This is a genomic window from Albidovulum denitrificans (genome assembly GCF_002973535.1).
Lineage (GTDB): Bacteria > Pseudomonadota > Alphaproteobacteria > Rhodobacterales > Rhodobacteraceae > Albidovulum > Albidovulum denitrificans.
Genome location: NZ_PVEP01000004.1, coordinates 230,288 through 286,863 on the forward strand (window position 1 = coordinate 230,288; position 56,576 = coordinate 286,863).

A 56,576-nucleotide genomic window follows, 5' to 3' on the forward strand; every position below is an offset into this window, starting at 1 on the left:
AGGGCGACGAGGTCCGCGTCAACCCGGTGGAGCGTGACCTGATCGGCTTCTACGCTGCCCCGGTCCGGCAGCATCTTGCTGCGGATGCGGCATCAGATCGGGCGGAAATGCCCGGATACATGGCAGATTGACGTCGGGTGAGACATAAAATTACAAAATCATACCGTCAGGATATTGCAATATTGCTTTGCCGATCATATTCCATGCCTTGAGGCCGCGTTGATTCTGCGATGCGGCGAGCGACTTCAGGAGACGCCAGATGGCCTTGGATGTGAAGACCGAGATCGCGCCCTATGACGCGCCGGAAAAGGACCTTTACGAGATCGGTGAAATGCCGCCTCTCGGTTATGTTCCGAAGACCATGTACGCCTGGGCCATCCGCAAGGAGCGTCATGGCGAGCCCGACAGCGCGATGCAGGTCGAGGTCGTGGAAACGCCCGAGATCGACAGCCATGAGGTGCTGGTTCTCGTCATGGCCGCGGGCGTCAACTATAACGGCGTCTGGGCCGCGCTTGGCATTCCGATCAGCCCGTTCGACGGCCACAAGGCGCCCTATCATATCGCCGGTTCCGATGCCTCTGGGATCGTCTGGAAGGTCGGCGACAAGGTGAAGCGCTGGAAGGTGGGCGATGAGGTCGTCATCCACTGCAACCAGGACGACGGCGACGACGAGGAATGCAACGGCGGCGATCCGATGTTTTCCCCCAGCCAGCGGATCTGGGGCTATGAGACGCCGGACGGCTCTTTCGCGCAGTTCACCCGCGTGCAGGCACAGCAGCTCATGCACCGGCCAAAGCACCTGACCTGGGAGGAAAGCGCCTGCTACACGCTGACGCTGGCCACCGCGTATCGGATGCTTTTCGGTCACCGGCCGCATATCCTCAAGCCCGGCGACAACGTGCTGGTCTGGGGGGCGTCGGGCGGTCTGGGGTCCTATGCGATCCAGCTTATCAACGCGGCCGGGGCCAACGCGATTGGCGTGATCTCGGAAGAGGACAAGCGCCAGTTTGTCATGGATCTGGGCGCGAAGGGCGTCATCAACCGCAAGGAGTTCAATTGCTGGGGCCAGATGCCGACGGTCAACACGCCGGAATATGCCGCCTGGTTCAAGGAGGCGCGCAAGTTCGGCGCCGCGATCTGGGAGATCACCGGCAAGGGCAACAACGTCGACATGGTGTTCGAACATCCGGGCGAGGCGACCTTTCCGGTGTCGGTCTTCGTGGTGAAGCGCGGCGGCATGGTGGTGATCTGTGCGGGCACCACGGGCTATAACCTGACCTTCGACGTGCGCTACCTCTGGATGCACCAGAAGCGCGTGCAGGGCAGCCACTTCGCCAACCTGAAACAGGCGGCGGCGGCCAACAAGCTGATGCTTGAACGCAGGCTTGACCCCTGCATGTCCGAGGTCTTTCCCTGGGCCGAAATCCCGGCCGCGCATATGAAGATGCGCCGGAATGAGCATAAGCCGGGCAACATGGCGGTGCTGGTGCAGGCCCCGCGCACGGGCCTGCGCACCTTCGAGGACGCGCTTGAGGGTTGAAAGCCCGGTTGACCTAAGGTCAGATTTTGCGAAAACCCCGCCCGGCGAAGGCCGCGGCGGGGTTTTGTACTTCTTGTCTTTCAAGTAAAATCAATAGGTTGCAACATGACGTTCCCGTCATTTTCGGTGGGTTGCTTTATTGTTCTCCTGCGCAGAGCATTTACAGGCTGGGGTTGAAAGGGCGTGCCACATACCGCTTTGAGAGCGAGCGAAAATGCAATATACTTGGATACTGGATGTGCTGACGGACCTGCGGACCTTTGCGATGGCCAACGGGTTGCCCGCACTGGCCGAGCAGCTGGACGACACATCGCTTGTTGCCGCGACGGAAATAGCGCAGACCATCGCCGAAGCACCGGGAGGGGCGGGGCTTAATGCAAACGAAGCTGCCTGGCTTCATTTCGGAGCTACAGCAGGCGACAACGCTTGAGTCTTTGCAACCCGTTATCGTCGGGTTGCGCAATCTGCTTGATATCGAGCATGTGGTTTACCATTCGGTCAACTCGACCGGGCAGCAATATGCCGTCCTGACCTATTCCTCCGACTGGGTGAACCGCTATCTGACCGAGGATTACGCCCGGATCGACCCCGTGGTTCAGGGCTGCTTTCGCCGCTTTCACCCGGTCAACTGGAAGACGCTCGACTGGTCGGGGCGTTCCACCCGCAATTTCTTTGGCGAGGCGATCGACGCGGGCGTCGGCAACCAGGGCTATTCGGTGCCGATCCGGGGGCCGAACGGGCAATTCGCGCTGTTCACCGTGTCGCACCGTGCCGGTGACGATACATGGGCGCGTTTCACCGCCGAGCGGATGGCGGACCTGATCCTGATCGCGCATTTCATCAACCAGAAGGCGCTTGAGATCGAGGGCGGGCGCGACATCAACGCGATGAAATCGCTCAGCCCGCGTGAGGTCGATGTGCTGACCATGCTGGCGATGGGGCTGAACCGGGCGCAGGCGGCCGACAGCCTTGCCATCTCTGAACATACATTCCGCACCTATGTGGAAAGCGCCCGTTTCAAGCTGGGCGCCAATAACACGACGCAGGCCGTCGCGCGCGCCGTGTCCGAGGGCCTTGTGCTGATCTGAGGCCCGGAAGGAACTGATTAACCAAGCTTCGCTATGCCCGATCCATCATCGATGGAGGGCAGAATGCTTCTATTTCTCAAAGCCGATCAGCTTCGCGACATGCCGAGGCTGTGCGAAAGCATGTATTCCGACCGCGCGCGGCAGTTCCGCGACCGGCTTGGCTGGACGGTGGATGTGGACGGACAGGGCTGGGAGAGGGACGAATATGACGATCTCAACCCCGTCTATGTGATCTGGCAGAAGCCGGACGGATTGCATGGCGGCTCCATGCGGTTTCTGCCGACGATGGGGAGGACGATGGTCAACGAACATTTCTCCGCCCTCAGCGGCGGGCGGCTTTACCACCATCAGAAGCTTTGGGAATGCACGCGCTTTTGCCTTAGCGACGGGGCGGCGCCCAATGTCTCCGCCGCGCTGATGCTGGGGGGCGCGCAGCTTGGTGTCGGGCTGGACCTGGCCCGCGCCGTGGGGGTCTTTGACGCGCGGATGGTGCGCATCTACCGGCTTCTGGGCTGGCAGCCGGTGGTGCTGGGTACGACCGGCGACGGGGCCGAGGCGATCAGCGTCGGGATGTGGGAGTTTTCCGAGGAAATCCGGCAGCGCATGGCGAAGAAGGCAGGCATCGCGCCAGAGATGGCGCAGCACTGGTTCGACGTCGCACGGGACGGGCTGCGGGTGCTGCCGGTCGCGGGGTAATCGCGCTGGCATCTTGCCGGGGGCGCGGATACGGTCGCGCGCATGACCGCAACCTTGCGCTTTTCCGACGATCAGGCCGTCGCCTGGGATCGCATCGCCGAGATTCTCGGCGGTGCGGGGGTCGATCTGTTGAATGCGGAACTGCGCCCCGACGCGCCGGGCGGGCCAAGCGTTCTGGCGGTCGTGGGCAAGGCCGGTTCGGGCAAGACGATGCTGCTGGCGCAGCTGACCAAGGCCCTGGATGAGGCCGGGGTAGAGACGGTTTCGGGCGATTACGAGGGCAAGAAACGCAAGGACCGGCGGACGCTGGCCATTCTTGCGCCAACCAACAAGGCGGCGAGCGTGTTGCGCGGGCGCGGGGTGCCTGCGACGACGATCCACCGCATCCTTTACACGCCGGTCTATGACCCGGAATACGAAAAGATCGCCGAATGGCTGGCCGGCAGCGGCGAGAGGCCGAAGATCGAGGGGCTGACGGACCTTGCGCTGGACCGGGCCAAGGCGTTCTACGATCAGGTCAAATCCATCCCCGGCGCGCTGGCCGCTGCGGGGTTGCGGGGGTCGGATTTCATCCGCGGCTGGAAGCGGCGGGAAGATCCGCTGGATATCGGTTTTGTCGATGAGGCGTCGATGCTGGACGAACGCCAGATGGACGACCTGAAAGAGATCTTTCCGACGCTGATCCTGTTCGGCGATCCGGCGCAGCTGGCGCCTGTGGGGCAGTCGGGGGAGATGGTGTTCGACCGGATGCCCGACAGCCGCAAGGTGGTGCTGCACCGCATTCACCGGCAGGCGGAGGATAACCCGATCCTTGACCTCGCCCATGCGCTGGGCGACCCCGACATCCGCTTCGAGGATTTCGAGAAGCTGGTGGGGGAGGCCGCGCGGCGTGACGACCGCGTCATCTGGGCGGAGCGGGTGGATTCCGACATGATGGCGCGATCCCCGGTGTTGGTCTGGCGCAACCAGACCCGTATCCGCCTGATCCATGCCTTCCGTGCCGCGCACGGGGCGCCCGCGGACAACCTGCTGCCGGGGGAGCCGCTGCTTTGCGACGGGATCGAACTGCCGCTGAAGCACCGCAAGCGGCGGATCGACCTTGAGGCCAAGGGCCTGATCAAGGGGGCGCAGGTCATCTATCTGGGGCCGGGGTCGAAGACCGGCTTTTCGCGCGTCCATATCGTCGGCGCGGAGGAACCGCAGGTGGGCGTCGCCTCGATCATCAAGATCGAGATGCCGGATGAAGAGGAACCCTTTATCCCCTTCGCCGCCCATATGGGGGCCGCGTTCCTGCATGGCGCGGCGGTGACGATCCACAAGGCGCAAGGTTCGCAATGGGAAGACGTGCAGGTCTTCGCGCCCGATCTTTTCGTCGCGGCGCGGACCGGGCGGACCGAGGCCGGAACCCAGCTTTGGAAGCGGCTTGCCTATGTCGCGATCACGCGGGCGCAGAGCCGGTTGCACTGGATCGTGCGCAACCGTCTGGCCCGTCCGCAGGGGCCGCTGACCACCGCCGACCTGCCGGGCGGTCCGGCGCCGCTGGCCTTGCAGGCCGAGGGCGAGGGGTGACATGTTTCGCCTTGGCGGCGGGGGGCGAATGCCGATAGGTTGGGCCGAAACCGCCGGAGAACCCCCATGCGCTGCGTCTTTGTCCAGTTCCGTTGCCACCCCGGCCAGACCTACGGGGTCGCCGATGCGATCTATGACCGCGAGGTCGTGTCAGAGCTTTATTCGACCTCGGGCGAATATGACCTGATGGCCAAGGTCTATGTCCCCGAGGATGCCGATGTCGGCCATTGGCTGAACGAAAAACTCTTCGACATTCCAGGCATCAGCCGGACCCTGACGACGATGACCTTCCGGGCGTTTTAAGCGTTATAGCATTTCGGGTTTACACTGAATCAGAATTCGAACGTATTTCGTTCGAATTCTGATACTTACTTTCTCAACGGAAACCCGAAACGCTTTAGCTGCGGATCAGCCGGAAGACGGCCGAGGCGGCCCAGCCCGCGAAGGAGGCCAGCACCAGCGCCAGGATCGCGTAGATCGTCGCCTGTTCCCGCGCCAGGTCGTAAAGCCAGCGTTCCAGCCCGACCTTGCGCACGTCGATGACCGTTTCGTCGCTGGCGATCACGGACCTGTCCCGCATCAGGAAGATGCGGGTGCGGTAGGCGCCCTCGATCAGGTTCGCGGGCAGGTCGATCTGGGTACTGAAGAGCGTTTCGGCCTTTAGCGTGACCGCGCCTTCATGGATGGCGTAAAGCCCGTCCTTCTCGCGCAGGCGGATCAGGGCGTCGGTGAAGGCGGCGGAATCCGAGATATAGTTTGGCGCGCCGACAGAGCGGATCATCTGCCGGGGGGAGATGCTGTGGCGCAGATCCTCGGTCTGGTAGAGGATCTTGTCGAGCGGGCCGGTCGTCTCGACGGCGTAGAAGCTGGGCGCGCGGTCGATTTCCACGCTGGCGGTGTTGACCCAGATCCCGGCCTCACGCGACTTGCGGCGGACGGTCACGGGTTCGGACGGGCCTTCGACGGTGATGATAACGTCAAGCCCCGTCGCCGGGATCGGCTGTTCCCGTTTCACCGCGCCGTAGATCAGGATGTCGGACCCGTCGAAATTCGCGGTGATCGAGACGCTGTCATTGCTGAGGCCTGACACGACCTCTTCCTGCGCGGTGGCGGGCGGGGCGAGGAGAAGGGCGGCAAGAAGGGCGAGGCGGCGCATCAGAACCTCCCCACCGGGCTGAGGGAGTAAAGCTCCGCCGGTTGGAGGAGGAGGTCGAGCGCGAGTTTGCCGCAGACGATCAGCACCATCAGCGCCAGCAGGATACGCATCTGTTCGGCCTTGAGCCGTGTGCCAAGCCGGGCGCCGATCTGCGCGCCAAGCACACCGCCGACGATCAAGAGAAGCGCCAGCATCAGGTCGACAGACTTGTTCGTCACCGCATGCATGTAGGTGGTGAAGCCGCTGACGAAGATGATCTGAAACAGCGATGTCCCGATCACCACCTTGGTCGGCATCCCCAGCAGATAGATCATCACCGGGATCATGATAAAGCCGCCGCCGACGCCGGTGATGGCGGCGAGAACGCCGACGAACATGCCCGAGACAAGCGGCGGGATGACGCTGATGTAAAGGCCCGAGGTGCGGAACTTCATCTTGAAGGGCAGCTTGTGGATCCAGTTGTGCTGGTGGCGCTTGATATGGGCGACCGGCCCCTTCTTGCGCGCCCTGTTCACGGCGCGGATGCCTTCCTGAAGCATCAGAAGGCCGATGAAGCCCAAGAGAACGACATAGGTCAGCTGCACGATCAGGTCGATCTGGCCAAGGCGGGAGAGAAGGTTGAAGACCCAGATCCCGAGGGCGGATCCGATCAGACCACCACCCAGCAGCACGGTCCCCATGCGCAGATCGACCGTCTTGCGTTTGAGATGCGTCAGAACGCCCGAGATGGAAGAGGCGACGACCTGGTTCGCGCCGGTCGCGACGGCGACGCTGGGCGGGATGCCGATGAAGAAGAGAAGCGGGGTGATGAGGAAACCGCCGCCGACGCCAAAGAGGCCGGACAACACGCCAACGATCCCGCCGATCCCGAAAAGAAGGTAGGCATTGACCGATACTTCGGCGATGGGCAGGTAGATCTGCATCGGGTAGGCGCAATCCGCAGAAGATACTGCTGGTGCATACCACTCATGCACCGCCGGAAACGTCAAGTCAAACGGGCTTGTGTCGCGTTCTTAGGCCAGATTGTGTGGCTGTATAGGTCCAGACGGTGCGGGTGCAGCATCGGCGGGCGGCTTCCTGCGTCAGCGTTCCTTCACATAAGGCTCGCCCCCGGCGCGCGGCGGGATGGCGCGGCCGACGAACCCGGCAAGGACGACCACGGTCAGGATATAGGGCATCGCGTCCAGCGCCGGGACCGGGATCGAGAAGTGGAAGAGGCGCGTGATGACGTCGGGGCGCAGTGCGAGGGCCTGGAAAAAGCCGAAGAGCAGCGTCGCCATCAGCGCGTACCACGGCCGCCATTTCGCGAAGATCAGCGCGGCCAGCGCGATATAGCCGCGCCCCGCCGTCATTTCCTTGCCAAAGCCCGCCTGAAGACCGGCGGCCATATAGGCGCCCGCAAGGCCGCAGAGGATGCCGGTGATGGCGACGGCGGCAAAGCGCAGGCGGATGACCGAAACGCCCGCGGTATCGACCGAGGCCGGGTTTTCCCCCACCGCGCGCAGCCTGAGGCCAAAGCGGGTGCGGAAAAGCGCCCACCATGTCAGCGGTACGCAGAGCAGGCCGATATAGACAAGGATCGTGTGGCCCGACAGGACCTCGGCATAGAAGGGGCCGATGATCGGGATCGCATGGGCGCTTTCGGCGAAGGGCAGCTCGATCGGGTTGAAGCGGGCATCGCCGCTAAGGGGCGGGGTGCGGCCACCCTGACGGAACAGGGATTGCGCGGCCAGAACCGTGATGCCCGAGGCGATGAAGTTCAGCGCGACGCCGGAGATGAGCTGGTTGCCCCGGAAGGTGATCGAGGCAAGCCCGTGGATCGCGGCCAGCACCATCGACCCGGCGATCCCCGCCAGAACGCCAACCCAAACCGAGCCGGAGAGATAGGCCGCCGCGCCGGTACACATCGCGGCCATCAGCATCTTGCCTTCCAGCCCGATGTCGAAAATGCCGGAGCGTTCGGAGAACAGCCCGGCAAGGCAGGCCAGCAGCAGGGGCGTTGCCAGCCGCAGGGTGGAATCGAGGATCTGGAGAAGCGTCGCGTAATCCATCACGCCACCCCCAGCGGACGCGGCCGGAAGAACTGGCCGAGGAACATGCGCACCATGTGATCGAGCGCGCCGGTGAAAAGGATCACAAGGCCCTGAACAACCGTCCGAAGCTCGATCGGGATCGAGGTCCAGAGGCCAAGCTCGGCCCCGCCCTGATAGAGAAAGCCGAAAAGGATCGCGGCGAGGAAGACGCCGATGGGGTGGTTCCGGCCCATCAGCGCGACGGCGATACCGATGAAACCCGCCCCTTCGGCGGAGTTCTGCACCAGACGCCCGCTTTCGCCCATGACGTTGTTGATCGACATCAGCCCGGCCAGCGCGCCGGAGATCAGCATCGCGTACATCGTGACCCGGAAGGGTGAGATCCCGGCATATTTCGCCGCAGGCTCCGACCGGCCGAAGGCGCGGATTTCGTAGCCTAGCCGGGTGCGCCAGAGCAGGATCCAGATCAGCCAGCAGGCGAAGAGCGCGACGAACAGGCTCACATTCGCGGGAACCTGCTTGGTGAAGATCAGGTTGAAGCCGGGGATTTCGTGCAGCGTCGGCAGATGGGTACCTGCGGGGAAGCGGGCGGTGGCCGGGTCCATCTGGCCCACGGGCTTCAGCACGCTGACCAGCATGTAGATGATAAGGGCGGCGGCGATGTAGTTGAACATGATCGTCGTGATGACGATATGGCTGCCGCGCCGGGCCTGAAGATAGGCGGGGATCGCCGCCCAGGCCGCGCCGAAGAGCGCCCCGCCGATCATCGCGGCAGGCAGCGCCAGCGTCCAGTGCGGCCAGGGCAGGGCAAGGCAGACCAGCGCCACGCCCAGCCCGCCAAGCTGCGCCTGCCCCTCGCCGCCGATGTTGAAAAGGCTCGCATGGAAGGCCACCGTGACGGCAAGCCCGGTGAAGATGAAGCTGGTTGCGTAATAAAGCGTATAGCCCCAGCCATAGGCCGACCCGACCGCGCCATCGACCATGGTCTTCAGCGCCTGCCACGGGCTTTCGCCGATGGCCCAGATGACGATGGCGGAAATCGCACCCGCCAGCAGAAGGCTGATCAGCGGAACGAGAACGACATCGGCCCAGCGTGGCAGTTGGGTCATGCAGTGCCTCCACCCTTCATCAAAAGCGACCGAATCTCTTTTGTCCGTCGCTCAGCCACCGCCGCCAACAAATCCGTAAGTTCTTTGATGCTTAGCTCAAGTGTTCCTTCGTAGTTACCCAAACCGTTGTCGTTTCTTACATTCTTCACTGAGATAGTGATCGTTGATAATTCAGTCTGAATACTGACTGTATCTAGTGGCTCATCCCAGAGTTCAAATTCTGCGGTGTTCTTTGCATTTCTGATTTTGGCATAGCGGGTAAACTTCATCACGCGCCCTCCCCGCCGACGCCTGCCATCAGAAGGCCTAGCGCGCGTTCGTCTGTGTCCTCGGGCATGCGTTCGCCCATGATGCGGCCGTCGAACATGACCGCGATACGGTCCGACAGGCTCATGATCTCGGCCAGTTCGACGCTGACCAGAAGCACGGCCTTGCCCGCGTCGCGCAGTTCCACGATCCGCTTGTGAATGAACTCGATCGCGCCGATATCCACGCCCCGCGTCGGCTGGCCGACAAGGAGAAGGTCGGGATTGCGCTCGATTTCCCGCGCGAGGATGATCTTTTGCTGGTTGCCGCCAGAGAAGTTCTTGGCCGCCAGCGTCGGGATCGGGGGGCGGACGTCGAAACGTTCCATCTTGCCCTGGCTGTCTTCAAGGATCGCGGCGTTGTTCATCAGAAGGGCGTTCTTCTGATAGGCCGGGTCGTTGTGATAGCCGAAGGCCATGTTCTCCCACGCGGTGAAGTCCATGATCATGCCAAGGTGCTGGCGATCCTCCGGCACATGGGCGATGCCTCTGGCGCGGCGCGATTGCCCGTCGGAATGGCGGCCGGTGAGGTCAAGGTCCTTGCCGTTCAGCCGGATCGACCCGGTCGCGGGCATGATGCCGCCAAGGACGGCGAGAAGCTCGGACTGACCGTTCCCGGCGACACCGGCGATGCCGAAGATCTCCCCCTCGCGGATGGTGAAGGAGATGCCCTTGACCCGCTCCACCTTGTCCTCGTCCACGACGCGGAGGTTTTCGACCTCAAGGATGACGCGGCCGGGATTGGCGGGGCCTTTGGGGACGTTCAGCAGGACCTTGCGCCCGACCATCAGTTCGGCCAGCTGCTCCGGGTCGGTTTCGGCGGTTTTGACGGTTGCCGTCATCTCGCCGCGCCGCATGACAGAGACCGTATCGGTGATCTCCATGATCTCGCGCAGCTTGTGGGTGATGAGGATGATGGTTTTGCCCTGCTCCTTCAGCCCGCGCAGGATGCGGAAGAGGTGATCGGCCTCATCCGGCGTCAGGACGCCCGTGGGTTCGTCGAGGATCAGGATATCGGCGTGGCGGTATAGCGCCTTGAGGATTTCGACCCGCTGCTGGTGGCCGACGCTGAGTTCCTCGATCACCTCGTCGGGGTCGACGTCAAGGCCGTATTCCTTTGCCAGTTCCTTCAGGACCCGCCGCGCCTTGGCAAGCGAGGGGCGCAGAAGCGCGCCATCCTCGGCGCCGAGGATCACGTTTTCGAGGACGGTGAAATTCTGCACCAGCTTGAAATGCTGGAAGACCATGCCGATCCCGGCGCGGATTGCCGCCTGGCTGTCGGGGATATCGGTCTTTTGTCCGTTGATGAAGATCTCACCCGCATCGGCCTTGTAGAAGCCGTAAAGGATCGACATCAGCGTGGATTTGCCCGCGCCGTTTTCGCCGATGATGCCGTGGATCGTGCCGGGCATGACCCGGATGGAAATGTCCTTGTTGGCCTGAACCGGCCCGAACGCCTTGGAGACCCCCCGCAGTTCGATGGCGGGGGCCTTGCCCTCAGGGGCGGCAGTGTCCTGCCGCCCCGAAGTCGTTCCCGTCGCCGCCATTTAGAAGGTCAGGGCGGGGCAGGTTTCGTCGGACATGTAGTCGTGGACGGTGATCTCACCCGCCTCGATCTTGGCTTTCGCCTCATCGACGGCGGCCTGCATCTCGGGCGTCACGAGGGCCTTGTTGTTGTCGTCAAGCGCGTAGTCCACACCGCCGGCCTTGAGGTCCATGACATTGATGCCGGTGGTCATGTCGGGACCTTCCGAGAATGCCTCATAGACGGAGTTGTCGACGCGTTTGACCATCGAGGTCAGGACCTGACCGGGATGCAGGTAGTTCTGGTTGCTGTCGACGCCGATCGACAGGATGCCTTCGTCGGCGGCGGCCTGAAGCACGCCGATGCCGGTCCCCCCGGCGGCGGCATAGATCACGTCGGCGCCCTGCGATTTCTGCGCCTTGGCCAGTTCCGCGCCCTTGACCGGGTCGTTCCAGGCGGCGGGCGTGGTGCCGGTCATGTTGGCGACAATGGTCGCATCGGGATTGGCGGCCTTCACACCCTCGGCATAGCCGCAGGCGAATTTGCGGATCAGCGGAATGTCCATGCCGCCGATGAAGCCGACGGTGCCGGTTTTCGAGGCCATCGCGGCCATCATGCCGACGAGGTAGGACCCCTGCTCTTCGGTGAAGACCACCGATTTCACGTTCGGCTGATCGACGACCATGTCGATGATCGCGAATTTCGTGTCGGGGAAGTCGGGCGCGACCTTGTTCAGGACGTCACCGAAGGCAAAGCCGGTCATCACGACCGGGTTCGCGCCGGTTTCGGCCAGCCGCCGCAGCGCCTGTTCGCGCTGGGCCTCGGACTGCATCTCAAGCTCCTTGTAGGAGCCGCCGGTCTCGGCCTTCCACTTTTCGGCGCCGTTGAAGGCGGCTTCGTTGAAGGATTTGTCGAACTTGCCGCCGAGGTCGTAGATGATCGCCGGATCGGCAAGCGCCGCGCCGGAGGTAAGCGCCAGCGTCGCGGCCGCGCCGAGGAATGTGTGCATCAGTGTCATGGATCGCTCCCAGTTGTCGTCCGTGGACATCCGCATTCCCGAGTCTCCCGAAGGGGGACTGTCCTGCGCGGATCGTCACAGATTAGGGCCAATGCGCGCTGGCCGGTCAATAGCAATCTGGCTTGACGCAGGGTGTTTCTTGACTGGGTGGTCAGGTTTTTGGCGAATTGGCGGGCAGTGCGCGGCACAGGACCAGTGCATCGACCGGCGCGCCCGGTCCGTCGGTGTAGTAGCGCGGCCTGCGGCCGGTCTCGGCGAAGCCATGGCGGCGGTAAAGCGCCAGCGCGGCGGTGTTGTCTGCGGCGACTTCAAGAAACGCCGTTACGGCGCCCCTCGCCCGCGCTTCGGCCGTGAAGGCGGCGACGAGGCGGGCGCCGATGCCGCCCCGGCGCCGGTCGGGGGCGACGGCGAGGGTCAGCAACTCTGCCTCATCCGCGACGGTGCGGCCGATGAGGAACCCGCCCGGCTCGGTCAGAAGGAAGGCGCCGAGACCGTCGAGAAGGGCGCGCAGTTCCGGGGCGCTCCACGGGCGGGGGTTCATGAAGCTTGCCGCATGGATCGCGGCAAGCGTGGGCAGGTCCGGCGCGCCGGTCACGGCAGGATTGCCGGGGCTGCGTCGCGCATCGGCGCGGCGTCTGCCGGGCGGACGTAAAGCGGCGCGGGCCGGGGGCAGGGCTGCGCCCGCCGGTCAACGGCGATTTCCGCGATGAGAAGGCCGAGGGTGTCGGGCGTCACGGCGCGCTCCAACGCGGGCAGCGCCGATCCCGTCAGGGTGGCGAGGCGGGCCGTGTCATGGCCGATGATCCGGTGGCCCGTGAGGTCGCCAAGTTCCGGGGGCAGCATCCCCCCCATCACCTCGGGCGCGCCTGCTGCCGCGCCCTTTTCATGGCGTTGCAGGTAAAGCTGGTCGCGTGGCGCAGGCAGTGACAGAAGAAGCGGGCCGTCCCCTTGCCCCCGCGCGAGGACGTCAAAGGATGATACTCCGATGGCCGGTACGCCAAGCGACAGGGCCAGCCCCCGCGCGGCGCTGACCGCGATGCGGATGCCGGTGAAGTTGCCCGGCCCGATGCCGACGCCGATGGCGGCAAGATCGCGCCAGCTCAGCCCCTGATCGGCCAGCAATTCCTCAAGCATCGGGAACAGGTGTTCGGCCTGCCCCTTCTGCATCGGTGCCGCCCGTTTCGCGGCGATGCGCCCGGCCAGAAACAGACCGGCCGCGCAATGCGCGGCCGATGTGTCGAAGCCAAGGACCGGCGCGTCAGGCGGCAACGGGGCGCACCTCGGTCACTTCGGGGATGTAGTGCCGCAGCAGGTTTTCGATCCCCATCTTCAGCGTCAGGGTCGAGGACGGGCAGCCCGCGCAGGCGCCCTGCATATGCAGGTAGACGACGCCACGGTCGAAGCCGTGGAAGGTGATGTCGCCGCCGTCCTGCGCCACGGCGGGGCGCACGCGGGTGTCGAGCAGTTCCTTGATCTGGCGGACGATATCCTCATCCGGGCCGTCATGGGCGGCATGGCCCGAGGGCGCCTGTTCGCCTTCGATCACCGGGGCGCCCGACTGGAAATGTTCCATGATCGCGCCGAGAAGGGCGGGCTTGATATGTTCCCACAGTACCGCGTCGGCCTTGGTCACGGTCACGAAATCGGTGCCGAGGAAGACGCCGGTCACGCCGTCCACGCCGAAGATGCGCGTGGCGAGCGGCGATTTGGCGGCCGTTTCCGCCGAGGTGAAGTCCGCCGTTCCGGCGTCCAGCACGGTCTGGCCGGGCAGGAATTTCAGCGTGGCGGGGTTGGGCGTCGATTCGGTCTGGATGAACATCTGAAGTCTCCGACTATTCAGGTCGGATATGCGCCCGGACCCCCCGGAAGTCAAGTTTGGAACGGTTCTAAATCGTCTCTTCCGCCGCCAGTTGCCGCGCCAGCCGCCGGTTCATCAGGGTGACGATCACCCGATGCGCGGGCGCGACGGGGATCATGTAGAGACGGCCAAGCCAGTTGTGGTTGTGGACCGAGGCGGTAATGGTCAGCCGCCGGTTCGCCGTCAGCACCGAGATCAGGACATCGAGGTGGCGATCCCGCACGATCAGGACCATCTCTTCATCGTCGATCCGTTCTATGGTGAAGAAGTCCAGCATGTCGCCGGGTTTCGGCGTCGCGGTCCGCTTTGTCGTCAGACCGCCGATCGGACGAATGCCCGCAAGACCCGCCAGCCGGTCGCGCAGCCGGAAGGCGAGTTTCAGGCCGGGCAGGCCGGTGGCCATCATCCGGTCCCAGATATCCAGCGGCGTGAAGGCGCGCGGCAGGTCCAGCGAGCGCACGTCAAGGTAGTGGACGTCCGACAATGGCCCGATCAGGGTCGCGCCGTCGCGGAGGGGTTCGCTTTTGCAGGACATGGCGTGGTCTCAGGTGATGGCCTCAAGCCGTTCCTTCGACATCTCGCCCGGAACGATGGTGATCGGGATCGGCAGGGTGCCGGAATTGCGGGTCATCTGCGTCACCAGCGGCCCTGGCCCCGACTTGTCGGTCCCGGCGCCAAGGACAAGCACCCCGATCTGCGCATCCTCGCGGATCTGGTCGAGGATCTCGTTCACCGGCTCGCCCTCGCGGATGACGAGTTCGGGTTCGATCCCCTGCCGGTCGCGCATCCATTTGGCGAAAACCTCGAAATGGGCCACGATCCGCTCGCGCGCCTCCTGCCGCATGATGTCGGCGACGCCGATCCAGTGCTGGAACTCCTCCGGCGGGATGACGGAAAGGATCTGGACCCCCGCGCCGGTATGCGCGGCCCTGAGCGCGGCAAAGCGCATCGCGTTCAGGCATTCGCGGCTGTCATCGAGGACGACGAGAAACTTGCGCATCGGGGGCTCCATTATCGCGGCGGCGCGATCATGGCCGCTTGCACCGGATTAGGCAACGGTGCCGCGTGGTCTGCGACGCCGGGGTTCGCGCGCTAGGCGGCGCAGCGTCATGCGCAAAAATCCGGCCAGCATTCCGACAGTCTGGGCAAGGACCAAGGCCACAAGACCGATCGCCGCCGCCGCCAGATCTGATACGCGCAGCAAAAGCCGAAACGCATCCCGGCCAAGGACCTTCATCACCTTCCGAGTATCCTTACCGGCCACGTCCGAAACCCGTGCGATCCTGCCAAGGTCTTCGACCGTGTCCGCATGTTGCATGAGATCCAGCGTCTCACCGACCGAGGTGTTGTCGGCGATACGCCCGACATCCTTTGCGGCGGCCGTCAGGCGCGCCATCCTCACGCCGTCCACGGCGGACTCGAGCGGCGCTTTCCGGCTCAGAACGGCCGGAATACGGTTCCACTGGATCAGCTCGCGTACCATATCCCATAGAGCGTCCACCATTCGCGCGGAAAGGGCGCGCGTCTTGCGTCCGACGCGCAGGAAGGTCGCCCCCGCCTTGGCAACGGCGCTTTCCCCGCCGGTCACGATCACCAGCCCCGACGCGGCGAGGCCGACCAAGGCGAGGCCTGCGTCGAGCGTGTCCACTTCATCGCCGTTCACCGCCGCCACTGCCGCGCGTCCCAGCGCCGTCACGTCTCCGACGGGCGACATCTCAACAGGGATGGCGCAGGCCCCGATCAGCGTCAGACTGCTACATTGCGTGATGTCAAAGGCGCAGATGGCGCAGTCTTTCGCGGTTGCAAGCTTGCCTTCGTGGGCCGCGACGACGTCTTCTGCTTCTGCGATCAGGGCGCCGGGAAGTAAGACGTGATGTTCTTTCGCGAGGTCGAGATAAAGGGTGATGTCGTCCGGCCGATCATTCCGGGTGGCATCTGCCAGGCGGGGTATCAGCCAGTCCGCCGTGACTGTCCGGGTCATTGCCACCTGGAACGCCACGCGCGCCTCCGCGGCGCTGCGTTCGACAAGCGGTTGTGCGAACGGGTGCCGCGCAAGGATATAGCCGGTCAGGGCCCAGCTTCCGAGCATCCAAAGGAGCAAGGTGAACCGTGCGATGCGGCGCAGCGTCATTGCCCCGAATGCGCCCAGTCCATGTAAAGCGACCGGATGCGTCTTGTCACCGGGCCATGGGCATATTTCGTGTCGTCGAAGGCGGTGACGGGGGTCACCTTCGACATGTTGCCGGACAGGAAGACCTCATCCGCGGCGCGGAAATCGTCGAAGGTCAGCACGGTTTCGTGGACCGGAACGCCCTCGGCCCGCAGGTTGGCGATGTGGCGGGCGCGGGTGATGCCGGACAGGAAGGTGCCGTTGGCGATGGGGGTAAAGACCTCTGCGTCGCGGACCATGAAGACGTTGGCGGTGGCCGATTCGGCCACGTTGCCCATGGCATCGGCGACAAGGGCATTGCCAAAGCCCTTGCTGCGCGCCTCGGCCAGCATCCGGGCGTTGTTGGGGTAAAGGCAACCGGCCTTGGCATTGGTGACCGCGCAGTCAAGGACCGGGCGGCGGAAGCGCGTGGTGGTCAGCGTCGTGGTGGCGGTTTCGTCCGCCATCGGGATCTCCTCAAGGCAGAGCGCAAAGCCGGTGGCGCCGGGGCGCGGGACGATGCCGGATATGTCGCCATCCAGCGCCCAGAACATCGGCCGGATATAGACGGCGGCCCCGGCGTTGTAGCGCCGCAGCCCGTCGCGGGCGATGGCGGCGATTTCCTCCCCCGTCAGGGTCGGGTCGATCATCAGCGCCCGCGCCGACCGCACGACGCGCGCGCAATGCGCGTCGAGATCGGGGGTGACGCCGTCGAACTGCCGGGCGCCGTCGAAGACCGTGGTGCCAAGCCAGCTGCCATGATCGGCGGCGCGCATGATCGGCACGTCGCCGTCATGCCAGGTGCCGTCGAAATAGGTGCGAATGTTCTGCCCCGTCGCCATCTGCGATCCTCCCTGCCTGCGCGGCATTAAAGTCCCCGTGGCCGGGAGAGGCAAGGCGGGTGCGGCAATCTATCTGGCCCGGACCGGGGCGGGGTGGTAGGTCAGCGTCATGGGACCAGGGCAACACGATCACATTCCGGGGAAGGCGACGGCAGGCCGCCATCGTCACGGCCCCGGTGCCGCAAAGACGGTCGGGTTCCCGTGACGCCGGGCAAGCGCCTTTTCGATATCGTGCTGGCCCTTCTGGTTCTGCCTGCGGTCGCCCTTGCCATGGTCGTGATCGGCGCGCTGATCCTGATCCTGGACGGCCGCCCGGTCTTCTACGTCTCCGAGCGGATGCGTGACCCGGTGACGCCCTTCCGGTTGTGGAAGTTCCGCACCATGCGGGCCGATCCGGCCGACCATGGCGCCACCGGCGGCCACAAGGCCGACAGGCTGACCCGCTGCGCCCCCTTCCTGCGCAGCACCCACCTGGATGAGCTGCCGCAGCTTTTCAACATCCTGCGCGGCGACATGAGCTTTGTTGGTCCCCGCGCGCCGCTTCGGGTCTATGTTGAGGCCGCGCCGGACCTTTACGCCCGTGTCCTGAAGTCGCGCCCCGGCCTTACCGGGCTTGCCACGCTGGTCTACCGGCATGAGGAGGCGCGGCTTCTGGCCGACAGCCGCACCGCCGAGGAGACCGAGGCGATCTATCGCCGCCGCTGCGTGCCGCGCAAGGCGCGACTCGACCTGATCTATCAGCGCAACAGGTCGATCTGCCTCGATCTCTGGATAATCCTGCGCACCGTCCTTCATCGTTGATTAACCATGAGCGCCCACTGTGCGCAGAAAGCCGCGCGTCCGGGAAAACTTGGGCGGTGCCGCTTGAACAGCGGAATTCGAACGCGCTAAACCCGGACGTGTGACGAGTTCTGTTGTGTGTTGCCTGAGGACGAATGTGCGGAAAGACAAGAGAACGTCGGCTGTCGCTGATCCCGAAAACCGGAGTTGCAGGATGGTCAAGCTTCTACTCGCGCTGACGCCCCCGCAAAAACGCGTCATCTTTCTTCTGACGGACCTGCTGCTGGCGCCCCTGGCGTTCTTTGCCGCATTGGTGGTGCAGCACAACACGCTGCTGCCGCTGGCCGAGATGCGCGCCAGCCTCAACCTGCTGCCCGTCCTTCTGGCGCTGACGCTCGCGCTGGGGCTGGCGCTGTCCATTCCTGACATCCGGCCGAAGGATTTCGACGGCGGCGCGGCGCTGAAGGTCGCCATGTTCGCGGCCCTTCTGGCGGGCGGGACGGGTATCGCCGCCTGGGCGCAGGATGAGGCGCTGGGCGCCGGGTTCTTCGTCATCTTCGCGATGCTTTTCTTCGGGGTCTGCGCGGCGACGCGGATCGCGATCTGTCATGTGCTGATCTGGATCTATGGCCGCAGCCGGGCGATCACGAATGTCCTGATCTACGGTGCCGGGCGGACGGGCATGATGGTTGCGACGGCGCTGCGCAACCGCTCCGATATCGTCGCCGTGGCCTTCGCCGACGATAACCCCGCGCTGGCCGGGATTTCCGTCGCCGGGCTGCCGGTCTATCCGGTGCGCGATCTGCCGACGCTGTTTTCCATGGCGCGGATCGACCGCGTCATCATCGCGATTCCCAGTCTGTCGCTGCACCGCCGCACCCTGATCGCCCAGCGGTTCGAGGAGCGCGGCGCCGATGTCTGGACGCTGCCCGCCTTTTCCGACCTGATGGGCTCTACCGGGCTGCTGGACAAGCTGTCGCCCGCCGCGCCGCGGGTCATGCTGCAACGCGAAGAGGCGTTGAGCGGCGGCACCCATGCCTATGACAGCTATGCCGGTGCCTCGGTCCTGGTCTCGGGCGCGGGCGGCACCATCGGGCAGGAGCTTTGCCGGCAGGTCCTGACCGTCTCCCCCCGGCGGCTGGTGTTGTTCGAACTGAACGAATTCGCGCTTTTCCAGGTGGAGAATGAGCTTTCGGTCCTGGCGGCGGATCGCGGGGTGGAGCTTGTCTCCGTCCTCGGCTCGGTCGCCGATGCGGCGCTTGTCGACCGGGTCCTGCGCGAGAATGAGGTCGACGTGATCCTGCACGCGGCTGCCTACAAGCATGTGCCTTTGGTGCAGAAGAACGCCATTCAGGGCCTCACCAACAATGTGCTGGGGACCGAGACGCTGGCGCAGAAGGCGCGTGAGGTCGGCGTGCCGCGCTTCGTGCTGGTCTCCACCGACAAGGCGGTACGGCCGAAGAACGTCATGGGGGCGTCGAAGCGGCTGGCGGAGATGGTCGTGCAGGATCTTGCCTCGCGCAGCACGAAGACGGTGTTTTCCGCCGTCCGGTTCGGCAATGTGCTTGGCTCCTCCGGCTCTGTCCTGCCGGTCTTTCAGGAACAGATCCTGCGCGGCGGGCCGGTTACGGTGACCGATCCGGCGGCGACGCGGTTCTTCATGACGGTAGAGGAGGCCTCGGCGCTGGTCCTTCTGGCGGGCGCCTTCGCGCAGGGCGGGGAGATCTTCGCGCTCGACATGGGCGACCCGATCGCCATCGGGACACTGGCGCGCCGCATGGTCGAGCTTTCCGGCTTTACCGTCCGCGACGGGGCGCGGCCGGACGGGGATATCGACATCATCGCCACCGGCCTGCGGCCGGGTGAAAAGCAGCATGAGGAATGCATGGTTCTTCAGGGTGCGGTGACGACGGACCACCCGAAGATCGCCCGAATCAGCGACACCGGCCTGTCCGAGATCGAGATGGCGAGCCTTCTGCGCGACCTGCGCGAGGCGGTCGGCCGCGCCGACGACCGGGCGGCGGTCGCGCTTCTGATGCGCTGGCTGCCCGCCTTCGCGGCCCAGAACGGACCCGATGCCGATCAGGACGAGGGGCTGCGGGTCGTTCGAACATGAACGAAATGCCCTGGCCCGCTGTTGCATCGCGGCGCAAGGCCGCCGTCAAAGCCGGTTGAAGAGCGCCGCCGCGTAAAGCGCGGCCGTGCTGGCGCGTGTCTGGCGATAGAGGCGAAGCTTGCGCAGGGCGGTCATGCATCGCAGCCCGCGTGTCCCCGAACGGATCGCGGTGAAGCGTTCGACAAGATCGCGGTTCTCGGCCGTCAGCAGGTCGCTGGCCGAGGTCAGCGCGGCAAGGTTGACGTCGTTCCAGCGGCGATAGACCCCGCTCAGGATCATGCCGATGCGCCGCATCCTTGCGCGGGCGCTGTCATTCGCGCCGAGCTGGTTGGCCGTGTGCTGGCGGTAAAGAAGCGTCGGCGCGTCGTCATGCAGGATCGTGCCGCCTGCGCCGGTCACGATCTGATAGGCCCACCAGTCATGCGAGACGATCTTTGGCCTTCGGCTGGCCGCCTGATGCAGCAGCCGGGCTGCGGCGGGGTTGGCGAGGATGGTGTTCCCGGCGGCGATGTTCTGTGCCAGCGCATTGCGGAAGGAAGGCGCGCGGGGCCGCGGCGGGGACAGGCGCAGGGGGCGCAGGGCCGCGTCGGTGATGATGGTGCGGCTGCAATACAGCGCGGGCGTGTCGGCACCGACCCCGGCAAGCGCGCGCAGCCCGCGTGACAGGCGGTCGGGAAACCAGACGTCGTCGTGGTCGCTGAAGGCGAGGGAAAGCCCCGGTTCCCAGCCATCCCGCACGATCGACAGGAAATTCTCGGCAAACCCCTCCTGCGGTCCCTGACGGACGATCACGCGCCGCGCGCCCGCCTTCTGCGCGAAACGCTGGGCGATCTCGGCGCTGCCGTCCTGCGATCCGTCATCGCTGACGATCAGGGTCCAGTCCCGATGGTCCTGCGCCGCGATGCTGCGAAGCTGCGCATCAAGGTTGGCGGCGGCGTTGTAGACCGTCATCGCGATCAGGACGGGTTGTTCGTTGGCCCCGCTCACGCCCGGCGCCGTTTCGCCTCGATCACCTCCCAGAGCCTGGCGGCGGTGTTGGTGCCGTCGAAACGCTCAAGCTCCTGAATGCCGGTGGGGGAGGTCACGTTGATCTCGGTCAGCCAGGTGCCGATGACGTCGATCCCGACGAAGATCTGCCCCTTCTCGCGCAGCGTGGGGCCGATCTTGGCACAGATTTCAAGGTCGCGGTCGGTCAGGCCGATCTTTTCGGGCCGCCCGCCGACATGCATGTTCGACCGCGTTTCCCCCGCCGCCGGGACGCGGTTGATGGCGCCGACCGGCTCTCCATCCACCAGAATGATGCGCTTGTCGCCTTTCGAGACGTCGGGGACGAATTTCTGCGCGATCAGCGGCTCACGGTTGATGCCCGCGAAAAGCTCATGAAGCGAGGAGAGGTTGCGGTCATTCTGGTCGAGGCGAAAGACACCGGCGCCGCCATTGCCGTAGAGCGGTTTCAGGATGATGTCGCCGTGGCGGTGCTTGAACTCGCGGATGGTCGCCAGATCGCGGGCGATCAGGGTCGGCGGCGTCAGGTCGGGGAAGGCGAGGACCAAGAGTTTCTCGGGGTAGTTCCGCACCCAGAACGGATCGTTCACCACCAGCGTCTTGGGGTGGATCATGTCCAGAAGATGGGTCGTGGTGATATAGCCCATGTCGAAGGGCGGGTCCTGGCGCAGCCAGACCACGTCCCAGTCGGCCAGGTCGACCTCTTCCTCTGCCCCCAGCGTGAAGTGGTTACCCTTCTCGCGACGGACCTCAAGCGGCCAGCCGCGCGCCATCACGCGCCCTTCGCGGTAAAAAAGCCGGTCCGGCGTGTAGTAGAAGAGCGTATGGCCGCGTTCCTGCGCCTCAAGCGCGATGCGGAAGGTGGAATCGGCGTCGATGTTGATCGGCCCGATCGGGTCCATCTGGATCGCTACCTTGAGTGTCATGCCGCCCGCCTTTGCCTTGTCCGTCCGACCCGATAGATGACCGAGGCCCGCGCCGGATGCAATCGCAGATCGGGGGCGCAGACCGGGGGCGCCGATCAGGGGCCAAGCGCGTTGACGATGATCTCGATCCGCCCGATGCCGTCGACAAGGGCGACGTCAAAGCGCATGTCGCTGTCCTGCCCGGCGGGAAGGGTGGCGGCGAATTCCGACGCGGCGGCGCGGATGCGGGCCATTTGCCGGGGGCCGAGACTTTCGGCGGCGCGGGCGAAATCGGGGGCCGATTTCACCTCGACAAAGACCGTCACCGGGCCGTCGGCGCAGATCAGGTCGATCTCACCACCCTTGCCGCGCCAGCGGCGGGCGAGGATGCTGAGGCCCCGGCCCTCAAGGCAGTCCGCGACACGGTCTTCGGCCGCCAGGCCGCCAAGCTGGGCAAGGCGCCCGGTCAGTCTTTTGCGGCGAGTTTCAGGGCCATCTGGTAGACCTCGCGCCGCGGCGCGCCGGTTGCCGCCGCCACTGTCGCCGCTGCGTCCTTGACCGACTGGCATGTCAGCGCCTCCCTTAACGCGGCCTCGATATCGGCGGGCGTGACCACCGTTGCCCCCGGACGGTCGATCAGGACCACGATCTCGCCGCGCGCCTCGCGGTCGGCGAAGGCGGCCGCCAGATCCGCGACCGTGCCGCGCAGCACCTCTTCGAACTTCTTCGTCAGTTCCCGGCAGACAACGGCCCGCCGGCCCCCCCCCATTACCTCCGCCATGTCGGTTAACAGCGCCTTAAGACGCTTGGGCGATTCGTAGAGGATGAGGGTCGCGGGCGTGGCTTTCAGGTCTGCAAGCCAGCGCCGTCGCGGCCCTGAGCCGTTTGGCGCGAAGCCCGCGAAGAGGAACCGGTCCGACGGCAGCCCCGAAACGGTCAGCGCCGCCAGCGCCGCCGATGGCCCCGGTGCCGCCGTCACCGGATGGCCCGCCGCGATCGCCGCCGCGCCCAACTGATAGCCGGGATCGGCGACAAGGGGGGTGCCGGCCTCCGACGCATAGACGACGGATTTCCCGTCCTTCAGCGCATCCAGCAGGCGGGGGCGCATCTGTTCGCCGTTGTGGTCATGGTAGGACAGAAGCGGGCGGCCGCCGAGAGCCACGCCGTGGATGTCCATCAGGTGCCTGAGAGAGCGGGTATCCTCGGCCGCGATCACCTCGGCATCGCGCAGCAGGTCAAGCGCCCTGAGCGTGATGTCGCGCGCCGCGCCGATGGGCGTCGAGATGAAGTAAAGCCCGCCCGGCAGCCGCTGTCCTGATCCGATTTCCGCCATGCGCCCCGCTCTTGCGTTTACTTCGAATGCGTGAGCGCATAGGCTCTTTTCGCGTCAGTGTCCCGCCTCCAGCCCGCCAGAGGATGTCAATATGTTCACCGTTTTCCATCGCCGCCGCAAGTTCATGACCCGGGCTGCGGCCGCCGTGGCCATGCTTGCCCTCGCCGCCTGCGACCCGCTTGCCATGGGCGGCGGGGGACCGTCGATCAACACCAGCGAGCCGGTTCCGGTCGCGCTTCTGGTGCCGTCGGGGTCCGGCTCCACCACCGACGAACACATGGCCAAGTCGCTTGAGAATGCGGCCCGCCTTGCCATGGCGGACCTCAGCGGCGTGACGATCGACCTGCGCGTCTATTCCACCGCCGGGCAGCCCGCGCAGGCGGCCTCGGCGGCGGCGAAGGCCGTGAACGAGGGCGCGAAGATCATCATCGGCCCGCTTTACGCGCAATCGGCCAATGCCGCCGGTGTCGCCGTCGCGTCGAGCGGGGTCAATGTCCTCAGCTTCTCCAACAACCCCGACATCGCGGGCGGCAATGTCTTCATCCTCGGCTCCACCTTCCAGAACACCGCGAACCGGATCGTCGGCTACCTTGCCCGGAGCGGCAAGGGCCGCATCCTGACCGTTTCCGCGCAGACCCCGGCGGGGCAGCAGGCGCAGTCGGCCGTGGCGCGCGCCGCCGCCGGGACGGGGGCGAGCGTGGTTGGCAACGTTTCTTACGCGATGTCGCAGAACGGCGTCGTCAGCGCCGCGCCGCAGATCGTTTCTGCGGCGAAGGCCAATGGCGCCAATGCCGTCATTGTCGATGCGACGACGGACGGCGCCCTGCCGATCCTGACGCAGCTGATCCGCGAGCAGGGGCTGACGCTTGACGTCGTGCAACTGGCCGGGCTGACGCGCTGGGACGTGCCGTCGCAGGCCGCCGCGCTGCCGGGGCTTCAGGGCGGGGTCTTCGCGATGCCCAGCCCCGGCCGGACGCAGCAGTTCGAAAGCCGCTATACCGCGACCTATGGCAGCGCGCCGGTTCCGGCGGCGGTCGTCGGGCTTGCCTATGACGGGATCGCGGCCATCGGCGCGCTGGTCAAGCAGGGCAAATCGAACGCGCTGAGCGGTGCCGCGCTGACGCAAGGCTCTGGCTTTTCGGGTGTCAGCGGCATATTCCGCCTGCGTGGCGACGGGACCAACGAAAGGGGCCTTGCGATTGCAAAGATCCAGAACTCACAGGTGGTTGTGATTGATCCGGCACCGCAAGCCTTCGGCGGCGCAGGCTTCTGATCGCGGCACGGCGGATGCGGCGGCGCCCGAAAGCGGGGCGCTGCCCTTTCCCGCCAGCGATCTGCCCGCGTCTGTCGCGCGCCACCTTCTTTTCGACCGCGAGGGGTTTGCCCGGCACCTGACCGGAACCCTTGAGGGGTGCGACGAACCGCGCGAGCGTCGCGCCGCCATCGTCCGCGCCCTGACCGAGGCGCGAACCGATGTGCTGGCGCTGATCGCCGAGGATTTCGCCACCCATCCCCGCGCCGCGCGCCAGACCGTGCGTGCCTATGCCGCGCTGACCGACGCGATCGTCTGGCAGGCCTTTACCGTTACCACCACGGTTCTGCTGCCCCGCGCGAACCCGACCGAGGGGGAGAGGATCACCGTCCTTGCCGTCGGTGGCTATGGCCGGGCCGAGATGGCGCTTTATTCCGACGTGGACCTTCTGTTCCTGACGCCGTGGAAGATGACCGCCTGGGCGGAAAGCGTCATCGAGACGATGCTTTATATCCTCTGGGACATGCGGTTGAAGGTCGGCCATGCCAGCCGGACGGTGAAGGATTGTGTCCGCCTGGGGCGTGAGGATTACACGATCCGCACCGCGCTTCTGGAGCGGCGCTATATCGCGGGGCATGAACCGCTGGCGCAGGACCTGCGCACCCGGCTGCGCAACGACCTGTTCAAGAACACGGCCGCCGATTTCATCGAGGCGAAGCTGACAGAGCGCTCTGACCGGCACAAGCGCCAGGGCGGCCAGCGCTATGTGCTTGAGCCGAACGTGAAGGAGGGCAAGGGCGGGCTGCGCGATCTGCAAACGCTTTACTGGATCGGGAAATACCTGCACGGCGTGCGGCGTGCGGCGGAACTGGTGGGTATCGGGCTTTTCCGGCAGGAGGAGTATGAGACCTTCGCCGCGGCCGAGGATTTCCTTTGGGCGGTGCGTTGCCACCTGCACATGATCGCGCGGCGGGCGCAGGATCAGCTGACCTTCGACCTTCAGGTCGAGGTCGCGAGCCGCATGGACTATCGCGACACCGGCGGGCGGCGGGCGGTCGAGCATTTCATGCAGGACTATTTCCGCCACGCCACCCGCGTGGGTGAGTTGACGCGCGTCTTCCTGACCGCGCTGGAAGCGTCCCATGTCAAGCGCGAGGCGCGGCTTGCGGGCCTTTTGCGCCGCCGCAAGAAGCTGCGCGCGGGCTATGTGATCCAGAACGGAAGGATCACCATCGCCGATGAAAAGGCGTTCCTGGCAGACAAGCTGAACCTGCTTCGGATCTTCGAAGAGGCGCTGAGGACCGGCTACCTGATCCACCCCGATGCGATGCGCGCGGTCGCGGCCAATCTGGACCTGATCGACGACGAGATGCGCGAGGATCGCGAGGCGACGCGCATCTTCCTTGACCTGATGCTGAAGCACGGCAACCCGGAACGCGCGCTTCGGCGGATGAATGAGCTTGGCGTGCTGTCGGCCTTCATCCCGGAGTTCGAGCCGATCGTGGCGATGATGCAGTTCAACTACTATCATCACTATACGGTCGACGAACACACGATCCAGGTGATCTCCACCCTTGCGCAGATCGAGCGGCATGAGCTGATCGAGGAATTGCCGCTGTCGTCGAAGATCCTCGACGAGGGGGTGAACCGGCGGGTGTTGTATGTGGCGCTTCTTCTGCACGACATCGGCAAGGGGCGACCCGAGGATCATTCGATCCTTGGCGCGCAGATCGCGCGGAAGGTTGCCCCGCGCCTTGGCCTGACGGCGGAGGAAAGCGAAACCGTCGAATGGCTGATCCGCTATCACCTGACGATGTCCGACATGGCGCAAAAGCGCGACATTTCGGACCCGCGCACGGTGCGAGATTTCGCCAAGATCGTGAAGACGCGCAAGCGGCTTGACCTGCTGACGGTGCTGACGGTCTGCGACATTCGCGGCGTCGGTCCGAACACCTGGAACAACTGGAAGGCCATGCTTCTGCGCCGCCTTCATGCCGATACCGCGAACGCGCTTGAGGCCGGGTTGGAGACGATCAACTCCAACAAGCGGGAGAATGACGCCAAGCGGGCGCTGCGCGAACGGCTTGAGGGTTGGGACGCCAAGGAATTGCGGCGCGAGACGGCCCGCCATTACGGCCCCTACTGGCAAAGCCTTTCGACCGAGACACACAAGGTCTTTGCGACCCTTCTTCGGGACATCCCGGATGACGAAATCCGCATCGACCTGAAACCCGATCCCGATCACGACGCGACGCGCGCCTGCTTCGCGCTCAGCGATCATCCCGGCATCTTCTCCCGCCTCGCGGGGGCCTTGGCGCTGGTCGGGGCCAATGTCGTCGATGCGCGGACGTATACGTCGAAGGACGGATATGCCACGGCGGTGTTCTGGATTCAGGACAGCGAGGGGCATCCTTATGAGGCCGACCGACTGCCCCGGCTGCGCTCCACCATCCAGAAGACCCTGAAGGGGGAGGTGGTGCCGCGCGAGGCGTTGAAGGACCGCGACAAGCTGAAGAAGCGCGAGCGGGAGTTTCAGTTCCCGACCCATATCACGATCGACAACGAAGGGTCGGAGATTTACACGATCATCGAGGTCGATGCCCGCGACCGGCCGGGCCTTTTGTTCGACCTGACGCGGACGCTGGCGAACAACAATATCTACATCGCCTCGGCCGTGATCGCGACCTATGGCGCGCAGGTCGTCGACAGCTTCTACGTCAAGGACATGTTCGGGCTGAAGCTGCACGCCCGGTCGAAACAGGAAAGCCTTGAGCGCAAGCTGCGCCAGGCCATCGCGGAAGGCGCCGAGCGGGCGAAGGGCTGATGAAACCGATCCGACTGATCCGCGGCTTCCTGACGGTGGGCGCCTGGACGCTGCTTAGCCGCGTGGTGGGCTTTGCCCGCGACGTTCTGATCGCCGCCTATCTTGGCACCGGGCCGATGGCCGAGGCGTTTCTGGTCGCCTTTTCCCTGCCCAACATGTTCCGCCGCTTTTTCGCCGAGGGTGCGTTCAACACCGCCTTCGTGCCGCTTTTTTCGAAGAAGCTTGAGGCGGAGGAGGATGCGCGGGGCTTTGCCGAGGATGCGTTTTCCGGCCTCGCCTTCGTGGTCCTCATCGTGTCGCTTGTCGCGATGGTGGCGATGCCCTGGCTGGTACTGGCGATGGCGGGCGGTTTCGCGGGGGATGAGAGGTTGCCGCTGGCGGTCCTCTATGGCCGGATCTGCTTTCCCTATATCCTCTTCATCTCGCTGACAGCGCTTCTGTCGGGCCTACTGAACGCGGGGGGGCGGTTCGTGGCGGCGGCGGGGGCGCCGGTGCTGCTGAACGTGATCTTCATCGGCGCGATGGTCGCCGCGCGGCATCTGGGCTGGGACATGGGGCTGACGCTGGCCTGGGCGACGCCGGTGACGGGCCTTGCGCAACTGGCGCTGGTCTGGGTCGCGGCGGCGCGGATGGGCTTCCCCTTGCGCCTGCGGCGGCCCCGGATGACGCCCGATCTGAAACGGCTTCTGGTGATCGCCGGGCCTGCGGTCCTTGCCGGTGGGGTGGTGCAGATCAACCTGCTTGTCGGGCGTCAGGTCGGCAGTTTCTTTGACGGCGCGATTGCGTGGCTTTCCTATGCCGACCGGCTTTATCAACTGCCGCTGGGTGTGGTGGGCATTGCCATCGGGATCGTCCTGTTGCCCGACATTTCCCGTCGGTTGAAGGCCGGGGATGTGCCGGGCAGCCGCTATGCCCTGTCCCGCGCGACCGAATTCGCGCTGTTCCTGACCTTGCCCGCCGCCGTGGCGCTGATGGTCATCGCGGTTCCGCTGATCGGGGTCCTTTACGAACGCGGCGCGTTCACCCGCGCGGATACCGTCCCGACGGCGCTGGCGCTGGCGGTCTATGGTGCCGGCCTTCCGGCCTTCGTGCTGCAAAAGGTGCTTCAGCCGCTTTACTTCGCGCGCGAGGATACGCGGACACCGTTCCGTTTTGCCGTCTGGTCGATGTTCGTGAATGCGGGGCTGGCCATCGGGCTGGCGCCTGTCCTGGGTTTTATCGCCGCCGCGCTGGGAACGACGCTGGCGGGCTGGGTGATGACCGTCCAGCTTTGGCGCGGGACGCGCGGCATGGGGGAGGCGGCGCGCGCCGACGACCGGCTGCGCGCGCGCCTGCCGCGCGTGGCGGGGGCAAGCCTGATCCTGGGTCTGTTCCTTTGGGGGGCGGAATGGGGCCTGTCGGACGCGCTGTCGGCCCATGGCCACCGCTATTGGGCGCTGGCGCTTCTGGTGGTCAGCGGGATGGCGGTTTACGGCGCCGCGGCCTATGCGCTGGGCGCCTTCCGGCTGTCGGACTTCCGGTCCGGCCTGTCGCGTCAGCGCTGACGGATCGCGCGCAGAAGATGCGCAGGCCCGCCGGGGCCGACAAGGAACGACAGGCCGAAGCCCGCCGCGAAGCCCACCAGATCGGCGACCCAGTCCGGCGACCCGCCGAAGATGACACCGAAAATCAGCTGAATACCCAGAAGGAAGGCAATCAGAGTGAAAGCCCGCGCCCGGTTCGCGTTCTCGGCCCCGAGCCGTGCCCAGATGATGAAGGTGAAGGCCCCGATCAACCCATAGGCACCGGGATAGGCGCCGAACAGCGCCATCTTCACGCCGGGGATCAGCGAATAGGCGACACCGCCAAGGGCCAGCGGGATAAAAAACACGGCAAGGACCGACCAGGGCGAAAAGATCTCTGCCACGAACTTGCCCATGGCGAGGATGAAGACCGCGGCCAGAAGTGCATGGGTGAAGCTGCCATGGACGAAGCCGTAGCTGATGAAGCGCATCAGGTAGTCCCAGGTCCAGCGCCCGGTGCCGATCATCTGGTCCAGCATCTCTGGTGACAGGGCAAAGCGCTGCAACGCCTCTTGCCGCCAGCCGACGCCGGTCGCGCCACCGGCAATGCCAAGGGTTCCGGCGCTGACGACAAGCTCCATCGCGACGATGGGCAGAAGGATCAGCCAGACCACCCCCGGTATCGGGTTCAGGGGCGGCGCATCATAGCCCTCGCGCATGGGGCCTCCTTGTTGACGGGACCTGCCCCCTGCGATACGCGAGCGGGACGGAAAATTCCAGATGGGTAAGATCATGACCGACGCGCCCAACGCGAAGTTCACCCCGCGCATCTTCTCGGGCATCCAGCCTTCGGGGGGCTTGACGCTTGGCAACTATCTTGGCGCGCTGAAGCGGTTCGTCGAGAAGCAGGATGAGGGGATCGAGACGATCTATTGCCTTGTCGACCTGCACGCGATCACCGTCTGGCAGGACCCCGAGAGGCTGCGCAACCAGACGCGCGAGGCGGCGGCGGGCTTTATCGCGGCGGGGATCGACCCCAAGCGCTCCATCCTCTTCAACCAAAGCCAGGTGCCGGGCCATGCCCAGCTTGCCTGGATCTTCAACTGCGTCGCGCGCATGGGCTGGATGGGCCGCATGACCCAGTGGAAGGACAAGACCGCCGGGAAGGACGCCGAAAAGGCGTCGCTTGGTCTTTTTGCCTATCCGTCGCTGATGGCGGCGGACATCCTGCTTTACCACGCGACGCATGTCCCGGTGGGCGAGGATCAGAAGCAGCATCTTGAGCTGACCCGCGACATCGCGATCAAGTTCAACCATGACTACAAGGTCGATTTCTTCCCGGTGACCGAGCCGGTGATCGAAGGTGCCGCGACCCGCGTCATGAGCTTGCGTGACGGATCGAAGAAGATGTCGAAATCCGACCCCTCGGACGCGAGCCGGATCAACCTGACCGACGATGCCGACACCATCGCGCAGAAGTTCCGCAAGGCGCGCACGGATGCCGAGCCTTTGCCGGAGACCGTCGCCGGGCTGAAGGACCGACCCGAGGCGCGCAACCTTGTGAACATCTACGCGGCCCTCGCCGACACCAGCGCCGAGAAGGTGGTGGCCGACTTCGCAGGTCAGGGTTTTGGCGCCTTCAAGCCCGCGCTGGCCGATCTGGCGGTCGCCAAGCTTGCGCCCATCGCCGACGAGATGAAGCGCCTGATGGCGGACCCGGCAGAGATCGACCGCATCCTTGGCGACGGGGCGGAGCGCGCGAATGCCATCGCCGAGCCGATCCTGAACAGGACCTATGACATCGTCGGCATGATCCGTTCGCGCGGGTGATCGGGTAGGGAACCGCCGCGGCCCGCGGGGCTTTGCATTCCCGCACAGAAGCTCTGCGAGTTCTAAGAATATGCGCAGCCCCGCTTCGGCGATATATCTGTCTCTCCCCTATCGAGAGAGAGACCATGACCTATGTCGCCCCGCCCGCCACCCGGATCGGCCATGTCCACCTCAAGGTGGCCGACCTGGACCGTTCGCTTGCCTTCTATTCCGGCATCCTCGGCTTTGAGATCACGCAGCGCTATGGCAGCGGTGCCGTTTTCCTGTCCGCCGGGGGGTATCATCATCACATCGGCCTCAACACCTGGGACAGCAAGGGCGGCAGGCCGCCCGCGCCGGGGACCACCGGCCTTTATCATACCGCGATCCTTTATCCCGACCGCGCGACGCTTGGCACGGTCCTGAAGCGCATTGTCGATGCCGGCTATCCGCTGGACGGCGCGGCCGATCATGGCGTGAGCGAGGCGCTTTACCTGACCGACCCGGATGGCAACGGGGTGGAGCTTTACCGCGACCGTCAGGAAAGCGAATGGCCGCGTGACGCGGACGGAAACCTTGCGATGGTCAACAGCCCGCTCGACCTGCGCGCGCTGATGGCCGAGGCGGGCTGACCGCTCAATCGTTGATGATGTCGCTGCGGTAGCGCGCCAGAAGCGCCAACCCCGCCGCGAAGCATGTCAGCGCGACCCCGAAGACGAAGAGGGGGGAGACGTAGTCACCCGCATAGGTCGGGTAGATGCCCATCCGCATCTGCCCGACGACATGGACGAGCGGGTTGAACCACAGCACCTCGCGCCAGCCCTCCGGCACCCGGTCATAGACGAAAATCACGCAGGAAATGATGAGAAGCGGGCGGTTCAGGATCGCCCAGACCCTTTCCCAAACCGGGAAGCGTGCGGTCAGAAAGCAGTTCAGCGTCCCGATGCCGATCCCCAGCGCAAGCGCCATCGCCAGCCCCAGGCAGATGGCGGGGATGTTCAGGATCACATCCAGCCCGAAGATCAGGATGATCCCGCTCAGGACCACGGCCAGCACCATGGCCTGCGTGACGGCGCTTAGCAGGGCGCGGGCGGCGATGGCGTCGATGAAGGTGACGCCGGGATAGAACAGTAGCGGCTTGGAAAAGCGCAGCGCGGTGGACACCTTCTGGCTGATGTCGAGATAGGCCATGAAGGGCAAAAGGCCCGAGGCGTAGAACAGCGGAAAGCTGGTCCCGATGGGCGGCGACCGGAAGACAAGCGAGAAGATGACAGACAAGAGCAGAAGCCCCGCGACCGGCTCAGCCACCGCCCAGATGTAGCCGAGGCCGGAGCGCCCGTAGGCCGCCGTCATCTCGCGCAGCAGAAGCGCCGCGATGGCGCGGGCGGTGCGGAAGCTGCGGCGTTGCTGTACAAGCGGAAGATGTTCTGTCATTCACTCGGGCAGGTTATTGGACCAGGAAACGGCCGCTTCATCCGTCAGGGCAGGCGGCGGCATCATAGTCCAAGGAGACGCCATTGAAAGACCAAAGCGCCACCGTCCCACCCACGCAGCGCTACGCGGCCCCGGCCCGCGCCCGTGGCCGCCATCGCGCGATGGTGCTGTTCTTCGCGCTTTGGGTCGTGCTGCCGCTTCTGGCCTCGGCCGCCTATCTTTATGCGATCGCGGCCGATCAATACGCCTCGCGCGTCGGGTTTTCCATCCGCAAGGAAGAGAGCGGGTCGGCGATCGAGCTTCTGGGCGGCATTACCGAGATCAGCGGGTCCTCCTCCTCCGACGCCAACTTCCTGAACAAGTATATCGGCGGGCGGGAGATGATGAAGGTCGTCGATACGACGGTCGGGCTGAAATCCGTCTATGTCCGCCCCGGCGATCCGGTCTTTGGCCTGTCTGCCGATGCCAGCGTCGAGGACATGGAAGCCTATTGGAACCGGATGGTGAAGGTCTTTTACGACACTGCCGACGGGCTGATCGAGGTGCAGGTCAAGGCCTTCGCCCCGGCGGATGCGCAAAGGATCGCGCAGACCATCCTTGATGAAAGCACCCGCGTTGTGAACGGCCTGACCGACGTCGCGCGTGAGGATACGATCCGCTATGCCCGCGATGAGCTTGACCATGCGGTCGAGCGGTTGAAGGTGGCGCGGCAGGCACTTACCGCGTTCCGCAACCGGACCCAGATCGTCGATCCCTCCGCCGACCTTGCCGGACGGATGGGCCTTCTGAATCAGCTTCAGACGGAACTTGCCACGGCACTGATCGACCTTGACCTGCTTCAGGCCAATACCGGCGCGCAGGACCCCCGGATCGTCCAGACGCGCCAGCGCATCGAGGTGATCGAGGAACGGATCAGGTCGGAGCGGGACAAGGTGTCGAACCCCGGAAACGAGGATGGCGTCGCCTATTCCAAGCTGATCGACGAATTCGAATCCCTTCGTGTGGATCTGGAGTTTGCCGAGAAAAGCTATGTCACCAGCCTTGCCGCCTATGACGTGGCCTTGGCGCAGGCGCAGAAGCAGACCCGCTACCTGGCGCCCTATATCGCGCCGACCCTTGCGGAAACGGCCGAATATCCGCAGCGGGCGATGTTGCTGACCCTGATCGGCGGGTTTCTGGTGCTGACATGGGGTATCGGCGTTCTGGTCTTCTATTCGGTCCGCGACCGCCGCTGAGATGATCCGCCTCATCGACCTGACCAAATCGTTCCGGCTGGCGCATGGCGAAAACGTCATTGCCGACCGGATCAACGCGACCTTTCCGACCGGCGCCTCGGTCGGGCTTCTGGGCCGCAACGGTGCGGGCAAGTCGAGCCTTTTGAAGATGATCGCGGGGACCATGCGCCCCGATGCCGGGCAGGTGGTGTCGAGCGGCTCGATCTCATGGCCGGTCGGGTTTGCGGGCAGTTTCCACCGCGACCTGACGGGGCTTCAGAACACCCGTTTCATCGCCCGCGTCTACGGCGTCGATTCCGACGATCTGGGCGCGGTGGTCGAGGAAATTTCCGGCCTCGGCCGGCAGTTTCGCGAACGTGTGGGTACCTATTCTTCGGGCATGCGCGCGCGTCTGGCCTTTGCCGTCTCGATGGGCATCCGTTTCGATACCTATCTGGTGGATGAGATCACATCGGTCGGGGACGCGGCCTTTCGTCAGAAGAGCGAGGTGCTGATGCAGGACCGGCTGGCGAGTTCCGGGGCCATCGTCGTGTCGCATTCGCTGGGGATGATCCAGCGCCTCTGCCAGCATGGGGCGGTGCTGGAAAACGGGCGGCTGACCTTCTACGACAAGGTCGATGACGCCATCGCGCATCATCAAGCGCTGATGAATGCCCCGCGTGGGGCGCCAGACCCCCGTTAATCCTGTCTGAAGGATTGGCCCCCATCATCGTTACCGACATCCGTGCCGGGGAAGGCGCGGTCGGGGGCGCGGCATGGTCTCTCTCTCCTTCGGGGGTACATATCTGGGCGGGGCGCTGACAGGACCCGCCGTAGCGGCCGAGATGATCTTCGTCGGCTCCGGTGCTGCGCGTGAACTGCATCTGGTCGATTTCGCCACCGGCATCACCACCCGCTTTGCCGTCACCGCGGGCGGTATCGGGGCCATGCTGGGGCAGGTCAGCCACACGCTGAACCGCACCAGCCTGATTGCCGGGGATTTCTACGGCAGCGTTCTGACCGGGGTCGTGACCGCCGCGCTTGATCCCGCGACGACGGACGCGCAAAGCGCCTATCTTCACCTGAACGCCGATTACGATGAGCGGGTTGAGCTTCTGGGGGCCAGTGTCGGCGGGCAAAGCTACCTTATCGCCGCTGAAAGCGTAGGCAGCGGCTTTTCGATCTTTTCCGTCGGTGCGGGGGGCGCGCTGACCTTGCAAGGCAGCGTTCAGGATGATGGTGGCAGCTATGCCGCCGGGATCACCGCGCTGGCCCGCGTTACGGTCGGCGGGCACAGCTTCATCCTGACCGGATCGGCCAGCGAAAGCGGCGTCTCCTCCTATGAGGTTCTGGCAGGCGGGCAGATCGCGCATCGCGATTCGATTGGTGTGGGGGAGGTGGTGCCGCTTCAGGCGGTGACCGAGCTGCGCACCGTTTCGACGGCGGGGCAGGACTATGTCCTTGTCGGCTCGGCCACAAATTCGGCCCTGACGGTGCTGCGCGTCGCGGCCGATGGCAGCATGGTGGCCACCGATCACGTTGTAGACGATCTGTTGACCCGGTTTTCCTCGGTCACCGCGCTTGCCACGCTGAGCGTCAATGGCCGCGCCTTCATCGTCGCCGGGGGGCACGATGACGGGCTGTCACTTTTCACGCTGCTGCCCGGCGGCCAGCTTTTGCACCTGCAAACGCTTGCCGACAGCACCGCCACGACGCTTGCGGCGCCTTCGGACATCACCATGACCGTGGTCGGGACAGAGATTCAGATCTTCGTCTCCTCGGGGCTTGAGGCCGGGCTGACGCTTTACCGGATCGACATCGCGGCGCTGGGCCAGACCCTTGCGCAGCCCGGCTCTGTCCTGCCCGGCGGGTCCGGCGACGATCTGCTGGTCCTGACCGGCGGCGACGGCCTGCTGTCGGGTGGCGGCGGGGCCGACATCTTGCGGGACGGCGCGGGCAACGATGCGCTGCGCGGCGGCGCCGGCGCCGACATCTTTGTCCTGACCGAGGATGGTCGCGCCGACACGATCCTGGATTTCGAGCCGGGCAAGGACCGGATCGACCTGACGCTGTTGCCCTTCTTGCGCAACCTTCAGCAATTGCAGTTCACGCCGATCGCGGGCGGGATCGTGATCCAGTACGGGGTAGAGCTTCTGACCGTCCTGACGGCCAGTGGCAATTCGCTGACACAGGCGGATTTCGCGGCAAGCAGTCTATTGTCGCTGACGCGCTTTCCGATCATTCCGGGGGCGACAGGGGTGATGCCCGATTTGCCGGGCCAGACGCCTGCCAGCCCGCTCTTGGTTCAGGGAACCCTGCTGGCCGATACTCTCGCCGGTACCGCAGGCAGCGATTTCTACAACGGGATGGACGGGAACGACACCTTCCTCGCCAGCGCCGGGGCGGATCATTTCGACGGTGGCACCGGGGTGGACCTTGTCAGCTATACGGGGCTGGGGGCGGCGGGCATCTACCTTGACCAGCCCGACCTCAACTGGGGCAGCGCGGCGGGGCATAGCTTTGCATCGGTCGAAAATGTCACCGGCAGCGCCTTTGCCGATGCGCTGACCGGCGATGCGTTCGCCAACCTTCTGACCGGTGGCGACGGGAACGATACGCTGGTCGGTGGGGACGGGGACGATGTGATCCGGGCCGGGCGGGACAATGACGTTGCGAACGGTGGTGCGGACAATGACCGGATCGAGCTTGATACCGGCGACGACACGGCCAGCGGCGCGGCCGGGGATGACACGATCTATGGCGGTCCGGGCAATGACCTTTTGTCGGGAAGCGACGGTGACGATGTGATCTTTGGCGAGGGCGGCGATGACATTATCGCCGGTGGCGCGGGGAACGACATGCTCGATGGCGGCGCGGATAATGACCGAATGCTCGGCGGCGGCGGCGACGACATGATGTTCGGCGGGGCGGGGGATGACAGCCTTCTGGGTCTGGCGGGCGCCGATGCCCTTTCCGGCGGCGACGGCAACGATACCCTGTCGGGCGGCGTCGGGGACGATGCCCTCAATGGCGGGGCGGGGGCAGATGTGTTCCTGTTCGACAGCTTCCGCCCCGGTGAGGTGGACGTGATCGAGGATTTCGAACCCGGCACCGACGTGATCGCGATGCGTCATGTCGCGGCGCCGGGGGACAGCAACGGGTTTGCCGCGCTTGGGATCGCGCCCATTGCAGGGGGATATGAGGTATCCTTTGCCGGGCATGTGATCGAGGTCTTCGGGCCGCTCGACTTCACCCTCTCCCCGACCGATTTCCTGTTTCTTTAGGGGCGTGTGACCTCAGCCCAGAAGAAGGATCTGCACATCGGCGACGTTTGTCCCGGTCGCCCCCGTGACCAGAAGGTCGCCCGCAAGCGACAGCGCGCGGTTGCTGTCGTTTTCGTCCAGAAGCGCCTGCGGGTCGCCGCCCGCCCTGCGGATACGGTCGCAGGTTCCGGCGTCCACAATCCCGCCCGCGGCCTCGGTCGGCCCGTCGCGGCCATCGGTGCCGCCCGACAGGAAGACCCAGTCGCGGTCCAGCGCGGGCATGTCCATCGCCACCCGCAGCGCCAGTTCCTGATTGCGCCCGCCAAGGCCCTTGCCACGCAGCGTCACCGTTGTTTCACCGCCGAAGATCAGGCAGGCGGGACGGTCCTTCGGCGCTTGCCGCGCGGCCGCGATGATCCTTGCGGCGGCCTCTGCGACATCGCCGGTCAGGTTGTCGTCGGCGATGGTGGCGTCCGCTCCGGCGGCGGCGACCATGGCCTCAAGGCTTTTGCGGTTGGAGCCGATCAGGGTGTTTCGCGCGGGGGGCAGCGGCGCCGGTGTGACCTCGTCGTCCAGAATCGCCCGCGCCGGCTGGGGAAGCGCGTCCCAAAGCCCGCGCGCGCGGAGCAATTCGCGGGCCTCCTCGCGCGTCCCGATCGGCGCGACCGTGGGGCCAGAGGCGATGACGCGCAGGTCGTCGCCGATCACGTCCGACAGGATATAGGCCGTGACCGGGGCGGGTGCCGCGACGCGCAGAAGGCCGCCGCCCTTCAGGCGTGAAAGTTGCTGGCGGATCAGGTTGACCTCGGTGATCCCGAAGCCGTTGGCCAGCAGCAGGCGATTGACCTCGGCCTTGTCATCCAGCGTCAGCCCCGCGACCGGCGCGGGCAACAGCGCCGAACCGCCGCCGGAGATCAGGGCGATCACGCGATCCTCGGCCTTGGCGGGCGTCAGCAGCGCCTCGACCGCCCGTGCCGCCCGCGCGCCGTTTTCGTCCGGCACCGGGTGGCCCGAGGCGATGACCGTCGCGCCCGGCAGGTCGCGGGCGTTTTCGTAGTTTGTCACCACGATCATGCTGAAGGCGCGGCCTTTCAGACGTTCGACCAGCAGCGCCGCCATCGGCAGCGCCGCCTTGCCTATCGCGACCACGCGGGTGACACCGCCCCTGTCCGGGACCGGCAGGGGGGTGTCCCTGATCGCGCTCGCCAGCGCCGCGGCCGGGTCGGCGGCAAGGCAGGCGACCGCGAAGAGCTTCCTTGCCTTGTCGCGCAACGGTGTCACCGGATCAGGCCCCCGCGATCTGCCTGGCCTTTTCCACCAGCACCTCGGCCTGGCGGATGGAGGCATAGTCGATCAGGCGGCCATCGAGAGAGACGGCACCCTTGCCCTCGGCCGCGGCCTGTTCCATCGCCTCAAGGATGCGCCTGGCGCGGGTGACTTCGGCCTCGGAGGGGCTCATCACCTCATTGGCCAGCGCGATCTGGCTGGGGTGGATGGCCCATTTGCCCTCGCAGCCCAGAACGGCGGCCCGTTTCGCGGCGGCGCGATAGCCGTCTGGGTCGGAGAAATCGCCAAACGGCCCGTCCACCGGGCGCAACCCGTTGGCGCGCGCTGCGACGACCATGCGGGCCAGCGCATAGTGCCACATGTCACCCCAGTGAACCGCGCGGCTGCCGTCTTCCAGCGTGTCGGTCAGGACGGAATAGTCGGGGTTCACGCCGCCGATGATCGTCGTGCGTGCGCGGGTGGAGGCGGCATAGTCGGCCACGCCGAAATGCAGGCTTTCATTACGCTTCGAGGCGGCGGCGATTTCGGACACGTTCTGCATTCCAAGCGCGGTTTCGATGATGTGTTCGAACCCGATCCGCTTGGTATAGCCCTTGGCGTCCTCGATCTGGGTCACCAGCATATCGACCGCGTAGACATCGGAGGCGGTCCCGACCTTGGGGATCATGATAAGGTCGAGCCGTTCGCCGGCCTGTTCGACCACGTCCACCACGTCGCGATACATGTAATGCGTGTCGAGCCCGTTGATTCGGACCGACATCGTCTTGCGGCCCCAGTCGATCTCGTTCAGGGCCTTGATGATGTTCTTGCGCGCCTGCGCCTTGTCGTCCGGCGCGACCGCGTCCTCAAGATCGAGGAAGATCACATCGACGTCGGACTGTGCCGCTTTTTCAAACATTTGCGGCGCGCTGCCGGGGACGGCCAGTTCGCTGCGGTTGAGGCGGGCCGGGGCCTGCTGGATGACGTGAAAGGACATGTCTGCGCTCCTGTTGGCTTGAGGGGTCCGGGTCGGCCTAGGCATCCATCAAGAAGATGTTTCCAGTCAAGAATAAAGTTTTCACCTGATTATTGGCGGCGAGGCGGCGCCCCCGGCATCTCCTATTGCCCGCCCTTCGCTGCACGATTGGCATAATAGAAGGCGATGGCCTGCGTGCGGTTCTTCACCGACAGTTTTTCGAACAGGTTCGACAAATGGAACTTCACGGTGTTCGCGCTGATCTTGAACTCCTTCGCCAGTTCGCGGTTGGTCATGCCGGTCGACAGCGCCTCCAGCAGCGCGCGTTCACGGCGGGAGAGTTGTTCGATCGGGTCCTGTTGCAGCTTGCGCACATCGAGGAAGGGAAAGACCATCTGCCCCTGGGCGACCGCGAGGCAGGTTTCAAGAAGCGTATCGACCGGCCCGGAGCGGGAGGCGAAACCGGCCGCCCCGGCGCCCATCGCCTTGCGCGGCGTTTCTCCCGCCTCATCGCCATAAACGACGAGGCGGGGCGCATCGGGCTGTTCGCGCAGAACCTCGATCAGCTTGGCGCCGCCAAGCGCGGGCAGGTTCCAGTCGATGATGCCGACCTGCACCGGCATGCGCATGACCGCGCCAAGGAACCCCTCGGCCGTCGCGGAGGTCGCGACGAGAGAGAATCGCGGATCGCGGTCCAGAATGTCGGACATGGCGGTCAGAACCAGCGGATTGCTGTCCGCTAACATCACCGTCACCCGTCTTTCCTGTGGCTTTCCGTTCATCTTTTCCCTCAAAACCTACCCGAATGGGTAGGGGGTTCTTCGGTATACGACGGCATATCAACCATAATGGGTAGGAAATTCCCCGCCAAATTAGATGCCCGAAAGCAGGATATAGGGAGGTTGTGAAGCAAGTCGAGTCGGAATTTCATCAAGGGCAGCAATGATTACCCCCGGTAATTCCCTGGCGCGATCCGGGGCCAGACCGGAGGGGACAGAAAACCGGCAGGGAGGCCGCCCCATGACGAATGTCGCACCATTTCCCCCGCTCGAAATCCCCGAGACGCTTGCCGCCGGTCCCGGACCCGGCAACACCGATGCCCGCGTGCTGGCATCGTTTGCCAATGCCGGTCTGGCCGATCACATGCAGGCCGATGTCCTGCGCGGGATGATCGAGTGCAAGGAGATGCTGCGCGCCGTCTGGGGGACGCAGAACACCTATACCTACGGCGTCGGCGGGACCGGGTTCAGCGGGCTTGATTGCCTCTTCAGCGCGATCCTGCCGGGCGACACGGTCGTCGCCTTTGTCAACGGCACCTTCAGCGGCATCGACGGGCTGACCATCCGCATGAAGGCCGCCAGCCGTGAGGATCTGCGCGCCAACCCGATGGACCCGCGCCCGGCGAATGTTACCATCGTCACCGTGCCGCATGGCCAGTCGGTAAGCGCCGAAGTGATCGACCGCGCGCTGGCCGAGGCGAAGCCGAAATGGGCCTTCATGGCGCATTGGGAAACCGGGTCGGGCCGCATCAACGACCTGCAAGGCTTTTCCGCCGCCTGTGCGCGGCACGGGGTTCTTGGACTGGTCGATGCGGTGTCCTCGCTGGGGATCGAGGACTTTTCGATCGACAACTATCCCGGCGTCGCGGGCTGGGCCTCTTGCCCGCAGAAGGGGGTGTTGTGCCTGCCGCTGACCTATGCGCCGGTCAGCTTCACCGACCGTTACATCGACGAGGTGCGCGCCAATGGCTGCCACACCTATGTGCATCACCCGATCCTTGAGGCGCGGCACTGGGGCATCGTCGATGGTCAGGACGTCGCCGCCGGAAGCTATCACCGCACCCATTCCGGCTATGCCGTCGCGGCCTTCCATGAGGCGCTGCGCATCCTGCTGCAACACGGACGGGCGGAAAAGGCCCGCGACTACGCCCACCACGAACGCGCGCTCCGCGATGCGGTGACGGCGATGGGGTGCGAGGTCACGTCGAACATGACCAGCCTTGTGGTCCTGAACCTGCCGCCCGCGCTGGCCGGGCGCGAGAAAGAGCTGGTGCAGGCCTGCCGCGCCAGGGGCTTTGGCATCTGGCCGACCCTGTCGGAGCCGGTTCAGGTCCGCGTCGGCATCCTGAACCAGCTGTCGCAAGCCGCGATCACCGAGATCGTCACCCGCTTTGCGGCGGCACTGAACGAGATGGGGGCAGGGCTTGACCTTGATGAGGTCACGCAAGGCCTTGAACGCCACTACAGGGAGCCGATGGCCGCCGAGTGAACGGTCGTCAGGGAGGAAAACATGGACATACACGAATATCAGGCCAAGGAGATCCTCGCCAAGTTCGGCGTGACGGTTCCCCAGGGGGGGCTGGCCTACAGCCCCGAACAGGCGGCCTACCGCGCCCGTGAACTGGGCGGGGACCGCTGGATCGTCAAGGCGCAGGTCCACGCAGGCGGACGTGGCAAGGCCGGTGGCGTGAAGCTTTGCAATTCGGAGCATGAGATTCAGGACGCAACGAACGAGATGTTCGGCCAGAAGCTCGTCACCCATCAGACCGGGCCTGAGGGCAAGGGCATCTACCGCGTCTATGTCGAGGCGGCGGTGGAGTTCGACCGCGAGATCTACCTTGGCTTCGTTCTCGACCGTCAGTCGCAGCGGGTGATGATCGTGGCGTCGTCCGAAGGCGGGATGGAGATCGAGGAAATCTCCGCCCAGCGTCCCGACAGCATCGTGCGCTCCACCGTCGAACCGGCGGTCGGCTTGCAGGAGTTTCAGGCGCGGGAGATTTCCTTTGCGCTTGGCATCCCTTCGTCGCTCACGCAGCAGATGGTGCGGACGCTCCAGGGCTGCTACCGCGCCTTCCGCGAGCTTGACGCGACGATGGTTGAGATCAACCCGCTGGTCGTGACGTCGGACAGCCGCATCCTTGCGCTGGACGCGAAGATGGCCTTCGACGGCAACGCGCTGTTCCGCCACCCGCATGTGGCCGAGTTGCGTGACAAAAGCCAGGAAGACCCGCGCGAGGCACGCGCGGCGGATCGTGGGCTGGCCTATATCGGGCTGACCGGGAATATCGGCTGCATCGTCAATGGCGCCGGTCTTGCCATGGCGACGATGGACACGATCAAGCTTGCCGGGGGGGAGCCTGCGAACTTCCTCGACATCGGTGGCGGGGCGACGCCGGAACGGGTGGCGAAAGCCTTCCGTCTGGTGATGTCGGACGAAAACGTGCAGGCCATCCTTGTCAACATCTTCGCCGGTATCAACCGCTGCGACTGGGTGGCCGAGGGCGTCGTGCAGGCGCTGAAGGCGAACCCGGTGGATGTGCCGGTGATCGTCCGGTTGGCCGGGACCAATGTGGAAGAGGGGCAGAAGATCCTCGCCAAATCCGGTCTGCCGATCATCCGCGCCAATTCGCTGATGGAGGCGGCGGAGCGCGCCGTCACCGCATGGCAGAACGACCGCAAGCAAAACACCAAGATGAGGGCCGTCTGATGAGCATTCTTCTCGACAGGGAAAGCCGGGTTATCGTTCAGGGCATCACCGGCCGCATGGCGCAGTTCCACACCAAGGAAATGCTCGACTACGGCACCAATGTCGTCGCGGGCGTGGTGCCGGGCAAGGGCGGCGAAAAGGTCTTTGGCGTGCCGGTCTTCGATACCGTGAAGCAGGCGGTCGAGGCGACCGGCGCGGATGCGAGCCTTGTCTTCGTGCCGCCCCCGTTTGCCGCCGACAGCATCATGGAGGCCGCCGATGGCGGTATCCGTTACTGCGTCTGCATCACCGACGGTATCCCGGCGCAGGACATGATCCGGGTGAAGCGCTACATGATGCGCTATCCGCGCGAACGCCGCATGGTCCTGACCGGGCCGAACTGCGCCGGTACGATCAGCCCCGGCAAGGCGCTTCTGGGTATCATGCCGGGGCATATCTACCTGCCCGGCCATGTGGGCATCGTCGGCCGGTCCGGGACGCTGGGCTATGAGGCGGCGCAGCAGCTCAAGGATCTTGGGATCGGCGTTTCCACCTCGGTCGGGATCGGCGGCGATCCGATCAACGGGTCGTCGTTCCGCGATATCCTTGAGCGGTTCGAACAGGACCCCGACACCCATGTCGTCTGCATGATCGGTGAGATCGGCGGCCCGCAAGAGGCGGAGGCAGCGGCCTTTATCCAGGAGCATATGCAAAAGCCCGTCATCGCCTATATCGCGGGTCTGACCGCGCCGAAGGGGCGCACCATGGGCCATGCCGGTGCGATCATCTCCGCCTTCGGCGAAAGCGCGTCCGAGAAGGTGGAGATCCTGAGCGCGGCGGGCGTCACCGTCGCGGAAAACCCCTCGGTCATCGGGGAAACCGTGGCGCGGGTCCTGACCCGCAAGGCCGCATAGGGGGTGCTGCGATGGCCAGGCCGAAAGTCCTTCTGACCCGCCGCTGGCCCGAAACGGTCGAAGCGCGGATGGCCGAGGTCTTTGACCTCGACCTCAACCGCGCCGACCGGCCGCTGGGCCAGGACGACATCCGCAACGCCATGGGGTCCTATGACGCGATCCTGCCGACGGTAACGGACCGCTTGCCCGCCCCGGTCTTCGAGATGCCGCAGGCGCGGACGAAGATCCTTGCCAACTATGGCGTGGGGTTCGCGCATATCGACACCGATGCCGCGAAAAGCCGTGGCATCACGGTGACGAACACGCCCGACGTGCTGTCGGAATGCACCGCCGATATCGCCATGACCCTCCTGCTGATGGTCGCGCGCCGCGCCACCGAGGGGGAGCGGGAGTTGCGTGAGGGGAAGTGGTCCGGCTGGCGGCCCACCCACCTGATCGGGACCAAGGTCTCGGGCGCGACGCTTGGCATCATCGGCTTTGGCCGCATCGGGCAGGCGATGGCGCAGCGGGCGCATTTCGGTTTCGGGATGAAAATCCTGGTCCAGAACCGTTCCACCGTCGCGCCCGAGGTGCTGGCGCGCTACGGGGCCGAACAGGTGGCTTCCGTCGATGACCTTTTGCCCCGGTGCGATTTCGTCTCGCTCCACTGTCCGGGCGGGGCGGCGAACCGGCATCTGATCAACGCGCGGCGGCTGGACCTGATGCGGAAGGATGCCTTCCTCATCAACACCGCGCGGGGCGAGGTGGTGGACGAACACGCGCTGGCGCAGGCCTTGTGGTTCGGCACGATCGGCGGCGCGGGCCTTGATGTGTTCGAGCGCGAGCCGCATGTGTCCGAGGAGTTGCTGGGGGCCGACAACGCCGTCCTCTTGCCGCATCTGGGCTCTGCCACGCGGGAAACGCGCGAAGCGATGGGGTTCCGGGTGATGGAGAACCTCGTCGATTTCTTCGGCGGCAAGACGCCCCGCGACCGGGTCGCCTAGGCCATGCCACGCGCACCGGGCATCCCGGCGACCGGGACCGCAGAGCCGCCCGACTATGCCGGGCAGTTGCGCCAGGACCTCGGCGCGCTTTGGCGGAACGTCATCGCCCGGCGCGCGCCGCAGGTGGCGGCCTGGATCGGGCGGAACGATACTGGCCTGCCGCCCGAAGGTGAGGCGGGGCCGTTCCTTCAGGCGATCAGCATCTGGTTCCAGCTTAGCCGGATCATTGACGAGAATGCCACCGTGCGCGAACGGCGCCAGTCCGAAGTGCAGGGCGGCGCCGAGGCGATCGAGGGCAGTTTTGCCCAGGCCCTTGCCGCCCTGGACCCCGCCACGACTGCCGAAGCATTCACCGCTATGGCCGGACAGCTTTCGGTCGGGCCGACGCTGACCGCCCATCCGACCGAGGCGAAGCGCGTCACGGTCCTTGAAATTCACCGCCGCATCTACCGCCTACTGGTTTCGCTTGAGACGCAGCGCTGGACCCCGCGGGAGAGGGAGGACCTGCTTCACGACATCGAATCCGAGATTGACCTGCTCTGGATGACCGGCGAATTGCGGCTGGAACGGCCGAGCCTGACCGATGAGATCGAGTGGGGCCTGCAATTCTTCCGTGACAGTATCTATGACGCGGTGCCGCAACTCTTCGACCGTTTCAGCACTGCCACCCGCGCCCGGTTCGGGCGCGAGGTGGAGGTCACGCCCTGCATCCGGTTTCATTCCTGGATCGGCGGGGATCGCGACGGCAACCCCAACGTCACGACCGAGGTCACGCGCGCCGCGTTGGAGCGCGCGCGGGCGGCCATTCTGGACCGCTATGCCGACGGGCTTCGCGCGGCGGCGGCGAAGATCAGTATCACCTCGCGGATCGTGGCGATCCCGCCCGAGGTCGCCGGGGCGGTCCGCGCCATCACCGCGCGGTCCGGCCGGGCCGCATTCTATCAAGGCCGCAATCCGGGGGAGCTGTTCCGTCAGGCGCTGACGGCGATGGCCGAGCGTCTGGCCGCGACGGCGGCGCGCGCGGTGCCGGGCTACGCCACGCCCACCCAGTTCGCGGCCGATCTACGCAGCCTCGACGATGCGCTGACGGGGATCGGCGCCGGGCGCGTGGCCGAACGCTTCCTGCGACCGATCCGTCGGCAGGCGGAGACCTTCGGGTTCCGCACCACGACGCTCGATATCCGGCAGAATTCGACCGTGACCACCGCGTCGCTGACCGAGATCTGGTCGCTGGCTGCGCCCGCCCCCGCCTACGGCACCCGCGCCTGGTCGGACCGGCTGCGGCGGGAGATCGGGTCGCCCGATCTTGGGGATATCGACCGCGAAAGGCTTGGCCCCGACACGCGCGAGGTACTGGACCTTCTGTCGCTGATGCAAAGCGCGCGGCAGTCGGACGATCCCGATGCCATCGGTCCTTTCATCCTGTCGATGACGCGGTCCAGCGACGACATCCTCGGCGTCTACCTTCTGGCGCGCTATGCGGGCTTTGGCGCCGAAACGCTGGACCTGCGCGTCGTGCCGCTGTTCGAGACAATCGAGGATCTGCGCAACGCGCCCGATATCTTCGACGACCTCCTCTCTGTCCCGCTGGCCCATCGCAGCCTGCGGATGCGGGACGGCACCATCGAGGTGATGCTGGGCTATTCCGACAGCAACAAGGATGGCGGTTTCGTCTGTTCGACCTGGGAACTGGACAAGGCGCAGCGGCGGATCACGCAGACGTTGGCGCGGCGCGACCTGAAGCCGGTCTTCTTCCACGGCCGTGGCGGATCGGTCAGCCGGGGCGGCGCGCCTGCCGGGCGGGCCATCGCGGCGCAGCCCTTGGGGACGGTGCATGGCCGCCTCAGGATCACCGAACAGGGTGAGGTGGTTTCGGCCAATTACGCCAATCGCGGGACCGCGCTGAACCACCTTGAACTGCTCGCCTCATCGGTGCTGTCGCACCGGCAGACGCGGGTGCGCGAGGTGGCCGATACCGATCATGTCGATGCGCTTGAGGCGCTGTCGGGCATGTCGCAGACGGCCTATGCCAATCTCCTCCGCCTGCCGGGGTTCATCGACTATTTTCAGCAGGCAAGCCCGGTGGAGGAGCTTGCGATGCTGAAGATCGGATCGCGCCCCGCGCGCCGGTTCGGTGCGCGGAGCCTGTCGGACCTTCGGGCGATCCCCTGGGTCTTTGCCTGGTCGCAGAACCGCCATCTGCTGACCGGCTGGTACGGGTTCGGGACGGCGGTCGCGTCCTTCCGGCAGGTCCGGGGCCGGGAAGGCGACCGGATCCTGACCGACATGTTCGCGCGCCACCGCCTGTTCCGCCTGATGGTGGATGAGGTGGAGAAATCGCTGCTGCTGAGCGATATGCAGATCGCTGCGGGATATGCCGGTCTGGTGACCGAGGCAGAGGTGCGCGATCGGGTGTTCGACCGTGTTCGCAAGGAACACGAAAGGTCCGTCGCCGCCGTGGGCTTCGTCACCGGCGGTTCCGCGATCGGGGCGCGCTTTCCCAACATGCGCGACCGGCTGGAACGGCTTCGGCCCGAGCTTGACCGCATCAACCGCTTGCAGGTCGAACTGCTGCGCGCTTTCCGTTCCGCGCCCTCGGACCGGGCGCCGATACCCTTGATGCAATCCATGAACGCCATCGCCGCCGGTCTGGGCTGGACCGGCTAGAGAAGGAAGACGACATGACCATATTCCGCCGCGACCCCGGTTTTTTCACCGAGGCACTGTCCACCCGCGACCCGGAGCTTTTCGGCGCGATCACCGGCGAACTGACCCGCCAGCGCGATGAGATCGAGCTGATCGCGTCGGAGAACATCGTCAGCCGCGCGGTGATGGAGGCGCAGGGGTCCGTGCTGACGAACAAGTATGCCGAGGGCTACCCCGGCAGGCGCTATTACGGCGGTTGCCAGTTCGTCGATGTGGCGGAGACCCTTGCGATTGAAAGGGCCAGGGCGCTTTTCGGCTGCGACTTTGCCAATGTGCAGCCGAATTCCGGCAGTCAGGCCAATCAGGGTGTGTTCGCGGCGCTGTTGAAGCCCGGCGACACGATCCTTGGCATGAACCTCGCCTCTGGCGGGCATCTGACGCATGGCGCGGCGCCGAACCAGTCAGGTAAGTGGTTCAACGCGATCCAGTACGGGGTGCGTCCGCAGGACAGCCGCATCGACTATGATGAGGTGGCGGCGCTGGCCAAGGAACACCAGCCGAAGCTTATCATCGCGGGCGGGTCGGCGGTGCCGCGCGTCATCGACTTTGCCCGCTTCCGTGAGATCGCGGACAGCGTCGGCGCCTGGCTGATGGTGGATATGGCGCATTTCGCGGGTCTGGTCGCGGGGGGGCAGCATCCCTCGCCCTTCCCACATGCCCATGTCGCGACGACGACGACGCACAAGACCCTGCGCGGGCCGCGCGGCGGGATGATCCTGACCAATGACGAGGAGCTTGCGAAGAAGATCAATGCGGCGATCTTTCCCGGTATCCAGGGTGGCCCGCTGATGCATGTGATCGCCGCGAAGGCCGTGGCCTTTGGCGAGGCGCTGCGGCCTGAGTTCAGGACCTACGCCGCGCAGGTGGTGAAGAACGCGCAGGCGCTGGCGGCGGAGCTGATGAAGGGCGGGCTGGATATCGTCACGGGTGGGACGGACACGCATGTAATGCTGGTCGATCTGCGGCCGAAGGGTGTGAAGGGGAACGCGACCGAAAAGGCGCTGGGCCGCGCGCATATCACCTGCAACAAGAATGGCATTCCGTTTGACCCGGAAAAGCCGACCGTCACCTCCGGCATTCGCCTTGGCACGCCGGCCGGCACCACGCGGGGCTTCACGGAAGCCGAGTTCCGCCAGATCGCGCGGCTGATCATCGAGGTGGTCGACGGGCTGGCCCGGAACGGTGAGGATGGCAATGGCGCGGTCGAGGACGGGGTGAAGGCCGAGGTGGCCAAGCTTTGCGCGCTGTTCCCGTTGTATCCGGGGCTGTAGTTCCGCAGAATTGGCCCGGAGCAAAGGGGCGTCAGCGCCGCCGGGCCAGCGGCCGACCGCCCGCACATGTCCGCACCCTGCGCGGGATCCGAACCTCCAACAAAAAAGCCCCGGCTTGCGCCGGGGCCAGGAAGACCCGGGGATCTGGGTCAGATGTCGAGCGTGTTGTCGTGTTCCCAGCGTGAGAAGTGGGACACGAAGCTGTTCCATTCCTGCTGCTTCAGCTTGAGATAGGCGGTCGAGAATTCCTCGCCCATCATCGCCTTCAGGGTCTTGTCCTTGTCATAGTCGCGCAGCGCGTCGAGAAGGTTCAGCGGCAGCTTCGGCGCGCCCTTCACCTTGTGACCTTCCTGGTACATGTCGATGTCGTAGCGGCGTCCCGGATCGGCCTTGGTGCGGACCCCGTCGATACCGGCGGCAAGGATCACCGCCTGCATCAGGTAGGGGTTCGCGGCGCCGTCGGGCAGGCGCAGCTCGAACCGGCCGGGGCCGGGGACGCGGACCATGTGGGTGCGGTTGTTGCCGGTCCAGGTGACCGTGTTCGGCGCCCAGGTCGCGCCGGAAGAGGTGCGCGGCGCGTTGATCCGCTTGTAGCTGTTGACGGTCGGGTTGGTGATCGCCGCCAGCGCCGAGGCGTGTTTCATGATCCCGCCAAGGAAGTGTCGACCCCTCTCGGACAGGCCCAGTTCCTTGCTGTCATCGGCAAAGACGTTGGTCTTGCCGTCAAGGCTCCAGACCGAGATATGGGCGTGACAGCCCGACCCGGTCAGGCCCTTGAAGGGCTTCGGCATGAAGGTGGCGCGGAAGCCGTGCTTTTCGGCCACCGACTTGACCATGAACTTGAAGAAGCTGTGCTTGTCGGCGGTCTGGAGCACGTCGTCGTATTTCCAGTTCATCTCGAACTGGCCGATCGCATCCTCGTGGTCGTTCTGGTAGGCCTCCCAGCCGAGTTCCAGCATGTAGTCGCAGATTTCAGAGATCACGTCATAGCGGCGCATGATCGCCTGCTGGTCGTAGCAGGGCTTTTCGGCGGTGTCGTAGACGTCCGAACAGGCCGTGCCTTCACCGTTCAGGATGAAGAATTCCGGCTCCACCCCGGTCTTGACGCGCAGCCCTTCCTTGGCGGCCTCGCCCACCAGCTTTTCAAGGACGACACGCGGCGCCTGATCGACGGGCTTGCCTTCCATCGTGGCGCGGGCGGCGACCCAGGCGACGTCCTTCTTCCACGGCAGCTGGATGGCGGAATCGGCGTCCGGCACCGCCATCAGGTCGGGATGGGCCGGGGTCAGGTCAAGCCAGGTGGCGAAACCGGCGAAACCCGCCCCGTCCTCGGCCATGTCGTTGATCGCCTGCGTCGGGACAAGCTTCGCCCGCTGACTTCCGAAGAGGTCGGTGTAGGAGATCATGAAATACTTGACCCCCCTTTCCTTGGCCCATTTGGCAAGGTCTTTGGCCATATGATAACTCCCTGTAACGTATTGTTTTTTGTGGATCAGAAGCCGCCGTTGCGGCCGGGGATCCAGTTGGTTCCGGCGATGGGAACGCCTGCCATCGCCGCTGCCTCGATGGTCAGCGCGCAAAGGTCCTCGGGTTCGAGGTTGTGCAGGTGGTTCTTGCCGCAGGCCCGCGCGATGGTCTGCGCCTCAAGCGTCATCACCTTCAGGTAATTGCGCAGGCGGCGGCCGCCCTTGACCGGGTCGAAGCGGTTGTAAAGCTCCGGGTCCTGGGTGGTGATCCCGGCCGGGTCCTTGCCTTCGTGCCAGTCGTCATAGGCGCCTGCGGTGGTGCCAAGTTTCTGGTATTCCGCTTCAAGCTCGGGATCGTTGTCGCCCAGCGCGATCAGCGCGGCGGTGCCGATCGCCACCGCGTCGGCGCCAAGCGCCATCGCCTTGGCCACGTCAGCGCCCGAGCGGATGCCGCCCGAGACGATCAACTGCACCTTGCGATGCATGCCAAGGTCCTGAAGCGCCTTCACGGCCTGCGGGATACAGGCAAGGATCGGCTGGCCGACATGTTCGATGAACACGTCCTGCGTCGCCGCCGTGCCGCCCTGCATCCCGTCAAGCACGACGACATCGGCCCCGGCCTTCACCGCCAGCGCGGTGTCGTAATAGGGCCGCGCGCCGCCGACCTTGACATAGATCGGCTTTTCCCAGTCGGTGATCTCGCGGATTTCGAGGATCTTGATCTCAAGATCGTCCGGGCCGGTCCAGTCCGGGTGACGGCAGGCCGACCGCTGGTCGATGCCCTTGGGCAGGTTGCGCATCATCGCGACGCGGTCAGAGATTTTCTGACCCAGAAGCATCCCGCCGCCGCCGGGCTTGGCGCCCTGACCGACCACGACCTCGATCGCATCGGCGCGGCGCAGGTCGTCGGGGTTCATGCCATAGCGGGAGGGCAGGTATTGATAGACCAGCGTCTTGGAATGCCCGCGCTCTTCCTCGGTCATGCCGCCGTCTCCGGTGGTGGTTGAGGTGCCGGCCTCGGACGCGCCGCGCCCAAGGGCCTCTTTCGCGGGGCCGGAGAGGGCGCCGAAGGACATCCCCGCGATGGTCACCGGAATATCGAGATGGATCGGCTTTTTCGCGAAACGGGTGCCGAGCCAGACATCGGTCGCGCATTTCTCACGGTAGCCTTCCAGCGGGTAGCGGCTGATCGAGGCGCCGAGGAACAGGAGGTCATCGAAATGCGGCAGGAAGCGTTTCGTGCCGCCGCCACGGATGTCATAGATGCCGGTCGCGGCAGCGCGGCGGATGTCGGCGTTCACCGCGTCGCTGAACGTATAGCTCTTGCGCGGCGGGGTATGGGGAAATTCGCTGGTCATGTCTTTGCCTCAGTAGGCCGACGCATTGTCGATGTTGAAGTTGTAGAGCTTGCGGGCAGAGCCATAGCGGCGGAACTGTTCCGGCTTGGCCTTGGCATCGGCCTCACCGCGCCGCAGCAGGTCTTCGAGCAGTTCAAGATGCTCGGGCCGCATTTCCTTTTCGATGCAGTCGGCGCCCAGCGACTTGACGTTGCCGCGCACGAAAAGCCGCGCTTCGTAAAGGGAATCCCCCAGTGCGTCACCGGCATCGCCCAGAACGACAAGGTTGCCGGATTGCGCCATGAAGGCCGACATATGGCCGATATTGCCGTGGACGACGATGTCGATGCCCTTCATCGAGATGCCGCAGCGGCTTGAGGCGTTGCCCTTGATGACGAGAAGGCCGCCGCGCCCGGTTGCCCCGGCATACTGGCTGGCGTCGCCTTCCACGATGACGGTACCCGACATCATGTTTTCGGCTACGCCCGGCCCGGTGGAGCCCTGAACGCGGATCGTCGCCAGCTTGTTCATCCCGGCGCAGTAATAGCCGGTCGTGCCGCGCACGGTGATGTCCACCTCGGCGTCAAGTCCGACGGCAATCGCATGGCTGCCGCGGGTGTTGATGATTTCCCAGGCGGTCTGGTTGGTGGTTCCGCTCAGGCCATGGAGGGTCTGGTTGAGTTCGCGCAATCCCCGCGCGGCAAGGTCGAATGTCTGCATGTCAGTGATTCCAGAAGTAGACGGTTGCAGGCTCCGGCTCCCAGACGCGGGCGTCCTCGATGCCGGGAAGATTGACGAGCGCACGGTATTCCGAACCGAAGGCGACATATTGGTCGGTTTCGGCCATAACCGCGGGTTTGCAGGCGATGGGGTCGCGGACGACGCCGAAGCCATCCTTGGTGCCGACGACGAAGGTGAAGAACCCGTCAAGGTCGTCGAGCCCGGATTCGAGCGCTTGGCCGAGGTTCTGGCCCTCTTTCAGCTTCTGGCTGACATAGGCTGCCGCGACCTCGGTATCGTTCTGCGTCTCGAACGTGGTGCCGAGACGGATCAGTTCACGCCGGAGACCGTTGTGGTTCGACAGCGAACCGTTGTGGACAAGGCACTGGTCCGGCCCGGTCGAAAACGGGTGCGCGCCCAGCGTCGTGACCGCGGATTCGGTCGCCATGCGGGTATGGCCGATCCCGTGGGAGCCCTTCATCTTGGCCAGGTCAAAGCGTTCGGCCACGTCCTTCGGCAGGCCGACCTCCTTGTAGATCTCAAGCGCGTCACCGACGCTCATGATCTTGAGGTTCGGGCGCAGATGGGCCAGCGCGCTGCGGGCGGCTTCGGTCTGATCGGCCGGAAATTCCAGAACCGCGTGGGTGCTTTTCACCATCATCGCGACCGGCTTGCCGATCGCTTCCTTCAGATCCTTGTCGAGATCGGCGAAATCCTTGCCCGGTTCGGAGGACTGGACGGTGATCTTGGTCAACCCGTCCCCGGCGTCGCCATAGATGGCGATACCGGCGCTGTCGGGGCCGCGATCCGTCATGGTCACGAGCATATCCGCCAGCATGGCGCCCAATTTGGGTTCAAGAGATTTGTCCTTAAGGAACAGTCCGACAATGCCGCACATGATTTGATTCCCTTGCTGCGTTTCCAGCAGGCTAGCAGCAAGGTTTCGCAGCAGCAACTATGAAGAAAAAAATATTCTTGTTAGGGAATCGTGGGCGGCGCTGACCTGAGGTCCCTTAGGCCGGGCGGGTTCGCCGTCTTCGCGTACTTCCGCTTGCACGACGCAGGATCGGCGGCGGGTCGCGGGGCTATACTGTCAGTAATGAAATATTCTTGCGAATGCATTTTTGCCACCCCATAGTCGGGCCATGGGAGTGCTGCCGCTAAATTCTTGGGTCTTGGGCCGCGAAGATTCTTCGCTGCCTCACGGGCATTCCCGAACAGTATGGCAGCAGCGACCGGCCGGGCTTTCCACCTGATGCGACGGCCGGACAAGCAGGAAACGCAAAAACAAGGGAGTGTTCAATGACGGCATCTTGGAGGTTCTCCACACTCGGCGATCGCCATCGCGCGCTGGGGTCTGATCTGGAAGACTGGAGCGGGATGGGGACGGCGTGGTCCTACAGCAAGGGCGATCCTGAGCAGGAATACCTCGCCATCCGCACCAAGGCCGGGCTGATGGATGTGTCTGGCCTCAAGAAGGTTCATATCACCGGACCGGCGGCCAGCCATGTGATCGACCGCGCCACGACCCGCAATGTCGAAAAGATCATGCCGGGCCGGTCGGTCTATGCGACCATGCTGAACGACGCGGGCAAGTTCGTAGATGACTGCGTGATCTATCGCACCGGGCCGAATGCCTGGATGGTCGTCCATGGCTCCGGCGGCGCGCATGAGCAGCTGACGATGGCCGCAACGGGGCGCGATGTCTCGATCCGTTTCGACGACAACCTGCATGACCTGTCGTTGCAGGGGCCGCTGGCTGTCGATTACCTGCAAAAGCATGTCGAAGGCATTCGCAACCTCAACTATTTCAGCCACATGCAGACCTCGCTGTTCGGCAAGCCGGTGATGATCTCGCGCACCGGCTACACGGGTGAGCGCGGGTATGAGATTTTTTGCCGGGGTCAGGACGCGCCCGCGATCTGGGACCGTATCCTTGAGGAAGGCGCCTCGATGGGGATCATTCCCTGCCGGTTCACCACGCTCGACCTGCTCAGGACCGAAAGCTATCTGCTGTTCTTCCCCTACGACAACTCCGAGATGTACCCGTTCGAGAACGAAGGCCCCGGCGATACGCTCTGGGAGCTTGGCCTCGATTTCACCGTCTCGCCGGGCAAGACCGGGTTCCGGGGTGCCGAGGAGCATTACCGCCTGAAGGGCAAGGAGCGGTTCAAGATCTGGGGCCTGAAGCTTGACGGCACCAACGCGCCGGGCAACGGGGCGCCGGTCTTCAAGGGCGACAAGCAGGTTGGTGTGGTGACGCAGGCGATGTATTCGCCCCTGAACAAGCACAACATCGCCATCGCCCGTCTGCCGGTCGATTGTGCCAATGACGGGACCAAGCTGACGGTTCGTTGTGGCACGCATGGCGAGATTGCCGCGACGACGCATTCGATGCCCTTCTACGACGTCGAGAAGAAGCGGCGTACCGTGAAAGGCTGAACCCCGCGGATGGCGGCCCTTTGCGGCCGCCGTCCGTGACCGAAATCGCAAGACAAGGAAGTCACCGGGGCATGTCCAGATTCCAGTTCCCCAAATCCATCCAGAGCCGCCCGGTCTATGGCACATTGTCGGCTCGCACCGGCAAGGCGCATCTGATGGTCGCCGACGCCGAGGGCGCCGAGGCGATCCTTGACCTCGCGGCGGCAGAGCCCGCGCTGATGGCCCGCGTGCATGTGATCTACATTCCGAAGGACACGGGCACGACCTATGTGGAAAGGCTTCGCGCCGCCGCGCCCGCGCAGCTTTACGTCGGCCCAAGCTTTGCTGCGGCACAGCCGCGCCTGCGCAAGGCGCTGGCCGACGCGCATATGGGGTTGCAGATCTACCTTGCGGGAACCGAGGGCCTGATCGGCCTTGCGATGCAGGATGCGATTGCCGCGGGGTTCCCCGACGGCGCGATCCAGACCGAACATCGCGGATCGGTCGCCCGGCGCGTGCAATGCGTGCATTGCAAGGGGATCACCGAGGACGTGTCCCAATCGCCCTTCGTCTGCGCCCATTGCGGGCTTAACCTTTTCGTGCGTGACCACTACTCCCGCCGTCACGCCGCCTTCCAGGGGGTCTGCATTGATGCAGAGGACCCAGGCGAGGTGCCAGCATCGGAGGGTCTTTATCAATGAGCGCCGGAACCCGGAAACTCGACGTGACCGTGACCGAGGTGGTCGAGGTCAACGACCTTGTGAAGCGCTTCCGTTTCGAACGCAGCGATGGCGGCGAGATGCCGACCTTCTCTGGCGGCGCGCATACGGTGGTGGAGATGAAGGATGGCGACATCACCCGTCTGAACCCCTATTCGCTGATGTCCGATCCGCGTGACCGCAAATGCTTCACCATCTCTGTCCGGCGTGACGAAACGGGGCGGGGCGGGTCACTTTTCATGCACCGCAACGTCAAGCCGGGCGATCGCATGACGCTCAGCTTTCCGGTGAACCTGTTTTCGCTGGACCTCAGGGCGAAGAAGCATCTGATGATCGCGGGCGGGATCGGGATCACGCCGTTTCTGGCGCAGATCAGGCAGCTTGACGCGACCAACGGTCATTTCGAGCTGCATTATTCGGTCCGCACCGCCGCACTCGGCTCTTACGCCGAGGAGTTGAAGGCGCAGTACACCGACCGGGTCCACGTCTACCACGACGACCGGAAAGAGGCGATCGACCTTGCCGCGCTTCTCGACGGTCAGCCGCTTGGCACGCATCTTTACGTCTGTGGGCCGAAGGGGATGATCGACTGGGTTTGCCGCACCGCCGAAGCGCATGGCTGGCCGTCCGAGGCCGTGCATTATGAGGAATTCCTGGCCCCGCAATCGGGCAAGCCCTTCACGGTGACGCTGGCCTCTTCCGGTCGGAAGATCGAGGTGGGGGAGCATCAGAGCATGCTTGAGGCGCTTGAAGCGGCCGGGGTGGATGCGCCCTATCTGTGCCGGGGGGGCGCCTGCGGTCAGTGCGAAACCGATGTCGTCAGCCATGACGGGAATTTCGTTCACCGCGACCACTGGCTGACCGACGACCAGAAGGCCTGCGGCAACAAGATCATGCCATGCGTGTCACGTTTTGAGGGGCGGTCCCTCGTCATCGACCGCTAGGAGACGCGAAATGACCATCCAGTTCAACGACGAGACGTTCTACGACGACTATACCTTTCGCAATTCGGAATGGGCGATCCGGCGCTTTCCGTTCCCGTTCCACGAAGACAGCTACATGTATTCGGTCAACCTTGAACCGCACCTGTCGCTGCGCCCCGGTTCGGTCTTCGAAAAGACCTTTGACGTGGACGAACACTATGTCTCGGAAATGCGGGACCGGGCGCGGGTTCTGGCCGAAGATCCGCTCCGGTGTCAGTCGCTTCCGCATATGACGCTGGCGGGCTGGGACCTGCTTGAGCTTATCATGGACGCGAAGGCGCGCGAGTATCCCGACCTGTTCGAGCTTCACCGCGATGGCGACCGCTGGCACTGGATCAACAAGCCCCTGGGGATCGACCAGACCTTCACCTTCCTTGACGAAACCACGCTACCCTGTGGGCCGATGGAATACATCACCCGCCAGGCGCAGGGGGATTTCGCGCTTCTGGACCACCGCGACGACAACCTATGGATGGATGCGGGGATGGTGACGACCCAGGCGGACTGGAGCCTGGATTTCGACATCGGAATGAACTTCTACGAATGGCACGCCCCGGTGCCGAAGGCGCATGAGATGGGGGTGTTCCAGCGGGCGCTGAAATTCCTTCTGAACCTCCAGCAGGGCGCCCCCGTGCGGCGGCTGAACTGGACCATGACGGTCAACCCGCTTCTCGATACCAGCCCCGAGAACTATCACAAATGGGGTGTGCAGAAGACCAGCGTCACCCCGGAAAACGTGGGCAGCAAGTATCACCTGCGGGTAGAGTTGCAGACGCTGTTCCGCCTGCCGCGTTCCAACGCGCTGGCCTTCCCGATCCGCTGCTACCTGATCCGGTTGGAGGATCTGGCGACGGTGCCGAAATGGGGCCGCCGCCTGCACCGCGTGCTGCGCGACCTGCCGGAGGAGCTTGCGACCTACAAGGGCTTCATCCGCAACCGGCCGATGATCGTCGATTATCTGTCGCAATTCGACGACGGGGCCGAAACCTCACCGGGGATCTGGCCGGATTAGGGTCTATTTGCC

54 protein-coding genes and 1 pseudogene (2 of these 55 running past the window's edge) are annotated in these 56,576 nt (G+C 65.0%); 27 read left to right on the plus strand and 28 right to left on the minus strand.

The window, feature by feature from the left end:
- The 7 genes from LX70_RS11535 to LX70_RS11565 all read left to right on the plus strand — a co-directional run.
- Positions 1-131 carry the 3' end of a 1-acyl-sn-glycerol-3-phosphate acyltransferase gene (locus LX70_RS11535; RefSeq protein ID WP_105514909.1) on the plus strand. It extends 1,279 nt beyond the left edge of the window, so 131 of the gene's 1,410 nt are visible here — the last part of the coding sequence; the start codon falls outside the window, past its left edge; the stop codon is at positions 129-131.
- A gap of 128 nt (positions 132-259) precedes the next feature.
- Positions 260-1,540: a crotonyl-CoA carboxylase/reductase gene (ccrA, locus tag LX70_RS11540; RefSeq protein ID WP_105514910.1), complete on the plus strand. Its 1,281-nt coding sequence runs from the start codon at positions 260-262 to the stop codon at positions 1,538-1,540.
- A gap of 214 nt (positions 1,541-1,754) precedes the next feature.
- On the plus strand, positions 1,755-1,970 hold the full coding sequence (locus LX70_RS11545; protein WP_105514911.1) for a hypothetical protein: 216 nt from the start codon (positions 1,755-1,757) through the stop codon (positions 1,968-1,970).
- 4 nt (positions 1,971-1,974) lie between these two features.
- On the plus strand, positions 1,975-2,628 hold the full coding sequence (locus LX70_RS11550) for a helix-turn-helix transcriptional regulator (RefSeq protein ID WP_342747698.1): 654 nt from the start codon (positions 1,975-1,977) through the stop codon (positions 2,626-2,628).
- Positions 2,629-2,691: 63 nt separating this feature from the next.
- Positions 2,692-3,324, plus strand: a complete 633-nt coding sequence (locus tag LX70_RS11555) for an acyl-homoserine-lactone synthase (protein WP_105514913.1) — start codon at positions 2,692-2,694, stop codon at positions 3,322-3,324.
- A gap of 42 nt (positions 3,325-3,366) precedes the next feature.
- The gene (locus LX70_RS11560) at positions 3,367-4,893 is read left to right on the plus strand and encodes an ATP-dependent DNA helicase (protein ID WP_105514914.1); all 1,527 of its coding nucleotides are present in this window, start codon (positions 3,367-3,369) and stop codon (positions 4,891-4,893) included.
- Between the two features lie 66 nt (positions 4,894-4,959).
- Entirely contained in the window at positions 4,960-5,196 is a 237-nt protein-coding gene (locus tag LX70_RS11565) for an Lrp/AsnC ligand binding domain-containing protein (RefSeq protein WP_105514915.1), read from the plus strand.
- Positions 5,197-5,290: 94 nt separating this feature from the next.
- Here the strand turns inward: LX70_RS11565 and LX70_RS11570 are convergent, their stop codons facing one another.
- The 14 genes from LX70_RS11570 to LX70_RS11630 all read right to left on the minus strand — a co-directional run bounded on the left by LX70_RS11570 (position 5,291) and on the right by LX70_RS11630 (position 16,888).
- Complete coding sequence (locus LX70_RS11570; protein WP_211301707.1) at positions 5,291-6,049, minus strand: TIGR02186 family protein; 759 nt, start codon at positions 6,047-6,049, stop codon at positions 5,291-5,293.
- Positions 6,049-6,972, minus strand: coding sequence for a sulfite exporter TauE/SafE family protein (locus LX70_RS11575; RefSeq protein WP_105514916.1), 924 nt, complete (start codon positions 6,970-6,972; stop codon positions 6,049-6,051). The genes LX70_RS11570 and LX70_RS11575 overlap by 1 nt, the downstream gene beginning before the upstream one ends.
- Before the next feature lie 159 nt (positions 6,973-7,131).
- Complete coding sequence (locus LX70_RS11580) at positions 7,132-8,100, minus strand: ABC transporter permease (protein WP_105514917.1); 969 nt, start codon at positions 8,098-8,100, stop codon at positions 7,132-7,134.
- Complete coding sequence (locus LX70_RS11585) at positions 8,100-9,191, minus strand: ABC transporter permease (RefSeq protein WP_105514918.1); 1,092 nt, start codon at positions 9,189-9,191, stop codon at positions 8,100-8,102. Before LX70_RS11585 ends, LX70_RS11580 begins: the two co-directional genes overlap by 1 nt.
- The gene (locus tag LX70_RS20460) at positions 9,188-9,460 is read right to left on the minus strand and encodes a hypothetical protein (RefSeq protein ID WP_146111591.1); all 273 of its coding nucleotides are present in this window, start codon (positions 9,458-9,460) and stop codon (positions 9,188-9,190) included. Before LX70_RS20460 ends, LX70_RS11585 begins: the two co-directional genes overlap by 4 nt.
- Positions 9,460-11,043: an ABC transporter ATP-binding protein gene (locus tag LX70_RS11590; protein ID WP_105514919.1), complete on the minus strand. Its 1,584-nt coding sequence runs from the start codon at positions 11,041-11,043 to the stop codon at positions 9,460-9,462. The genes LX70_RS20460 and LX70_RS11590 overlap by 1 nt, the downstream gene beginning before the upstream one ends.
- The gene (locus tag LX70_RS11595) at positions 11,044-12,039 is read right to left on the minus strand and encodes a BMP family lipoprotein (RefSeq protein WP_105514995.1); all 996 of its coding nucleotides are present in this window, start codon (positions 12,037-12,039) and stop codon (positions 11,044-11,046) included.
- A gap of 151 nt (positions 12,040-12,190) precedes the next feature.
- Positions 12,191-12,634, minus strand: a complete 444-nt coding sequence (locus LX70_RS11600) for a GNAT family N-acetyltransferase (protein WP_425430588.1) — start codon at positions 12,632-12,634, stop codon at positions 12,191-12,193.
- The gene (gene tsaB / locus LX70_RS11605) at positions 12,631-13,308 is read right to left on the minus strand and encodes a tRNA (adenosine(37)-N6)-threonylcarbamoyltransferase complex dimerization subunit type 1 TsaB (RefSeq protein WP_105514920.1); all 678 of its coding nucleotides are present in this window, start codon (positions 13,306-13,308) and stop codon (positions 12,631-12,633) included. Before tsaB ends, LX70_RS11600 begins: the two co-directional genes overlap by 4 nt.
- Positions 13,298-13,858 (minus strand): NifU family protein, encoded by a 561-nt coding sequence (locus tag LX70_RS11610; protein ID WP_105514921.1) that lies wholly within the window; start codon positions 13,856-13,858, stop codon positions 13,298-13,300. Before LX70_RS11610 ends, tsaB begins: the two co-directional genes overlap by 11 nt.
- Positions 13,859-13,925: 67 nt before the next feature.
- Positions 13,926-14,432, minus strand: coding sequence for a DUF2867 domain-containing protein (locus tag LX70_RS11615; protein WP_105514922.1), 507 nt, complete (start codon positions 14,430-14,432; stop codon positions 13,926-13,928).
- A gap of 9 nt (positions 14,433-14,441) precedes the next feature.
- Positions 14,442-14,897, minus strand: a complete 456-nt coding sequence (locus tag LX70_RS11620) for a universal stress protein (protein WP_105514997.1) — start codon at positions 14,895-14,897, stop codon at positions 14,442-14,444.
- A 48-nt stretch (positions 14,898-14,945) separates the two neighbouring features.
- Entirely contained in the window at positions 14,946-16,028 is a 1,083-nt protein-coding gene (locus LX70_RS11625; protein WP_105514923.1) for a hypothetical protein, read from the minus strand.
- Entirely contained in the window at positions 16,025-16,888 is an 864-nt protein-coding gene (locus LX70_RS11630) for a branched-chain amino acid aminotransferase (RefSeq protein WP_105514924.1), read from the minus strand. The genes LX70_RS11625 and LX70_RS11630 overlap by 4 nt, the downstream gene beginning before the upstream one ends.
- A 201-nt stretch (positions 16,889-17,089) precedes the next feature.
- Here LX70_RS11630 and LX70_RS11635 point away from each other — a divergent pair, with 201 nt between their 5' ends.
- Positions 17,090-17,689: a sugar transferase gene (locus LX70_RS11635; protein WP_105514925.1), complete on the plus strand. Its 600-nt coding sequence runs from the start codon at positions 17,090-17,092 to the stop codon at positions 17,687-17,689.
- A gap of 193 nt (positions 17,690-17,882) precedes the next feature.
- Positions 17,883-19,784 carry a polysaccharide biosynthesis protein gene (locus tag LX70_RS11640; protein WP_105514926.1) on the plus strand — a complete coding sequence of 634 codons (1,902 nt, stop codon included), beginning with the start codon at positions 17,883-17,885 and terminating at the stop codon, positions 19,782-19,784.
- A gap of 45 nt (positions 19,785-19,829) precedes the next feature.
- On the opposite strand, the gene LX70_RS11645 is transcribed toward LX70_RS11640, so the two are convergent.
- From LX70_RS11645 to rsmI, 4 genes are all read right to left on the minus strand, one after another.
- On the minus strand, positions 19,830-20,771 hold the full coding sequence (locus tag LX70_RS11645; protein ID WP_245885047.1) for a glycosyltransferase: 942 nt from the start codon (positions 20,769-20,771) through the stop codon (positions 19,830-19,832).
- The gene (gene gshB, locus LX70_RS11650) at positions 20,768-21,715 is read right to left on the minus strand and encodes a glutathione synthase (protein WP_105514927.1); all 948 of its coding nucleotides are present in this window, start codon (positions 21,713-21,715) and stop codon (positions 20,768-20,770) included. The genes LX70_RS11645 and gshB overlap by 4 nt, the downstream gene beginning before the upstream one ends.
- Before the next feature lie 95 nt (positions 21,716-21,810).
- Positions 21,811-22,263 (minus strand): YraN family protein, encoded by a 453-nt coding sequence (locus tag LX70_RS11655; protein ID WP_211301708.1) that lies wholly within the window; start codon positions 22,261-22,263, stop codon positions 21,811-21,813.
- Positions 22,161-23,027: a 16S rRNA (cytidine(1402)-2'-O)-methyltransferase gene (gene rsmI / locus LX70_RS11660; RefSeq protein WP_105514928.1), complete on the minus strand. Its 867-nt coding sequence runs from the start codon at positions 23,025-23,027 to the stop codon at positions 22,161-22,163. The genes LX70_RS11655 and rsmI overlap by 103 nt, the downstream gene beginning before the upstream one ends.
- Positions 23,028-23,118: 91 nt before the next feature.
- On the opposite strand from rsmI, the gene LX70_RS11665 reads away from it, so the two are divergent.
- Genes LX70_RS11665 through murJ form a run of 3 tightly spaced genes read left to right on the plus strand, consistent with a single transcriptional unit; the run spans position 23,119 to position 28,647 of the window.
- Complete coding sequence (locus LX70_RS11665) at positions 23,119-24,300, plus strand: penicillin-binding protein activator (RefSeq protein ID WP_105514929.1); 1,182 nt, start codon at positions 23,119-23,121, stop codon at positions 24,298-24,300.
- Entirely contained in the window at positions 24,260-27,103 is a 2,844-nt protein-coding gene (locus LX70_RS11670) for a [protein-PII] uridylyltransferase (RefSeq protein WP_105514930.1), read from the plus strand. The genes LX70_RS11665 and LX70_RS11670 overlap by 41 nt, the downstream gene beginning before the upstream one ends.
- Positions 27,103-28,647 carry a murein biosynthesis integral membrane protein MurJ gene (gene murJ, locus LX70_RS11675; RefSeq protein WP_105514931.1) on the plus strand — a complete coding sequence of 515 codons (1,545 nt, stop codon included), beginning with the start codon at positions 27,103-27,105 and terminating at the stop codon, positions 28,645-28,647. Before LX70_RS11670 ends, murJ begins: the two co-directional genes overlap by 1 nt.
- On the opposite strand, the gene LX70_RS11680 is transcribed toward murJ, so the two are convergent.
- Complete coding sequence (locus tag LX70_RS11680) at positions 28,638-29,324, minus strand: rhomboid family intramembrane serine protease (protein ID WP_105514932.1); 687 nt, start codon at positions 29,322-29,324, stop codon at positions 28,638-28,640. The two genes, murJ and LX70_RS11680, sit on opposite strands and share 10 nt — an antisense overlap.
- A 61-nt stretch (positions 29,325-29,385) precedes the next feature.
- Here LX70_RS11680 and trpS point away from each other — a divergent pair, with 61 nt between their 5' ends.
- Both trpS and LX70_RS11690 read left to right on the plus strand, forming a co-directional pair.
- Positions 29,386-30,435 carry a tryptophan--tRNA ligase gene (gene trpS, locus LX70_RS11685; protein WP_425430589.1) on the plus strand — a complete coding sequence of 350 codons (1,050 nt, stop codon included), beginning with the start codon at positions 29,386-29,388 and terminating at the stop codon, positions 30,433-30,435.
- 125 nt (positions 30,436-30,560) lie between these two features.
- Entirely contained in the window at positions 30,561-31,046 is a 486-nt protein-coding gene (locus tag LX70_RS11690; RefSeq protein WP_105514933.1) for a VOC family protein, read from the plus strand.
- Between the two features lie 4 nt (positions 31,047-31,050).
- On the opposite strand, the gene LX70_RS11695 is transcribed toward LX70_RS11690, so the two are convergent.
- Positions 31,051-31,848, minus strand: coding sequence for an ABC transporter permease (locus LX70_RS11695; RefSeq protein WP_105514934.1), 798 nt, complete (start codon positions 31,846-31,848; stop codon positions 31,051-31,053).
- 83 nt (positions 31,849-31,931) lie between these two features.
- Here LX70_RS11695 and LX70_RS11700 point away from each other — a divergent pair, with 83 nt between their 5' ends.
- The 3 genes from LX70_RS11700 to LX70_RS11710 all read left to right on the plus strand — a co-directional run bounded on the left by LX70_RS11700 (position 31,932) and on the right by LX70_RS11710 (position 36,346).
- On the plus strand, positions 31,932-33,083 hold the full coding sequence (locus LX70_RS11700; RefSeq protein ID WP_245885049.1) for a KpsE/RkpR family capsule polysaccharide export protein: 1,152 nt from the start codon (positions 31,932-31,934) through the stop codon (positions 33,081-33,083).
- A 1-nt stretch (position 33,084) separates the two neighbouring features.
- Entirely contained in the window at positions 33,085-33,765 is a 681-nt protein-coding gene (locus tag LX70_RS11705; RefSeq protein WP_105514936.1) for an ABC transporter ATP-binding protein, read from the plus strand.
- A 73-nt stretch (positions 33,766-33,838) separates the two neighbouring features.
- Positions 33,839-36,346 (plus strand): calcium-binding protein, encoded by a 2,508-nt coding sequence (locus LX70_RS11710; RefSeq protein WP_105514937.1) that lies wholly within the window; start codon positions 33,839-33,841, stop codon positions 36,344-36,346.
- 12 nt (positions 36,347-36,358) lie between these two features.
- On the opposite strand, the gene LX70_RS11715 is transcribed toward LX70_RS11710, so the two are convergent.
- The 3 genes from LX70_RS11715 to LX70_RS11725 all read right to left on the minus strand — a co-directional run bounded on the left by LX70_RS11715 (position 36,359) and on the right by LX70_RS11725 (position 39,313).
- Positions 36,359-37,606, minus strand: a complete 1,248-nt coding sequence (locus LX70_RS11715; RefSeq protein ID WP_245885051.1) for a glycerate kinase type-2 family protein — start codon at positions 37,604-37,606, stop codon at positions 36,359-36,361.
- Between the two features lie 4 nt (positions 37,607-37,610).
- Positions 37,611-38,588, minus strand: coding sequence for an HpcH/HpaI aldolase/citrate lyase family protein (locus LX70_RS11720; protein WP_105514939.1), 978 nt, complete (start codon positions 38,586-38,588; stop codon positions 37,611-37,613).
- 122 nt (positions 38,589-38,710) lie between these two features.
- Positions 38,711-39,313: a response regulator transcription factor gene (locus LX70_RS11725; RefSeq protein ID WP_105515001.1), complete on the minus strand. Its 603-nt coding sequence runs from the start codon at positions 39,311-39,313 to the stop codon at positions 38,711-38,713.
- Between the two features lie 274 nt (positions 39,314-39,587).
- On the opposite strand from LX70_RS11725, the gene LX70_RS11730 reads away from it, so the two are divergent.
- From LX70_RS11730 to glyA, 6 genes and pseudogenes are all read left to right on the plus strand, one after another.
- Positions 39,588-40,835, plus strand: a complete 1,248-nt coding sequence (locus tag LX70_RS11730) for a pyridoxal-phosphate-dependent aminotransferase family protein (protein WP_105514940.1) — start codon at positions 39,588-39,590, stop codon at positions 40,833-40,835.
- Positions 40,836-40,853: 18 nt separating this feature from the next.
- A pseudogene (locus LX70_RS11735) lies at positions 40,854-42,053 on the plus strand (malate--CoA ligase subunit beta); the annotation flags it as partial.
- Entirely contained in the window at positions 42,053-42,946 is an 894-nt protein-coding gene (gene sucD, locus LX70_RS11740) for a succinate--CoA ligase subunit alpha (RefSeq protein WP_105514942.1), read from the plus strand. The pseudogene LX70_RS11735 and the gene sucD, both read left to right, overlap by 1 nt.
- 11 nt (positions 42,947-42,957) lie before the next feature.
- A complete protein-coding gene (locus LX70_RS11745) occupies positions 42,958-43,929 on the plus strand; it encodes a 2-hydroxyacid dehydrogenase (RefSeq protein WP_105514943.1) in 972 nt (323 codons plus the stop codon).
- 3 nt (positions 43,930-43,932) lie between these two features.
- Entirely contained in the window at positions 43,933-46,596 is a 2,664-nt protein-coding gene (locus tag LX70_RS11750; RefSeq protein WP_105514944.1) for a phosphoenolpyruvate carboxylase, read from the plus strand.
- Between the two features lie 14 nt (positions 46,597-46,610).
- Positions 46,611-47,906 carry a serine hydroxymethyltransferase gene (gene glyA, locus LX70_RS11755; RefSeq protein ID WP_105514945.1) on the plus strand — a complete coding sequence of 432 codons (1,296 nt, stop codon included), beginning with the start codon at positions 46,611-46,613 and terminating at the stop codon, positions 47,904-47,906.
- Positions 47,907-48,055: 149 nt separating this feature from the next.
- On the opposite strand, the gene glnT is transcribed toward glyA, so the two are convergent.
- The 4 genes from glnT to LX70_RS11775 are packed head-to-tail and all read right to left on the minus strand — an operon-like array spanning position 48,056 to position 52,327.
- Positions 48,056-49,363, minus strand: coding sequence for a type III glutamate--ammonia ligase (glnT, locus tag LX70_RS11760; RefSeq protein ID WP_105514946.1), 1,308 nt, complete (start codon positions 49,361-49,363; stop codon positions 48,056-48,058).
- Between the two features lie 35 nt (positions 49,364-49,398).
- Positions 49,399-50,730 carry an FMN-binding glutamate synthase family protein gene (locus tag LX70_RS11765; protein WP_105514947.1) on the minus strand — a complete coding sequence of 444 codons (1,332 nt, stop codon included), beginning with the start codon at positions 50,728-50,730 and terminating at the stop codon, positions 49,399-49,401.
- Between the two features lie 9 nt (positions 50,731-50,739).
- Positions 50,740-51,429: a GltB/FmdC/FwdC-like GXGXG domain-containing protein gene (locus LX70_RS11770; protein WP_105514948.1), complete on the minus strand. Its 690-nt coding sequence runs from the start codon at positions 51,427-51,429 to the stop codon at positions 50,740-50,742.
- 1 nt (position 51,430) lies between these two features.
- Positions 51,431-52,327 carry a class II glutamine amidotransferase gene (locus LX70_RS11775; protein ID WP_105514949.1) on the minus strand — a complete coding sequence of 299 codons (897 nt, stop codon included), beginning with the start codon at positions 52,325-52,327 and terminating at the stop codon, positions 51,431-51,433.
- A 404-nt stretch (positions 52,328-52,731) separates the two neighbouring features.
- On the opposite strand from LX70_RS11775, the gene LX70_RS11780 reads away from it, so the two are divergent.
- The 4 genes from LX70_RS11780 (at position 52,732) to LX70_RS11795 (ending at position 56,564) form a co-directional block, all read left to right on the plus strand.
- The gene (locus LX70_RS11780; RefSeq protein ID WP_105514950.1) at positions 52,732-53,871 is read left to right on the plus strand and encodes an aminomethyl transferase family protein; all 1,140 of its coding nucleotides are present in this window, start codon (positions 52,732-52,734) and stop codon (positions 53,869-53,871) included.
- A gap of 71 nt (positions 53,872-53,942) precedes the next feature.
- Positions 53,943-54,551, plus strand: coding sequence for a dimethylamine monooxygenase subunit DmmA family protein (locus tag LX70_RS11785; RefSeq protein WP_105514951.1), 609 nt, complete (start codon positions 53,943-53,945; stop codon positions 54,549-54,551).
- Entirely contained in the window at positions 54,548-55,513 is a 966-nt protein-coding gene (locus LX70_RS11790) for a PDR/VanB family oxidoreductase (RefSeq protein WP_105514952.1), read from the plus strand. The genes LX70_RS11785 and LX70_RS11790 overlap by 4 nt, the downstream gene beginning before the upstream one ends.
- 10 nt (positions 55,514-55,523) lie before the next feature.
- Entirely contained in the window at positions 55,524-56,564 is a 1,041-nt protein-coding gene (locus LX70_RS11795) for a heme-dependent oxidative N-demethylase family protein (RefSeq protein ID WP_105514953.1), read from the plus strand.
- A gap of 3 nt (positions 56,565-56,567) precedes the next feature.
- Here the strand turns inward: LX70_RS11795 and LX70_RS11800 are convergent, their stop codons facing one another.
- A protein-coding gene (locus LX70_RS11800; protein WP_105514954.1) for a helix-turn-helix domain-containing protein crosses the window boundary here: on the minus strand, positions 56,568-56,576 show its end. The gene runs 621 nt beyond the window's last position; 9 of the gene's 630 nt are visible here — the last part of the coding sequence; its start codon lies beyond the right edge, outside the window — the gene reads right to left on this strand; the stop codon is at positions 56,568-56,570.

Excerpts from the sequence above, each read along its gene's own strand:
- ccrA (WP_105514910.1), top strand. The coding sequence starts at position 260 with ATGGCCTTGGATGTGAAGACCGAGATCGCGCCCTATGACGCGCCGGAA.
- LX70_RS11545 (WP_105514911.1), top strand. The coding sequence starts at position 1,755 with ATGCAATATACTTGGATACTGGATGTGCTGACGGACCTGCGGACCTTT.
- LX70_RS11555 (WP_105514913.1), top strand. The coding sequence starts at position 2,692 with ATGCTTCTATTTCTCAAAGCCGATCAGCTTCGCGACATGCCGAGGCTG.
- LX70_RS11560 (WP_105514914.1), top strand. The coding sequence starts at position 3,367 with ATGACCGCAACCTTGCGCTTTTCCGACGATCAGGCCGTCGCCTGGGAT.
- LX70_RS11565 (WP_105514915.1), top strand. The coding sequence starts at position 4,960 with ATGCGCTGCGTCTTTGTCCAGTTCCGTTGCCACCCCGGCCAGACCTAC.
- LX70_RS11570 (WP_211301707.1), bottom strand. The coding sequence starts at position 6,049 with ATGCGCCGCCTCGCCCTTCTTGCCGCCCTTCTCCTCGCCCCGCCCGCC.
- LX70_RS11575 (WP_105514916.1), bottom strand. The coding sequence starts at position 6,972 with ATGCAGATCTACCTGCCCATCGCCGAAGTATCGGTCAATGCCTACCTT.
- LX70_RS11580 (WP_105514917.1), bottom strand. The coding sequence starts at position 8,100 with ATGGATTACGCGACGCTTCTCCAGATCCTCGATTCCACCCTGCGGCTG.
- LX70_RS11585 (WP_105514918.1), bottom strand. The coding sequence starts at position 9,191 with ATGACCCAACTGCCACGCTGGGCCGATGTCGTTCTCGTTCCGCTGATC.
- LX70_RS20460 (WP_146111591.1), bottom strand. The coding sequence starts at position 9,460 with ATGAAGTTTACCCGCTATGCCAAAATCAGAAATGCAAAGAACACCGCA.
- LX70_RS11590 (WP_105514919.1), bottom strand. The coding sequence starts at position 11,043 with ATGGCGGCGACGGGAACGACTTCGGGGCGGCAGGACACTGCCGCCCCT.
- LX70_RS11595 (WP_105514995.1), bottom strand. The coding sequence starts at position 12,039 with ATGACACTGATGCACACATTCCTCGGCGCGGCCGCGACGCTGGCGCTT.
- LX70_RS11610 (WP_105514921.1), bottom strand. The coding sequence starts at position 13,858 with ATGTTCATCCAGACCGAATCGACGCCCAACCCCGCCACGCTGAAATTC.
- LX70_RS11615 (WP_105514922.1), bottom strand. The coding sequence starts at position 14,432 with ATGTCCTGCAAAAGCGAACCCCTCCGCGACGGCGCGACCCTGATCGGG.
- LX70_RS11620 (WP_105514997.1), bottom strand. The coding sequence starts at position 14,897 with ATGCGCAAGTTTCTCGTCGTCCTCGATGACAGCCGCGAATGCCTGAAC.
- LX70_RS11625 (WP_105514923.1), bottom strand. The coding sequence starts at position 16,028 with ATGACGCTGCGCCGCATCGCACGGTTCACCTTGCTCCTTTGGATGCTC.
- LX70_RS11630 (WP_105514924.1), bottom strand. The coding sequence starts at position 16,888 with ATGGCGACGGGGCAGAACATTCGCACCTATTTCGACGGCACCTGGCAT.
- LX70_RS11640 (WP_105514926.1), top strand. The coding sequence starts at position 17,883 with ATGGTCAAGCTTCTACTCGCGCTGACGCCCCCGCAAAAACGCGTCATC.
- gshB (WP_105514927.1), bottom strand. The coding sequence starts at position 21,715 with ATGACACTCAAGGTAGCGATCCAGATGGACCCGATCGGGCCGATCAAC.
- LX70_RS11655 (WP_211301708.1), bottom strand. The coding sequence starts at position 22,263 with ATGCCAGTCGGTCAAGGACGCAGCGGCGACAGTGGCGGCGGCAACCGG.
- rsmI (WP_105514928.1), bottom strand. The coding sequence starts at position 23,027 with ATGGCGGAAATCGGATCAGGACAGCGGCTGCCGGGCGGGCTTTACTTC.
- LX70_RS11665 (WP_105514929.1), top strand. The coding sequence starts at position 23,119 with ATGTTCACCGTTTTCCATCGCCGCCGCAAGTTCATGACCCGGGCTGCG.
- murJ (WP_105514931.1), top strand. The coding sequence starts at position 27,103 with ATGAAACCGATCCGACTGATCCGCGGCTTCCTGACGGTGGGCGCCTGG.
- LX70_RS11680 (WP_105514932.1), bottom strand. The coding sequence starts at position 29,324 with ATGCGCGAGGGCTATGATGCGCCGCCCCTGAACCCGATACCGGGGGTG.
- trpS (WP_425430589.1), top strand. The coding sequence starts at position 29,386 with ATGGGTAAGATCATGACCGACGCGCCCAACGCGAAGTTCACCCCGCGC.
- LX70_RS11690 (WP_105514933.1), top strand. The coding sequence starts at position 30,561 with ATGACCTATGTCGCCCCGCCCGCCACCCGGATCGGCCATGTCCACCTC.
- LX70_RS11695 (WP_105514934.1), bottom strand. The coding sequence starts at position 31,848 with ATGACAGAACATCTTCCGCTTGTACAGCAACGCCGCAGCTTCCGCACC.
- LX70_RS11705 (WP_105514936.1), top strand. The coding sequence starts at position 33,085 with ATGATCCGCCTCATCGACCTGACCAAATCGTTCCGGCTGGCGCATGGC.
- LX70_RS11710 (WP_105514937.1), top strand. The coding sequence starts at position 33,839 with ATGGTCTCTCTCTCCTTCGGGGGTACATATCTGGGCGGGGCGCTGACA.
- LX70_RS11720 (WP_105514939.1), bottom strand. The coding sequence starts at position 38,588 with ATGTCCTTTCACGTCATCCAGCAGGCCCCGGCCCGCCTCAACCGCAGC.
- LX70_RS11725 (WP_105515001.1), bottom strand. The coding sequence starts at position 39,313 with ATGTTAGCGGACAGCAATCCGCTGGTTCTGACCGCCATGTCCGACATT.
- LX70_RS11730 (WP_105514940.1), top strand. The coding sequence starts at position 39,588 with ATGACGAATGTCGCACCATTTCCCCCGCTCGAAATCCCCGAGACGCTT.
- sucD (WP_105514942.1), top strand. The coding sequence starts at position 42,053 with ATGAGCATTCTTCTCGACAGGGAAAGCCGGGTTATCGTTCAGGGCATC.
- LX70_RS11745 (WP_105514943.1), top strand. The coding sequence starts at position 42,958 with ATGGCCAGGCCGAAAGTCCTTCTGACCCGCCGCTGGCCCGAAACGGTC.
- LX70_RS11750 (WP_105514944.1), top strand. The coding sequence starts at position 43,933 with ATGCCACGCGCACCGGGCATCCCGGCGACCGGGACCGCAGAGCCGCCC.
- glyA (WP_105514945.1), top strand. The coding sequence starts at position 46,611 with ATGACCATATTCCGCCGCGACCCCGGTTTTTTCACCGAGGCACTGTCC.
- glnT (WP_105514946.1), bottom strand. The coding sequence starts at position 49,363 with ATGGCCAAAGACCTTGCCAAATGGGCCAAGGAAAGGGGGGTCAAGTAT.
- LX70_RS11765 (WP_105514947.1), bottom strand. The coding sequence starts at position 50,730 with ATGACCAGCGAATTTCCCCATACCCCGCCGCGCAAGAGCTATACGTTC.
- LX70_RS11770 (WP_105514948.1), bottom strand. The coding sequence starts at position 51,429 with ATGCAGACATTCGACCTTGCCGCGCGGGGATTGCGCGAACTCAACCAG.
- LX70_RS11775 (WP_105514949.1), bottom strand. The coding sequence starts at position 52,327 with ATGTGCGGCATTGTCGGACTGTTCCTTAAGGACAAATCTCTTGAACCC.
- LX70_RS11780 (WP_105514950.1), top strand. The coding sequence starts at position 52,732 with ATGACGGCATCTTGGAGGTTCTCCACACTCGGCGATCGCCATCGCGCG.
- LX70_RS11785 (WP_105514951.1), top strand. The coding sequence starts at position 53,943 with ATGTCCAGATTCCAGTTCCCCAAATCCATCCAGAGCCGCCCGGTCTAT.
- LX70_RS11790 (WP_105514952.1), top strand. The coding sequence starts at position 54,548 with ATGAGCGCCGGAACCCGGAAACTCGACGTGACCGTGACCGAGGTGGTC.
- LX70_RS11795 (WP_105514953.1), top strand. The coding sequence starts at position 55,524 with ATGACCATCCAGTTCAACGACGAGACGTTCTACGACGACTATACCTTT.